Source organism: Kribbella yunnanensis, from assembly GCF_039529655.1.
Taxonomy (GTDB): Bacteria; Actinomycetota; Actinomycetes; order Propionibacteriales; family Kribbellaceae; genus Kribbella; species Kribbella yunnanensis.
On record NZ_BAAANF010000022.1, the window covers coordinates 395,921 to 450,751 of the forward strand.

Genomic DNA, 54,831 nt, shown 5'->3' on the forward strand with positions numbered 1-54,831 from the left:
AGTCGCGGCCGGATGTGTGAGGGGACTCGTCGCGAGACAGTTGTCCCGCATGGTGGGATTGTCCAGTTCTTCAGTAGACATTGATGCGAAGATTGCTGACATGACGACGACCTTGCTGACACGCCGTCGCGTCATCGATCTGCTGCGGACGGCGAGCGCCACCTGTCGGTGACCCCGGTTCTGCGTGTTCCGGCGCATCGAGCGCCGTACGGGGCCTGACCCGCCTCTCGACCGATCCCCTCGCGACCTCACCCGTCCGGGATCGGTTCCTGCCTGCCCTTTTGTGTCCGAGGGAGAGACATGTCCGTCCCTGCTGTGCACCGCCCTGCCCTCTCACTGGTTCCGGACCGTTCCGAGGAGCGGATCGTCGACGCCGACGTCTACCGGAACGTCTTCCGTCGCCACGCCGCCGGCGTCGTGGTGATCACCGCCGACGCCGGACACGGCCCGGTCGGCTTCACCGCTACCTCACTGGTCTCGGTGAGCCTGCTGCCGCCGCTGGTCTCGTTCGCGATCGACACCAAGGCGTCCAGCTGGCCGACCGTCAGCCGCACCTTGTCCCTCGCGATCAACTTCCTGTCCGACGACCAGCAGGCCATCGCCGGCCGCTTCGCCACCAGCGGTATCGACCGCTTCGCGGCGCCGACCCGCTGGTCCCGCCTGCCCACGGGGGAGCCCGTGCTCGACGAGGCGCCGAGCGTCCTCCGTGCGCAGGTAGAACACCGTTTCGCCGTCGGCGACCACTACCTGGTCGTCGCCCGACTGATCACCCATACCGAACGCCGTGAACACGAGCCCCTGCTCTATCACGACGGCCGCTATGCCACCGCCACCCCGAGGTTTCACCATGTTTAAGGCACACCGCCCATCGTCCCGCCTACTGCGCGGCACTCAGCACGGCGCCTCGCCGCACTGGAGCCGAGCCCACGATGCTCCGCATCGCCACCTCGTCTCCAGCACACCGAGCCACCGCACCGAGCACCTGCTCGCTACGGCGGGACGACGGGCGGCGCACCTTAAGTTCAAGTACGCCGTACTCGCCGCCGCTGCCCTGATCGTCGCCGCCGGCTGCGGTGGTCCCGCCGAAGCCGGCAACAGTGGTCAGAAGCTCGCGCTGGACGCTCCCCTGCCGGCCAGCGTGCCCGACGGAACCAAGATCGTCGTCGGTGATCCGGCCACCCAGGTCGCCTTCAAACTGTCGGGCCAGCTCGACAAGGTGGAGAAGTACGTCAAGTTCGCCAACCTGAGCGGCGGTCCGCAGACCACCGAGGCGTTCCGGGCGCATGCCCTCGACCTCGGATCGGTGGCGGAGATCCCGGCGATCCATGCGACCTGGACCGGGCTGAAGGTGAAGATCGTCGCCTCGAAGTTCCGTCAGGACGCGATCAACCACCCGATCTACGAGCTCGGTATCGCGCCTGGGGTCAACGTGAAGACGCTCGCCGATCTCAAGGGCAAGACGATCGCGTTCAGCCCCGGTCAGGCTCAGGGGTCGCTGGTGCTGAAGGTGCTGAAGAAGGCCGGGCTGACCAAGGACGACGTGAAGCTGATCGAACTGCCGAGCACCGGTGACGTGTACACGAACGCGCTCGCGGCGAAGCAGGTCGACGTCGCCCCGATCGGCGGCGTACAGATCAAGCGCTACACGGCGAAGTACGGCAAGGACGGCGCGACCACGATCCCGCACGGCATCCGCGACGACGCGGGGCACCTCTACGGGCCGGTCGAGTCGCTGGAGGATCCCGCCAAGGCAGCCGCGATTCGCGCTTATGTCGCGGCCTGGGGGGTGGCGCAGGAGTGGATCGACAAGCACCCGAAGGAATGGATCGCCGGGTACTACGTGAAGGACCAGGGGCTCACCGAGGCCGACGGCCAGTGGCTCGTGGACAACGCCGGGCATCCCGACATCACGGCCGACTGGAGCTCCGCGATCACCCGGAACCAGGAGACGATCGAGCTCCTGGCCGCGGAGACCAAGAACCCGGTCATCCAGGCCAAGGACCTCTACGACCTGCGGTTCGAGGCCGTCGCGGCCGACGCGATCAAGGCGGGTGCGAAATGACCGTCACCACCACCCTGCCTGGGGTGCGGACAGCGGTTAAGACCGCTCCTGTCGTACGGCGGCGCCGGCTCGGACCGGGGAAGCCGATCAAGTTCGGTGCCGCGATCGGACCGGTTCTGCTGCTGGTCGTGTGGAGTATCGGCTCGGCCACCGGCTGGATCGATCAACGCGTCCTGTCGGCGCCGTGGACGGTCGTCACGACCACCGGTGAGTTGATCTCCGACGGACGCCTGCAGTCGAACCTGTGGACGTCATCGCAGCGAGCGCTGGTCGGACTCGGCCTCGGGATCGTGCTCGGCGTCGTACTCGCCCTGATCTCCGGCCTGTCCCGGCTCGGCGAGGCGATTCTCGACGGGCCGATCCAGATCAAGCGTGCGATCCCGTCGCTCGCCCTGCTCCCGCTGCTGATTCTGTGGCTGGGGATCGGGGAGTCGATGAAGGTCGTGACGATCCTGCTCGGTGTCTTCGTACCGATCTACATCCACACCCACAACGGCCTGCGGACCATCGACAGCAAGTACGTCGAACTCGCGCAGACCGTCGGGTTGTCGCAGCGCGAGTTCATCCGCCGCGTCGTCCTGCCGGGCGCGCTCCCCGGGTTCCTGCTCGGTCTGCGGTTCGCCGTGACCGGCGCCTGGTTGTCGCTGGTGGTGGTCGAGCAGATCAATGCCACCAGCGGTATCGGCTACATGATGGAGCTGGCCCGCACCTATGGGCAGACCGACATCATCATCGTCGGTCTGGTCCTGTACGGCGCTCTCGGGCTGCTCTCCGACGGCGCAGTCCGCTTGATTCAGAGGAGGGCCCTGACATGGCGCCGTACGCTGGCCTCGTAACTGTCCAGGTCCGCGACCTGATCCGGCGGTACGACGATCGCGCCGTACTCGACGGTGTTGATCTGGACATCGCGCCGGGTGAATTCGTTGCCCTGCTGGGAAAGAGCGGTTCCGGGAAGAGCACGTTGCTTCGTGCGCTGGCCGGTCTCGATCCGTCGGTCGACGGGTCGGGGGAGATCGCCGTACCGGGTCAGGTGTCGGTTGTCTTCCAGGACTCACGGTTGTTGCCGTGGGCAAAGGTGTTGGACAACGTCGTACTCGGGTTGCGGGGTTCCGAGGATCGCGGGCGGGAGAGTCTGGCCGAGGTCGGGCTGGCCGGTCGCGAGGACGCTTGGCCGAACGAGTTGTCCGGTGGTGAGCAGCAGCGGGTCGCGTTGGCGCGGTCGCTGGTTCGGGAACCTGAGCTGCTGCTGGCCGACGAGCCGTTCGGGGCGCTCGATGCGCTGACCCGGCTGAAGATGCATGCGCTGCTGAAGAAGCTGTGCGCGGCGCATCAGCCGGCCGTGCTGCTGGTGACGCACGACGTCGACGAGGCGATCGTGCTCGCCGATCGGGTGATCGTGCTCGACGCCGGCCGGTTGGTGGCCGAAGAGGTGATCTCGCTGGGGTCCGTGCGGAGTTCGGCGGATCCGGAGTTCGCCGCGGTGCGGTCGCGGCTCCTTGACGCGTTGGGGGTTTCGTTGTGAGTAAGCAATTGCATCTGAATGCGTTCCTGATGAGTACCGGCCACCACGAGGCGTCGTGGCGGTTGCCGGAGAGCAATCCGTTCGCGAACACATCGGTCGCGCACTATCAGGAGCTGGCGCGGATCGCCGAGCGTGGGTTGTTCGACTCGGTGTTCTTCGCGGACTCGCCGGCGTTGTTCGGCGAGGTCGGCCGGCGACCGGCGGGTTCGCTGGAACCGACCGTGCTGCTGACGGCGATCGCCGCTGTCACGTCGCGGATCGGACTGATCGCGACGGCGTCGACGACGTACAACGATCCTTTCAACTTGGCTCGGCGGTTCGCCAGTGTCGACCACGTCAGCGGTGGACGGGCCGGCTGGAACGTCGTGACCACGGCGGGTCCCGATGCCGCGAAGAACTTCAACCTGGCCGACCAGCCTGCGCATGCGGAGCGGTACGACCGGGCGGCGGAGTTTCTCGAGGTCGCGTACAAGCTGTGGGACTCGTGGCAGGACGACGCCGCGATCGCCGACAAGGAGGCCGGCGTCTGGGCGGTCAACGATCGCGTCGTACCGATTGATCACGTCGGTCGGCACTTCCAGGTCCGCGGCCCGCTGAACCTGCCGCGCTCACCCCAAGGGCATCCGCTCATCGTGCAGGCCGGGTCGTCGGAGGACGGCAAGGGCCTGGCCGCGCGCTACGCCGAGGCCGTCTTCACCGCGCAGCAGACGCTGGAGGACGCCCAGGACTTCTACCGTGATCTGAAAGCCCGTACGGCGGCGCTGAGCCGCGACCCGTCCACGATCAAGATCCTGCCCGGGATCGTCCCCGTGATCGGCTCGACGGTTGAGGAGGCTACTCGGTTGGAGCGGCAACTCGATGAGCTCATCAGCCCCGAGTACGCGCGGCTGCAGCTGGCCAAGACGCTGCGCGTTGCGCCGGAAGCCTTGGCGTTCGACCAGCAACTCCCGACCGACCTGCCGGACGAGGACGAGATCGAGGGCGCCAAGAGCCGCTACACGCTGATCGTCACCCTGGCGCGACGCGAGCAGCTGACCGTTCGCGAGCTGATCGGCCGCCTAGGAGGCGGCCGCGGTCACCGCACCTTCACCGGTACGCCGGACCAGGTGGCCGACGCGATCCAGCACTGGTTCGAAGCGGGAGCAGCCGACGGCTTCAACATCATGCCGCCGGTGCTCCCGTCGGGCCTGACCGTCTTCGTGGACGAGGTCATCCCGATCCTGCAAGCCCGCGGCCTCTTCCGCACCGAATACACCGGCACGACGCTCCGCGACCACTACGGTCTGGCGCGTCCTGCCGGCCGAGCCTCGCTGTTGCAGGAGGCAACCGGCTGACCTGATGCGGGGGGCGTCGGGGGCGGCGCTCCCCGCATCAGTTCACTCTGACCACCAGCTTGCCGACTGCTTTGCCGTCGGCCATGATCCGGTGCGCTTCGCCGATCTCGTCCATGGTGAAAACCCGGTCGATGCGGATCGGGAGCTTGCCCGCGGCCACCAGGTCGACGTACCGCTGGAACGCCTCGGCGGGGAGGTCGTTGCTTTCCCCGCTGTAGGCGGTCAGCCGGACACCGTTCGGGAGATAGTCCATCGGGTAGAAGTCCGGGATCGTCCAGTTGTCGCTCAGCATTCCGGTGAAACACGCGGTCCCATGCACAGCAACGGCTTTGAGCGTATCCGGAAGAACATTTGTCCCGACGAGTTCGAGAGCCGCGTGCACACCGTCCGGCTGGATTTCCCGGACCTTTGCCGAAACGTTGCCGTCGTCAACAATCGGATAGTCGACGCCGTGCTCCCGCAAAACCTCGGCACGCTCCGGATTGCGGGTCGTGGAGAACACGGTCAGCCCATGTTCCTTGGCGATCGCGGCCGCGGCCACCCCGACTGACGACGTACCGCCGCGGGTCAGCACGCTCTGGCCGGGCTCGATGGCCAGACCGGTGAACAACGAGCCGTGCGCCGTCTGCAGCATCTCCGGAAGTGCGCCGAGAGTCGACCACTCGAGGTCCGTGTGCACCGGGACGATCGAGCTCGCCGGTACGACGACGTACTCGGCGTACCCACCGTCGTACTGGCGGCCCATCCCGCCCATCATCGCGGCGACCTGCTGGCCCGGGTGGTACTCACCGGTCGGTGCGGAATCGACCGTGCCGACCGCCTCGATCCCGGGGATGATCGGGAAGGACGCCCCGGTCGCGAGGCCGGCCCGGAGGTGGTATTCCGAACGGTTCAGTCCGAACGCCTCCACCTTGATCCGCACCCAGCCCGGATCCGGCTCGGGAACCGGCACCCGGCGTACTCGTAATTCTTCTGGTTCGACCGGGTGGTCCAGCACGATCGCACGCATGTCCATGGCGATCATCCTGCCTTGCCACGTGTCAGAGTTGTCTTCATGGGGAAACGCCCGAGCGTGGTGGCGCACCGTGGATCCAGTGAGACCAGTCCTGAGCACACGCTGGCGGCGTACCGCCGGGCGATCGAGGCCGGGGCCGACGGTCTGGAGTGTGACGTCCGGCTGACCGCCGACGGTCACCTCGTCTGCGTCCACGACCGCCGAATCGAGCGCACGTCGAACGGCCGTGGCGTGCTGTCCACGATGAGCCTGCAGGAGCTGGAGGCCCTCGACTGGGGCTCGTGGAAGAACCCCTGGTCGGACCTCGACGACGAGGCCGAGCTGCCGGACCCGGACCTATCCACGGTGCTCACGCTCGACAAGCTCCTGGCGACTGTCCGCGACGCCGGGCGTCCGCTCGAGCTGGCGATCGAGACCAAGCACCCGACGCGGTACGCCGGACTGGTGGAACGGCGGCTGATCGAGGCGCTCGGGCGGTACGGCTGGTCGCATCCGAAGATCGGGACGGAGTCGCCGGTCCGGGTGATGAGTTTCTCGTGGCTGTCGCTGCGGCGGATGCGGGTGCTGGCCCCTGGATTGCGGACCGTGCTGTTGATGGATCGGGTACCGCTGCGATTCCGCGACGGCTCACTGCCGACCGGTGTATCGCACGCCGGCCCGAGTCTGGAGATTGTCAGCGCCCACCCCGAGTACGTCGATCGCGCGCACAAGCACGGTCACCAGGTGCATGTGTGGACGGTGAATGCGGATGCCGACATCCGGCACTGCCGGGACATCGGAGTGGACGCGATCATCAGTGACCGCCCGGAGTCGGTACTCCGCGTGTTGTCGGACGAGAGCCGGGAGATAGGACGTCCGTAGTTTGTGTCCAGGTGAATGCGCGCGGTCATTGTTACGTTAAATACCCTCGCTTTCATCACAGTTTCCTGACGTTCGCTGTGATGTAAGCGTTGGCTGTGTAACGGAATTCGCGCAGGTGTTTTCCCCGGCAGGAAGTGGGCAGAACCTCAGATGGCTGTTCCGATCATCGAGGAGACCCTGCTTGTCCTCAGCGACTCTGCCTGCCGACGTGAGTGTCGTGGACGTCGTACTGCCGCACGAAGTGTCCGCGGTAGCGGACGCCCGACACCGTCTGGCCGCCTACCTGAAGCGGTACCGGGTTACCGACGGGGCGTGTGACGACGCCCAGCTGGTGCTCTCGGAGCTGCTCTCCAACGCCATCCGGTACGCACCCGCGTTACCGGCCGGTGAGGTGCGCGCGGCCTGGTGGATCGACAAGGCCGGAATTCACGTCGAGGTCACCGACGGTCGCGGTGAGACCGAGCCGCAGCGGATCGACGACACCCACCCGGAGTCGATCGGCGGCCGCGGGCTGGCGATCGTCGACGTACTCACCTCGCACTGGGACGTCCGGACCGGCACCGCACACCGGACGGTGCACGCGATCGTCCCCAACTGACTCCGCCGGGTTCGCCGTACGGCGGTAGGGGCTGCAAGACTGCGCTCATGGGAAAGAAGTCGCGGCAGCGCGCGAAGAACACGACGACCGTCACCCTCGACCCGGCCGACCTGGTCGACGTCGGTCCGCGGGAACCCTGCCCCTGCGGTTCGGGCAAGCGGTTCAAGCAGTGCCACGGCAAGGAGATCGCGGCCGCCGCGGACACCTGGGTGGTGCGCCCGTTCGAAGGCCTGCCGTCCGAGTGTGACCTGATCGCGTTCCGCGAGATCGTCCCGTCCGGTACCGCGCAGGTGGAGCTGAAGGATTCCGGCAAGGTCGTGAACCTGGTGACCCTGCTGCCGATGGCGATGCCCGGCCTGGTCCGCGACGACGAGACGATCTGGATCGGCCTGCAGACCCACGCCTCCTCCGGCGACCCGTCCCGCGACCTCGGCCACGCCATCACCGCCGCCCTCGCCACCGAACCCGGCAACCCGATCCAGGTCGGCGACCTGATGAAGGACGGCCCCCGCCTGCAGGACCTGATCGACACCTCCAAGCCGATCGAGGTCAAGGTCCACGAAGGCTTCGACTTCTGGGTCAGCGAAAACGTCGAAGACCCCACCGGCGAAGTAGCAGCCGGCCTCGAACGCGCCAACGCCGCCGCCGCCCCGACAGTCCGCCTCGAGTCCGTAGACGCGGCGTACTGGACCCAGATCGGCGACCGCATCTACCTGCGCTGGGTCCTCCCCCACACCGAAGACACCGTCCTGGACGCCCTCGCCCGCCTACACGCCGCCGGCCAGTCCCAGCTCGTAGCCGACAGCCGCCTGATCGGCTCCTTCCGCGCCCTAGGCGTCCTAGCCCCCGTCTGGGAACTCCCCACCGGCACCGAAGCCGCCGACGTAGAAAAACCAGCCGCCGACTTCGCCGCAGCCCTAGACAAGGCCCTAGCCACCACCACCCCCCTAACCACCGAAGAACGAGCCGCAAGAGCCGGCCTAGCCAGCCGCCAACTAACCATCCGCTAACCCCCACCTGTCGGCCCGCCAACGCCACCGCCGGCGACACCCCTTCGACGCCCACGGCGCGACCGCCCCACCCGGTCGCGCCGTCACCCGGTCCGCCGACAAACTGCGGTTGTCGGGTTGAGGAGTTCGCCGGTCGCCGGCCCCGCGCCTGTCCCGGACGAAGCGGATGGGACGGCGTGGAAGGCCGGGGTGTCGCCAACTCGACTCGACAGCCCGCGGACCCCAGGCCCATCACAACTGACGCGAACCGCCGCGCCCCCGCGTGGCGATCTGCTGACCACCCACTTGTGACGGCCCGGCGGTCCGCCACCACCCAGTAACCCGCCCGGATGGCGGTCCGAGCATGGTGATCACGCGTGGTGCCGGACGCGTGGCGCGGGTTAGTGGGTGGCTGGGGTCCGGATCGCCCGCCGAAAGGACACAGCCTCCGCCGGCGACAGCCCCTCCGGCGCCTCCGGCGCGCCCTCACGCGGTGGCGCAGCCACCAGGTTCGGCGACGAACTGTGGTTGTCGGTTGAGGAGCGCGCGGGGCGCCTGTCCCGGACGAAGCGGATGGGACGGCGTGGAAGGCCTGGGTGCGCCAGCTCGACTCGACATCCCGCGGACCCCAGGCCCATCACAACTGACGCAAACCGCCGCGCCCCCGCGTGGCGATCTGCTGACATCCCATTTGTGATGGCCCGGCGGTCCGCCACCACCCAATAACCCGCCCGGATGGCGGTCCGAGCATGGTGATCACGCGTGGCGCCGGACGCGTGGTGCGGGTTAGTGGGTGGCTGGGGTCCGGATCGCCCGCCGAAAGGACACCGCCTCCGGCGGCGACAGCCCCTTTGGCGCCTCCGGCGCGCCCTCACGCGGTGGCGCAGCCACCAGGTTCGGCGATGAACTGTGGTGTTGGGATGACGAGCGCGGGAAGCCGGTCCCGCGTGTGTCCCGGAGATGAGGCGGTTGCGATGGCGTGGAAGGCGTCGTGTCGTGCCTCCTCCACGGTCGGCGGACCCACGGCCGTCCAGCGACGAACCGTGGTTGTCGGGGCGGCATCGACCTTGAGTGCCCGTCAACCACGCGGTCGGCGCGCCAATGGTTGGTCGGTGCCCAAGGCGATGGTCGACGCCGACCTTGAGTGCCTGTCGACCACGGGGAGTCCGCGGGAATGGGTGAGGGGTGCTCAAGGTGGGGCAGCACGATCTTGGGCAAGGGGCAAGCACGTGGGGCCTGTGTGGTGGTTCGTGGTCGTGGGGCGCGGCGTATGTTCCACCGAGCCGGCCCAGAATGCGAGAGAAGGCCCGAAGTGCTCGGGACGGCGGAGCCCTGGATTCGCACCTCTGCGTGATCACGCGGGCGCCAAAGCGGGCTGTCGCCGCCGGGAGCAGTGTCCGATAAACGAGAAAGCCCCGGCGTATACCGGGGCTCTCGTACGTGGACGGCCCAAGTCCTGCTGACGGGGGAGCAACAGGGCCTGGGCCTAGGCATGAAGAGTACTCAGGTGCGGGTCACTGCACAAGCCCCGATTTCACTGCGCGTGTCGTCGGCCTTACTTGTGTCGTCAAGTAAGGGTCAGGCGGGGTCGCGGAGGATGGGGCAGGACATGCAGCGGGGGCCGCCGCGGCCGGAGCCTAGTTCGGAGCCGGAGATGCGGATGACGTCGACGCCGGATTCCTCGAGGCGCTGGTTGGTTTCGACCGTGCGCTCGTAGGCAATGCAGACGCGGGGGGCGAGGGCGAGGGTGTTGTTGCCGTCGTCCCATTGTTCGCGTTCGGCGGTGACGGGGTCGAGGCCGGTGTCGATGCGGCGCAGGGTGTCGATGCCTAGGGCCTTGGCGGCGGCGACTAAGAAGGGTTCGGGTTCGGCGACGTGTAGTTGGTCGCCGTCGGTGGTGACGGCGAGTGCGCGCATCTCTTCGGCCATGTTCGGATACATCAGTACGGCGTCGACGTCGACCATCGTGCACACCGTGTCGAGGTGCATGGTGGCCCGCTGCTGTGCAATCGGTACGGCGAGGACGGTGTGCGCGAGGTCTTGAGCGAACACTCGGCGGGCCAGCCGCTCCACACCAGCCGGCGTGGTCCGCTCACCGACACCAACCGCGAGCACCCCGGGCCCGAGTGCGAGCACATCCCCACCCTCGACGTGCTCCAAAGAGTGGTCATACACCTTGCCCGCCCCCGCGAACCGCGGGTGGAACCCGTAGATCAGCTCGGTCAGCTGCGTCTCCCGAACCCGCGCCGGCATCGCCAGCGAGGTCACAGCGACCGAGTTCCGGATCCACACACTCGAGTCCCGCGTGAAGAGCAGGTTCGGCAGCGGGTCGATCAGGAAGTCCTCGTGCGCGAGCAGTGACGTGACCAGCCCACCCGCCCGGACCTCGTCGTTCCGCACGCCGGCCATCAACGCCTCAGCCAGCCCACCCGGGTCGAGAGACGTCAGGGACGCCGCCAGGTAGTCGCGCAGCGTGTCCCCGAGCCGCAGATCCGCAATCGCCCCCTCGACGGCCTGGGCCCGAGCCGTCGGGTCGCCCAGCGCCTCGATCAGCAGCTCGTGCAGATACAGCACCTCGACACCGCGGTCCCGCAGCACCTGCGCGAACGCGTCGTGCTCGTCCTGGGCGCGGCCGACCCACGGGATGCCGTCGAAGAGGAGTTTGTCGTTGTTGCGTGGTGTCAGCCGGCGGAGCTCGTTCCCCGGCCGGTGCAGCATCACAGTCCGCAACGTGCCGACCTCGCTGTCGACGCCGTACCTCTCGGTCATCCGCCTGCCCTCTCGTCCGGTCGTGCCCACCACGCTACGGCAGTCACGCCGCCTCCGGTCTTGTGTCCGATTGTCCGACAATATCCTAGGAAGAGCCTCGCGGCCACGTGGCTGTCGTCACCCTCCGGCCCGGTCCTTCGAAAGAACGAATGTGTCCTGGCGGTACCCGCTGAGGCGGATGATCGGCTGGGAAGGAACTAGGCTGCGGTGCTGTGTCCGGTGCTGATTCATCCCCTGAGCCGTTCGAGCGTGCCGTCGCCTGTGTGATCCCGGCGAAGGACGAGGCGGCGCGGATCGCGGCGACGGTCGACGCGGTGCACAAGATCATCGGCGTCGATCTGGTGGTGGTCGTCGACGACGGCTCCTCCGACGGTACGGCGGAGGTCGCGCGACGCGCAGGCGCAGTCGTGGTCAGCCACGACCGGAACCGGGGCAAAGCGGCCGCGATGGAGACCGGCGCGGCTGCGGTCGCCGAGCGCGATGGCGCCCGGCCGCGGCACCTGCTCTTCCTCGACGCCGACCTCACCGACTCCGCCGCCGCTGCGGCACCGCTGCTCGAGCCGGTCCAGGCCGGCCGCGCGGACATGACGATCGGTACGTTGCCGGCCCAGGTTCGGGCCGACGGTTCGAAGGCCGGCGGGCACGGGTTCGTGGTCAAGCTGGCTCGCGCCGGCATCCACGAGGCGACCGGTTGGTCGCCCGAGCAACCGCTCTCCGGCCAGCGCTGCCTCACTCGGGTCGCGTTCGAGGCCGCCGTACCGTTGGCGTCTGGGTTCGGTGTCGAGACCGCGCTGAGCATCGACCTCGGCCGCAAGGGTTTCCGCATCCTCGAGGTGCCGATCGACGTCCGGCACCGGGCGACCGGGACCGATCTGCGCGGGCAGCTGCACCGCGGCAAGCAGTACCTCCATGTACGGCGCGCGCTCGCGGCGCGGAGCGCGTTGCCGGCCGACGGTGGACCGTCGCTGCGCAGCCTGTTCCCGCGGAAGACGACGCCATGAGCGCTGAATTGAATTCTTTCCCCGCCCCACCGCCCCGGTCTGTGACAACCGACCCGCGCCTGGCGGAGCGGTACGGCAAACGTGCCGTCGCGCTCTACCTCGCCTGTACGGCGTTGATCGTGGCAGTCGGCCTGCTCGGCCCGTCGGTGGTCGTGCTGACGCTGACCAACCGGCACCCGTGGCTCCCGTCGTACTGGTTCGACGCGAAGCCGAACGACTGGCTCGTGTCCGTGATGATCTACGTCGCGATCGCGCTCGGTGGGTACGGCGTTTGGATGGCCGTCAAGGCGCTCAAGCACGGCTGGGCTCCGCGAATCAAACGATTGGTTGCCCTAGGCATCGGTACGACGGCCGCCGTGACGCTGGTGCCGCCGATGGCGTCCGGCGACGTACTGATCTACGCGGCGTACGGGCGGATCATGACGCTCGGCGGCAACCCGTACACGACGGCGCCGGCCGACACCATCCGGCTCGGGTACGACCCGGTGATCGCGGCGACCGAGCGGCCGTGGCAGGGCGCGCGCAGTGTCTACGGCCCGATCGCGACCTGGATCCAGTGGCTCTCGTCGCTGGTCGGTGGCGACTCGATGCAGCTGACGGTGTGGATGCTGCAGCTGTCGGTCGGGATCAGCCTGATCCTGACCAGCCTGCTGCTGCTCAAGCTCGTCGGCCCGAATCTTCCGAGCCGCCGCCGCGTGCTGATGCTCGGCATGGCGAACCCGCTGCTGCTGTGGTCGGTTCTGGCCGGTGGGCACAACGACTCGATCGCCGTGATGTTCGCCGTGGTCGCGCTGGTCGCGCTGCGACGGCATGTGTTCCTGGCCGGGATCCTGATCGGGATGGCCGGCGCGACCAAGCTGTCGATCGGCCTGGTCGGCATCGCGATGCTGTGGTCGCTGCGCGGCGATCGGCGCAAGATGCTCTACCTCTGCGGCGGCGGCGCGCTCGCGATGGGCGGTCTGTACGGCGTCTTCGGGCTGCAGGCGTTCCAGCAGGCGCGCTCGCAGACGTCGTTCATCTCGACCGGTACGCCGCACAAGGTGCTGCTCAGTCTGTTCGATCTGTTCCTGCCCGGCGGGCTGGTCCGGACCGTCCTCGCGATCCTGGCGTGGGGCGGGCTGGTCGTGGTCGCGATCCTGCTCTCGCAGGTGATGCCGAAGTCGCTCGTCCCGCAGACGTATCCGGACGACCCGGTGCCAACCGCGGTCCGCTCCACCGCGATCCTGGCGATCGCGTGGGTGCTGACGGCGATGTACTCACTGCCCTGGTACGACGTGATCGCCTGGCTGCCGTTGGCGGCCGTGGCCGCGTCGAAGGTCGACAAGTTCATGGTGATCCGTACGACGATGCTCGCGATCGCATATGTGCCTGGGCGCGACCCGAACGCGCGTCAGGTCGCGGCAACCCTGTCCGACTCGCTCGAGTTCTTCAGCGCGCGGCTGCGAGACACCATCTGCCCGGCGGTCGAGCTCGCCGTACTGGTCGGGTTGATTGTGTGGTCCCGTCGGAACGGGGCGCAGTGGTGGCCGTACGACTGGCCGCGCCGCAAGCAGAAGGCCGTTCCGGAGAAGGCTGCTGCGCGTTAACCTCGCCGGATGAAGAAGCTGGTGGGGGCGGGTGTCTTCGTACACCGCGAGCCGAACGACTACGTCGAACAACTGCGGACCGGGTCGATGTCCGTCGGGACCTACTCGATCCCGGCCGGCGGGGTGGACGACCAGGCGCCGCATCACGAGGAAGAGATCTACGTGGTGACGGGTGGGCGGGCCACGTTCGTCACGCCGTCCGGCGCGGAGCCGGTCGGGGCGGGCGATGTCCTCTTCGTTGAAGCCGAAGAGGAGCATCGCTTCGTCGACATCCTTGAAGATCTGTCGTTGTTGGTCTTCTTTGCGCCGGCGTACTCCGGGCGTTAGTTCCAGAAGTCCGCGGCGGCCGCGACGGCTCGGGCCATGATGGCTTTCACCGGTTGCTTGAGCTCGACGGCCGCGGCGACGACGTCCTCGTACTCCGGTTGCACGTTGACCACTTGGCCGTCGTACCGGGCGATCTTGATGCTGATGGATTGCCCGTCGACGTCGACCGAGGTGAACTCGCGGTCGGCGGCGTGCTTGCGGATGTCGTACTCACGCAGGCCGATCGCGGTGGTCTCGGTGAGGACGACGCGGCGTACGGCGGCCGCGTTCGTGCTGCTGACCAGGACCGACAGGGTGTGCGCCGGGCGACCCTTCTTCATCAGGATCGGGGTCAGCCACGCGTCGGACGCACCCGCGTCGAGCAGCCGCTGCAGAACCGGCGGCCACAACCGCGGATCCAGGTCATCGATGTTGGTCTCGTAGACGAGCTGCGTGGCTTGCCGCTCGGTCGTCTCGCCGACGATCACGCGCAAGATGTTCGGCACCTCCACCGGGTCCCGCCCGCCCGCACCCACGCCCGTCCGCCCAACCCGCATCGGCGGCATCATCCCGAACTCGTCGGCGAGCGTCGCCAGCAACGCGGCCCCCGTCGGCGTCGTCATCTCGTACGGCGCCGTGCCCCCGATCACTGGTGCTTCAGCCTCGGCCACCAGGTGCAACACCGCGGGTCCCGGAATCGGAATCCCCCCGTGCTGCCCCTTCACCTGTCGTCCGCCACCGAGCGCGATCGTCGAAACCACCACCCGCTCAATCCCGAGCGAGACAGAGGCCGCCGCAACCCCCACGATGTCCGCAATCGCATCCAAGGCGCCAACCTCGTGGAAGTGCACGCCCTCAACATCCACCCCATGAGCATTAGCCTCAGCCCGAGCCAGCCGCCCGAACGTATCCAACGCCCGCCCCCGCACCACCTCAGGCAGCTCAGCCTCTTCAAGAATCCGCCGAACCTCACTCCAAGGCCGAGTAGGCCCATGCGAGTGGTCGCCCGAAGAGTCGTGCCCATGCCCATGCCCCACATGCCCATGCCCGTGGTCATCGGCGGGAAGGTGGTGATCGGGGGAGGGGACGCCCGCCAGGTGATCCCCCTCGGGCTGGTGCTCGGCGCGGGCTGCTGCCTCCCCCGGAATGCTTTCTGGGTGGGGCGTGCCGTCTACCTCGACCGTGGCTTTCAGGGCGGCTATTTGGTGGCGGGCGGTGCGGCTGACCTGGACTGAGAGGGTGGGGTCTACGGCGGCTACTGCTGCGTTGACGTAGGCGAGGTCGGCGCCGGCGTCCAGTAGGGCTCCTAGGAGCATGTCGCCGGAGGCGCCGGCTGAGCAGTCGATCCAGGCGATCTTCACGACTCGTCCTTTGACTCGCGGGGGGCTGCTCGGCGGGCTACTCGGGCGGCGAAGACGCCGGCGCCGAAGCCGTTGTCGATGTTGACCACGGTGACGCCGGGGGCGCAGGAGTTGAGCATGCCTAGGAGGGCGGCTACTCCGCCGAAGGAGGCGCCGTACCCGACTGACGTGGGCACAGCGACCAGGGGGACGCCGACTAGGCCGCCGACGACGCTGGGGAGGGCACCCTCCATTCCGGCGACGACGATGAGGCAGTCTGCCGCGTCTAGGCGCTCACGGACGCCGAGGATGCGGTGCAGCCCGGCCACGCCTACGTCGGTGATCATTTCGACCTGTGCGCCGAAGACGCGTGCAGTGGTCGCCGCCTCCAGTGCGACCGGCGCATCCGAGGTACCGGCGGCCACCACGGCCACGGTCCCCCGCAGTACGGGCAGCTCGCCGAGGACCGCCGTACGGCCGACTGGGTCGACCACAGCGGCCGGTAGCGCCTCAGAAACGGCGGACTGGGCTTCCGGCGTTAGACGGGTCGCCAGTACGGCGGTGTGCGGGTGGGTGGCGTGCAGGGTGCGCAGGAGTTCCACCACCTGCGACGGGGTCTTGCCGGCGCCGTACACCACCTCGGCGTCGCCGGTGCGCTCGAGGCGGTCGGTGTCGAGGCGGGCGTAGCCGAGGTCGTGAACCCCCGGCTGTGGTCCTTGGTCAGGCAAATGTGTCACGTCGTGAATCTACGTGCCCACCGCCCCGGACACCTCTTCCGGCTGTCGTTCTGCACGCTCCGCAACCACCTGAGTACTCAGTAGACCCCGATGCCTTAGGCTCTCGTGCGTGTCTTCGACGTTAGCCGGTGCATTCGGGATCGCTGCCTTGTTCGTGGCGGTGCTCGCCCTCGTGTTCGCCATCCAGGCGGTCCGGGCCCAGACCGGTACGACGGCCGCCGCCGTACCGCCGCCTGCTCCGGAGCCCGAGCCGGAACCGCAGCCCGAGGCCAAGCCGGGCACCGTCAAGGCGGAGCTACGCAAACTCGGCAAGGACATCGAGGTGACCCGCGCGGAGCTGCGAGACACCGTCCAGCACCTGGCCATCGTCCGGTACGACGCGTTCGGCGACACCGGCGGCAAGCTGTCCTGGTCGCTGGCCCTGCTCGACGACAACGGCCACGGTGTCGTCCTGACCTCGATCAACAGCCGCGCCGACGCCCGCACCTACGCGAAGGAGATCCGCTCCTTCACCAGCGAGTCCAAACTCTCCCCGGAGGAAGAGGAAGCCCTCGAAACCCTCCGCAAAGACGCCGGCCCCACCATCACCTGACCCGAGCCATCTCATGGGTTAACCCAGCAGATTGTGGGTTCTGGACCCTCATGCGGGTGCAAAACCCACAAGCTCATGGGGGAACCCATCAGATGGGGTTAGCGGCGGCGGGGGACTCGGGCGATGAGGGCGCCGGGTTCGATTTCGGCGGTCAGGGAGCGGCCGGGGCCGATGGGGTCGCCGTCGAGCTGGCGCTGGACGTCGACCGCGGCGTGGATCTCGACTTTGCGGCCGGTGAAGCGTTCGAGGTACATGTCGGCGCGGTTCGTGCGCGTCATCAGGCGCCAGACGACGATCGGCCACTGGGTGACCCGCCGCGGCGCGATCACCACCACGTCGAGCAGACCGTCGTCCGGTCGCGCGTCGGGCAGCAGCGGGATGTTGGCCTGCAGCATCCCGACGTTGCCGACCACGACAGTCCGGACCCGGCGCTCGATCGTGAGCTCGTCGTCGAAGGTGATCTGAACCCGCACCGACGGGTGGTTGATGTTCCGAGCCGTCGACACCAGGTACGCCGGCCATCCGATCTGCGCCTTGAGCACCGGAGGCGCACCGGAGATGATCGCCGCGTCCAGCCCCAGCCCGGCCATCACCGCGAACCGGTCCGTGTCCAACTCATCGCCGTACACGGAGACCATGTCGATCCGCCGGTCCCGCCCCTCCAGGATCCGCTCCAGCGCGTCGTCCAGGTCGAGCGGGATATGCAGGTTCCGGGCCAGCAGGTTCCCCGTACCAGCCGGGATCACCCCCACCGGGATCCCCGTGTGTGCCAGCGCCGCGCAGACCACCCGGACCGTCCCGTCGCCGCCGGCCACCAGCACCAGGTCCGATTCGTACTCGATCGCGCGCTTGGCCATCGCGTTCCCGGAGTCGTCGGCACGCGTCTCCAGCCAGAGCGGGTCGTCGAATCCCCGCAGCTCCAGCGACCGGGTCACCTTCCGCCGGAAGGCCACGCCGTCCCCGACCTTGATCGGGTTGACGATCACCGCGGCCCGGGGCGGCCTGGCGGTCTCCAAAGGCGACGGAGGCGTACGACGGCGCCTGCGGCGCAGTCCGGGGCGCAGGCCGAAGCCGATCGACGTGGCGGTCAGGATGGCGAGCCCGAGCGCCCATCCACCGAGCACATCGGACACGTAATGCACGTTCAGCGCGAGGCGGTCCACAGAGGCGATCCAGACCACCGCGATCACCGGCAGCAGCACCAGCAGCCGGAACCGCCGCCGCCAGCCGCGCACCGACGGCAGCACGACACCGAGCGCCCCGGCCATCACGAACGCCGCCGTGGCGTGCCCGGACACGTACGACCACCCGTCGGCCTCAACCAGCTGCTGAGCTGGCCGGGAGCGCGTGAAGATGTACTGCGCCGCCTGGACCAGCCCCAGCTCCGCACCGGCCGACACCAGCAGCCAGACGGTCAGTAGCCGCGCCCGCCGGTGCCAGAGGTAGACGGCGACGATCACGATGACCGCCCGCGACGTCCACGGCAGCACGACCGCCCCGACCACCTGCCAGAAGTCGACCACGTTCGGGTGAGTGGCGCCGTACGTCGAGGCTCGGGCCGCCACCGAGGTGTCCCACTGCTGCAGCGGCGGCCACCCTCCGAAGACCAGCAGGGTGATCACGGTGAACGGCACCGCACCCAGGACAACGGTGAGCGCACGGCCGACCGGACTGGGTGGATGGTGGTTCATCGCCCGCTCAAATCCCCCTCTGTGATCATGTGAGACCACCCCATCATCCCGAATTGACTTCGCCGGTTCTGACACGCCCCGATACCCTCAGGGTGTGATTGACGCGAAACTGCTCCGTGAGAACCCTGACGTCGTACGTGCCGCCCTGACCAAGCGCGGCGAGAGTACTGACCTGGTCGACCAGATTCTGGTCGCCGACAGTGAGCGTCGATCGTCCATTTCCGCCTTCGAGGCGCTCCGGGCCGAGCAGAAGACGCTCGGCAAGCAGGTCGCCCAGGCCAAGGGTGACGAGCGCGCCGCGCTGCTGGAGCGGACCAAGACGCTGGCCGCCGAGGTCAAGGCGAACGAGGCGAAGGCCAACGAGGCCGGCCGCCGGTACGACGAGCTGTCCGGCGCACTGCCGAACCTGGTCTCGGACGAGGCGCCAGTCGGTGGCGAGGCGGACTTCCGCGTGGTCGAGGAGATCGGCAAGCCGCGCGACTTCACCGCCGAGGGCTTCGAGCCGCGCGACCACCTCGAGCTGGGCGAGCTGCTCGGCGCGATCGACATGGAGCGCGGCGCCAAGGTCTCGGGCGCCCGGTTCTACTTCCTCAAAGGCGCCGGCATGCTGCTCCAGCTCGGCATGCTGCAGCTGGCCGTCCAGCAGGCGCTCGAGAACGGGTTCACCCCGATGATCACGCCGACCCTGGTCAAGCCCGAGGTGATGGGCGGCACCGGTTACCTGTCGGCGCACGACGACGTCTACCGCCTCGACGACCCGGAGCTGTACCTGACCGGTACGTCGGAGGTCGCGCTGGCCGGGTACCACATGGACGAGATCCTGGATCTGAGCAACGGCCCGATCCGGTACGCCGGCTGGTCGTCGTGTTACCGCAAGGAAGCCGGCTCGCACGGCAAGGACACCCGCGGGATCATTCGCGTCCACCAGTTCGACAAGGTCGAGATGTTCTCCTACTGCAGCCTCGAGGACGCTGCCGCGGAGCACCTGCGGCTGCTGGACTGGGAGAAGCAGATGCTCGACAAGATGGAGCTGAGCTACCGGGTGATCGACACCGCGACCGGTGATCTCGGCCAGTCGGCGTACCGGAAGTTCGACTGCGAGGCCTGGGTGCCGACCCAGGGCGCGTACCGCGAGCTCACCTCGACGTCGAACTGCACCGACTTCCAGGCCCGCCGGCTGAACATCCGGCACCGCGACGCCGACGGCAAGACCCAGCCGGTGGCGACGCTGAACGGGACCCTCGCCACCACGCGCTGGATCGTGGCGATCCTGGAGACGCACCAGCTGGCGGACGGATCGGTCCGGGTACCGACGGCCCTGCAGCCGTATGTCGGTGGCCGCGAAGTCCTCGAGCCGATCAAGTGACGGATCCGCAGCCGTCCGGGGCGGTGGGGCGGGGAAGGTATCAGCCAGCACCCTTTCGACCGACAGCTGTTGCCCTCGACATCGATGGCACGCTGATCGACCACGACGAGATGTTGTCGCCTGCGGTCGTCGACGCCGTACGGCGGGCGTCCGCGCAGGTACCGGTGTTCCTGGCGACCGGCCGGGCCTGGTCGACCACCAAGCCGGTGGCCGATCGGTTCGGTCTGCCCGACGGCGGAATAGTTGTCGTGAGCAACGGTGCACGCACGATGCGCTACCCGACCGGCGAGGTGCTGGACGAGCGCACCTTCGATCCGCGCACGGTGATCGCCTCGGTCCGCGAGCACGCGCCGAACGCCCGGATGGCCGTCGAGGAGTACGACGGCACCTACCTGGTGACCGCGCCGTTCCCGGACGGCGACCTGGGCAAGAACGCGAAGATCCGCGTGGTCGGCGACGACGAGCTTGCGCCGGAACCCGTGACCAGGTTGATCATTCGGGACCCGGAGCAGTCCGAGGCGGATTTCGTCCGGCTGGCCGAGCGGCTCGGTCTGCACGGGGTCGGGTACTTCGTCGGGTGGACGGCCTGGCTCGACATCGCGCCCGAGGGTGTGGACAAGTCGACAGGACTGAAGGTCGCACTGGCGCAGTACGACTTGGATGCGTCGGGACTGCTCGCGATCGGGGACGGACGCAACGACATCGAGATGCTGACGTTCGCCGGCCACGGGGTCGCGATGGGCTCGGCACCCGACGAGGTGAAGTCGGCTGCCGATGAGGTGACCAAGTCGGTCACCGACGACGGTGTTGCCGCCGTTCTGAATCGCTACTTCTGAGACCGCACCATTCTGGATCTCGGTGAGCGGTCTGTGCCAACCTTTCGACCAGAACAAAATAGGTTGACAACCCAGGAGATTGCTGCAGGCAACGAAAAGGCCCGGAACCCCTGTCTACACAGGGATTCCGGGCCGATGCGTTGAGTGACCGACAGTCCGCTGGCGGGCCGATTGTCGGGTCAGGCGACGCGGCTACCGCCCCGGCGGGGCTGGCACGGCTGGACGTCCACGACGGTCTCGAAGGCGTCCAGGACCGCGTTCACCTCGGGCCGCGGGCGCGGCGTCTTGGTGGCCGGGCTCTGGCCGCGGCGGGCCCGGCGCAGGTGCCTCTTGACAGTTGACAAGGAGCATCCGAGCCGCATAGCAAGGGATTCCAGGCTGTCGGAGGGGTACTGACCCCGCAGCCGCAGCACCTCTTCGTGGCTCACCGGACGCCGCGTACCGCGGGCGCCGGCCAACTGGTCGAAGTCGTCGGCCTGCACTTCGACGTCGAGCAGATTGCGCATCGAACGGCGTTGTGCGGCGGTGGTTCCGGCGACGAAGCCGCTCACATCGTGCTCGGCGACGGCGCTGTACAGGCAGTCGGTGAACAGCGGACACGAGGCACACAAGGCTTTTGCCTCCCGTACCAGCTGTTCGTACCGCTCCCTGGTCCGGCGGGTGGCCGAAGCGGGCGGCGGCTCTTCCATCAGGCGGTGCTGGAAAATATCCGACCGGGCGATACATCCGGTCATGGCCCCATCTGTGCCGGAAGATGTGTCGACAGCTCGATCGTGTCCCATGAGATTGGCGCTGCTGACGGTCATCAAAGCTCCCCAAGTATCCGGACTCATGTGAACGAACGGTGAACGTCGCCCGGTCACACAGATCCCTAGCCGATGGAACGGCGAACTGTTGCCGACCCACCACGTCGTCGTCCCGGTCTCGGGACATACCGATCCATAACTGTTGACGTCGCTGCTGAGGATTTGGTTGCAGCCAAATCCGCATCAATTTCGCGGACGTTACGTCTGCTGGTTCGCTGGCGGGCTGTCTCAGTCGTGCTGATCCAGAACAGGCATACGACGCGGTCGAATCGCTCCGGGTTCCCTGCCAGACCACCGCATGAAATCACGCGCTCTCCCTGCTGCGCAGGGGAACTAGCTGCCTTTGCAGCATGTTGCCGTAACGGTCTGGTGACGTTGTCAAAAGCTCAATCAGATTGATCAGAATCATCTGAAACCGATGTCCGAAAACTTGCGCAGACAGCCGTTCCGGCGGTAGAGAGCAGGCCGGATACGGTGAGCCTGTGAAGGCCTCCGCACCGCATCGCCCACCCCGGCTGATTGCCACCGATCTCGACGGAACGCTGGTCCGCAGCGATCGATCGGTCTCCGATCGAACCCGCGCCGCGGTGGCCGCGGTGCAACGGGCGGGAAGTGTTTTCGTGATGGTCACCGCCCGTCCACCTCGGTGGTTGCACGAACTGGCAGATCTGGTCGGCGATCACGGAATCGCAATAGTTGCCAACGGCGCCATTCTGTACGACGTCGGCCGGCAGTCCGCGATTCGGACGCGGCTGATCGATCCGGCCGTTCTGCACGAAGTGGCAACGGCGATCCGGTCGGAGATTCCCGAAGTGGAGTTCGCGATTGAGCGATCGAACCGCTACGGACAGGAACCGCGGTACGTGAACCGCTGGCCGCAACCCGAGGACACATTGATCGCCGAGCTCGAGGTCCTGCTGGCCGAGCCGGCCGCCAAGCTGCTGGTCCGGCATCCCAGTTGGCACTCAGACGACTTGCTGGCGCGAGTCAGCGCGTTGGTGGGTGAGCGAGTGTCCGCAAGCCACAGTGGCGGCACGAGCCTTGTGGAGATCGGTGCGACCGGTGTCTCCAAGGCCGCGATGCTCGCGGACTTCGCAGCAGAGCTGGACATTCCGGCCGCCGACACGATCGCCTTCGGTGACTCGCTGAACGATCTGCCCATGCTGGCTTGGGCCGGTACGTCGTACGCGGTCGCGAATGCGCACACCGACGTACTCGCCGTTGTGGACAAGGTTTGTCCGTCAAACGACGAGGACGGCGTCGCCGCCGTCCTCGAGGAGTTATTTCAGCTCTAAGTTTTAGAGATACATCCCGCCGCTGCCTGGGCCATCCGTGGCTTGAGGTGCACCGGGGAAGCCGGGTCCTTCTTCGCCCGCGGGCTGCTGGCCGCCAGGCAATGCGCGTCGCATTCCTTCCAGTTGCTGGCGTGCGGCCATCTGCTGGGCGAACAAGGCGGTCTGAATGCCGTGGAACAAGCCTTCCAACCAACCGACCAGCTGGGCCTGTGCGATCCGCAGCTCGGCCTCGGTTGGCGTGCTGTCCTCGGTGAAGTCGAGGCTGAGTCGCTCCAGCTCTTCGACGAGCTCGGGCGCGAGGCCGCTCTCCAGCTCCTTGATCGACGCTTCGTGGATCGACCGCAGCCGCTGCCGCGACGCCTCGTCGAGCGGGGCCGACTTCACCTCTTCGAGCAGCTGGCGAATCATGTTCGCCACCCGCATCACCTTGGCGGGCTGTTCGACCAGTTCGGTCACCGACCGTGGCTCATCGTGATCGTCATCGTCGTCCGAGCGCGGCGGTCCTTCGACAGCCATGCCGTCGGGGCCGACGATCAGCACTTTGCCGTCCTCGGTCCGTGCCCCGGCCATCGGCATCTCCTGGCCCTCGCCGCTGCTGCTCTCGCTCATCTGCCCATCCTAGGACCCGGGCGCCGCAGTACTAGGGGGTGCGGGCCCGATGCCGCCGTACGGCGTCCCGATTCGCGCAAGCGGGGCTGCAATAGCGCTGGCGCCCGGTCCGCGACAGATCGGCGTACACGTTGTCGCAGCCCTCGGTGGCACAGCGCCCGAGCCGGCTGATGCCACGGCCGGCCAGGTGCAACGCCGTACCGGTGCTGATCAGTGTCGCGACCAGCCTGCCAACCGGCACGTGGTCAGGCCGGTAGTGCATGTGCCAGCCGTCGCCGGCGTGGTTGGTGAGCCGCGGATGCTCGGTGTACTTGGCGAGCATGGCGTTCATCAGATCGACGCGGCTCTGCTCATCCTCGGCGTCAACGACTTCCAACCACTCGTCCAGAGCAACCTGTACGGCGGCCAGGTCCGCGCGGGTCACCTTCCGGTCTCGCACGAGGCGGCTCTCGACGCCGCTCTCTTCGCAGCGCTCGGCCAGTTCGTCGGGGGTCGAGGCCGGTCGCGTGACCAGGTTCACGGCCAGCAGCACCGCGTCGGCACCGTAAGGGTTGAGATGCATAATGCCATTACAGCACGATGGACGTATGACAGCCCACACCGAGACCCACCGGCACCGCTGGAGCGTGGTGTCCGCCCATCAGGTCAGCGAAGGACTCGTCGTGTACCAGCGGTGTGCCTGTGGCGACTGGCGCGTCACAAGCACACCGCCGTACCCGGTGGCCTATCCCGAGGTGGCGCACATCGCGAGTTAGTTGATGCGGGCAACCATCGGCAACCGCGATCGCGTGAGGACCCACGCGACCAGCCCGGCGAAGAGCGGGACCACGACGACGATCGTGGCCAGCCCGGCCCACGGCACCGCGAAGTACGGTGAGCCGAAGGCAGCGTGTGACGTGTAGCCGTAGAGCGCGCCGACCCCCACACCCAGCACGCACCCCAACTGCCCGATCACCCACGCCTGTGCCGCCGCGAGACTGCGCCGCCGACGCGGCGGAGCGCCGATCGCGGCCAGCGTCGCCAGATCCGCCCGGCCCTCCGCCGCCGACAGCGACACGGAGATCGCCACGCCCAGCAACGTCACCACGGCCGCAGCGCCGATGACCCAGAGCAGGATGCGCCGGGACGGATCCTGAAAGCCTTGCTCGACGACCAGTATCCCGTCATGACCGAGGAGGCGGTCGACCGCGGCGATCTCGTCGCCGGTCGGCAGCCGCTTCAGGTCGTACTCGACGGCGAACGTGCCGGCTTTACCGAGCTTCGCTGCCGCCGCAGGACTGATCATGAGCTGGTCCCGCAGCAGTTCGAGCTTGGGGAAGTCGCCCGCGTACGTCGCCTTGAGCGTCGTGGTGGTCGCACCCTGGAGCTGAACTGTGCCCGTCTTGGTGAAGTCGGCATGGGGCACCAGAACTTCCCCGGCCCGGAGGCGATCTGCGAGCTTCCGCCCTTCGGCTCCGATGGCATCCAGGTACGCCGGATCCACGACGACCAGAGCGCCGACGAACCCGTACTCCCGTCCACTCTCGCCGCTGGTAGCCGTCATCCAGAGCGGGCCGGCGCCAGGCGGGCTGTCGGGGTCCTGAATCATCCCGAAGCGGTAGACGCGTTCGGTCGGCAGCTGACCGGCGATGTGTTGCTCGATCGCGGTCGAGTAGGGCACCGATCCGGAGTCGTCGCCGAATCGCACCATCGCATTGCCCAACTGGGCTTGCGGGACGTACGACACCGCGTCGGCGGCGGTCGAGTTGGCCCCGGCGAAGGCCGCTGCGGCCGTGGCCGCGACCGCCATCATGATCGCGGCGGTGGCCGGGCCGGTGCGATGCCGGTGCCTGGCCGCATCCCGCAGTGCCAGCCGGCCGCTGAGCGGCAGATGCCGAGCTGGTCCGCCCAGCTTGCCCAGGAGACTCGGCAGGATCCAGACCACACCGATGAGAACAGCGGTGATCCCGACCAGGACCAGCACGACCGGACCCAGAGGTGTGGCGCTCGCCCGAGGCGCTCCGGCGACGCTCTGGGCAGTGCGGGCCGCAGCGAGAGCGGCCGCGAGCATCCCGGAACCGGCCACCACCAGGACAACGCCGGCGATGATCATCACAACCGCCGGTTTGCGGATCCTCGTCCGGGCGACCGTTGCCGCGAAGCGCCCGGACAACGCGGCCAACGGAGCCTGCCGGCTTGCGCTGATCGCCGGCACGGTGGCGGCCGCAACCCCGGCGGCCAGTCCGAGTGCCGCGATCAGGGCAATGCCGCCCCACGGGACCTGCCAGGCGATGAACAGCGAGCCGCTCACCTGCTCCCACAGTGGCCGGCCGGCCAGCAGGGTAATTGCCGCAAGCACCAATCCGCTCGTCACCCCGACCACTCCGGCGAACAGGCCTTGCAGGAGGACGATGCGCCGGACGTCGCGCGGGGTGCCGCCGGCGGACAGCACCAGCCCGAGTTCCCGGGTCTGCCGACGAGCGCCGACAGCGAACGCCGTACCGGCGAGCAGGACGATCTCGAGGATGCCGAACCCGATCACCAGCGTCATCGCGACGTACGGGGCGATGGCGTCACCGTTGAAGTCGACGGGCGGATCCACAATGTTTGCTCGCGGCAACAAATAGAATCCCTTGCCGGAAAGGGCTGTCGCGAGCGCGAGCGGGTCGGCCGTCGGCGGCAGGTCGACCAGCCAGGAGATGTCGGTGCTCTCGGCAGGGGTCATCAGTCGGGTGCCGGGAGCGGCGAAGACCCACCAGTCGGTCGGCTGGGCGGTCGGACGCGCCAGGCCGACGACCTGGTACGACGTCCCCTTGGCGTCCTGCATGGTGCCGCCGACGGTGACTCCGAGGTGCTTTGCGAACGACGGAGAGAGCGCGACCTCGGTCGGGGCAACGGGAAAGCGGCCCTGGTCCAGGTGACTGAGATCCTTGGCCAGGGGATTCTGCGGCTCACCGACGATGAGTGCCACCCCGTTGGTGGTGGACGGGCCCTTGATGTCGACGCTGCCCATCTCGCTCGGTGCGCGGACAACAGTGCTGCCCGCCGGGAGCAATGGACGGGGATCGAAGTTCGCCGGAACTCGCACCGGCGTCTCGTGGCCCTCGGCCGGTCCCGGCATTCCGTACAGGTTCGGCCCGGTTTCGACCGGCTGCAGCTTGCCGTACGGCGTCACTGTGAGCCGTGCATCCGCCTGACCGATGGTGATCCGGGCCAGCGTCTCACCGCTCGGGTCGCTGGTGCGACCGCTGACGCCGAGCACAGTGCCTGCAAAGACCGGCAACCCGATCAGTGCGGCGACCAGGAGGGTACGGCCGAAGTGTCTGCGGGTGGTTCGGCGCGCGATCCGCAGGGGTGGTCCCCAGCTGCCCATCAGTGGCTTCCCTGGAGGAGTTGGTCGGGGTCGGACAGCGGGCCGGCCTGGCCTACCAGGACACCATCGCGCAGGTAGACCACCCGGTCGGCCCAGGCTGCGTGCCGGGCTTCGTGGGTGACGAGGACGCCGGCGATCCCGTGCTGGTCGCAGCGGTCGCGGAGGAGTTGAAGGACGGCCTCGCCGGTCTCGGAGTCGAGAGCTCCGGTGGGTTCGTCGGCGAGCAGCAGTCGTCGGTCGCCGACAATGGCGCGGGCGATGGCCACCCGCTGGCGCTGGCCTCCGGACATGTCGTCGGGGAAACGGTCGGCAAGTTCACCGATACCTACCTCCTGCAGAGCTGCTTCGGCGTACTTGCGGGCGGTGCGGCTCCGGGTGCCGTCGAGCTCGAGGGGGAGTGCGACGTTCTCGGCTGCGGTGAGTGCGGGGATCAGGTTGAAGTCCTGGAAGACATAGCCGATCCGGCGGCGCCGCAGTGCGGCCACGCCGGCCGGGGCGAGGGTGACCAGGTCGTTGCCGTCGACAAGTACTTCGCCGCTGGTCGGGCGGTCGAGACCGCCGGCGCAGGTCAGCAGAGTGGACTTGCCCGAACCGGATGGGCCCATCACGGCCACGAGCTCGCCGGGTGCCACGCTCAGGTCGACGCCGCGCAACGCGTGCACGGCCTGTTCGCCCTGGCCGTGTGTCCTGGTCAGGCCGCGGATGTCGAGGATCGCGCTCATCGGGTCACCTCTGTGGTGTCGTCGGCCTCATGGATCTGCGCGGGTTTCGCCGGCCGGCCGCGATGCCTTAACAGGATGGACTCGCAGTGGTCGAGCCAGCGGATCTCGGCCTCGGCGGCGAAGATCATCGACTCCAGCACGAGCCGCCAGGAGATCTCGTCGTCCCGGTCGCCGCGTTTCAGCCGGGTCAGCTCCTGCAGCGACTGCATCGTCGCCGCGCGCTGCCGCTGGACGACGGCGCTGACGTCGACACCCGGAACCGCCAGTGCCAGCGCGAGTTTGATCGCGAGCTCGTCCCGCGGCCGCGACTCCCGGGTCACCGGTGTCTGGAACCAGTTGTCCAGCTCGGCTCGGCCGGCCTCGGTGATCTCGTACGTCGATCGGCCGTCGGCCTCGGTCGACACAGCCACGACCAGGCCGTCACGCTCCAGCCGGGTCAGGGTCGTGTAGACCTGCCCGATGTTCAGCGGCCAGGTCGCGCCAGTGGCCGCCTCGAACTCTCCGCGCAGCTGATACCCGTACTTCGGCTCCTCGCGGAGCAACGCCAGTAGTCCGTGCTTGATCGACATAGATACTGAGTATGCATACCCAGTATGGCGCGGTCAACCCACCAGTCGCCGTACCAGGCGTTCGGTGCTGGCGGCGACGTCGTACGGATGGCCCGTTCCGGGTGTGAGTTGGTCGAGGACGAGGCCGTCGATCGCGAAGTGGAGGAGGCGGATCTCCTCGGCGCCGCCGGGTAGGCCGGCGTTCGCATTGAAGGAGACGTCGGCGTCGAAGCCCTGGCGGATCGTGCGGGAGAGAGTCTCGTGCAGCTCGGGGCGGCGGGCCGCTTCCAGGCGGAGCTCCATCAGAGCGAGGGAGAGCTCGGGGCGGCCGAGGAGTCGCTCGACGATGTAGTGGACGTAGTCGACGACCAGGTCGAGGTCCGGTGTGCGATGCGAGAGCGGTTCGAGGACGGCCGGATCCGGGGCGAGTCGCTCGAAGATCCGCTCGCCGAGGGCGCCGAGCAACGCATCCCGGGTCCGGAAGTAATTGGACGCCGTACCGGCCGGGAGTCCGGCGGCGGCGTCCACCGCGCGGTGGGTCAGGCCGCGGGCGCCGGCTTCGGCGAGGACGGCGAGACCGGCGTCGGCCAGCTGGGTACGGCGTTCGGGGTTCCGGGGCATGTTGACAACTGTAGCAGTCATCAACTACAACTGTCGTGGTCAACAACAACACCTGTAGTAGTCAGGAGTGCGTATGCAACCCGCAGCCTTCGGCGCCACCGTGGTCACCGACCGTCCGGCGGAGGTCGCCGCCTTCTATCAGCAGCACTTCGATCTCCAGGTCACCGTCGATCTCGGCTGGTTCATCTGCGTCCGGCGCGGCGACGCCGATTGGGAGCTCGCGATCGTCGAGCGCGGGCACGAGTCGGTGCCGGCCGCGGTGAATGCGCTCCGGGACAGCACCAACGTGTTCGGTTTCATCGTCGACGACGCCGACAAGACCGCGGCCGCGCTGGTCGAGGGCGGTGTTCAGCTCGAGGGCGAGGTCGTCACCGAGGTGTGGGGTCAGCGGCACTTCTTCGTGCGTGACCCCGAGGGCAGCTGGATCGACGTGATCCAGCTGGTCGCACCGGATCCTTCGTGGCTCGCCGAGAACATGCCCAGCTAGAGCGTGAGCAGGACCTTTCCGATCTGACTGGACTCCTCGAGGTCGCGGTGTGCCTCGGCGACCTGGGCGAGCGGGTAGGTGGCGTGGACGATCGGGCGGACCTTCTTCGCGGTGACCAACGGCCAGACGTGGCCGACCACCTCGGCGATGATCCGTCCCTTGTCCGCGACCGAGCGGGCCCGCAGACCGGCCGCGGTCACCGACGCGCGCCGGCTGAGCAGGCGGCCGAGGTCCAGCTCGCCCTTCGCCCCGCCCTGCATGCCGATCACGACCAGGCGGCCGTCGTACGCCAGGGACTTCACGTTGTCGGTCAGGTACTTCGCGCCGATGATGTCGAGGATGACGTCGGCCCCGGCGCCACCGGTCGCCTCCTGGACCACCGAGGCCCACTCGGCTTCCTTGTAGTTGATCGCGACATCGGCGCCGAGCCGGCTCGCGAACTCCATCTTGTCCTTGCTGCCGACCGTCGTCAGCACGCGCGCGCCATGCGCGACACCGAGCTGGATCGCCATCGTGCCGATCCCCGAAGCCCCGCCGTGCACCAGGAAGGTCTCGCCGGCCTTGAGGTGCGCGCCCATGAAGATGTTCGACCAGACGGTCGCGACGACCTCAGGCAACGCGGCCGCGCTGACCAGGTCGATCCCCTCCGGGATCGGCATCACCTGCGGCGCCGGTACGACGACCTTTTCGGCGTACCCGCCGCCGGCGAGCAGCGCACAGCACTCGTCGCCGACTGCCCAGTCCGTGACCTCGGAACCGACCGCGGCGATCCGGCCGGAGACCTCGAGGCCGATCGTGCCGGGAGCGCCCGGGGGCGGTGGGTAGAACCCCTGCCGCTGAAGGAGGTCGGCCCGGTTCACGCCTGCCGCGACGACGTCGATCACGACCTCGTCCATGGCCGGGGTCGGATCCGGGATCTCTCCGACGGTCAGTACGTCGAGTCCGCCTGCACCCTCACACACCACAGCTCGCATGTCTCACACCGTACCGGCGATGTCCGCGGCAATCCCCTCCAGGTGAACGTCTTCGCCTATCGACTTGAACCAGTCCCATAGCTCGAGCGAGTGGTAGACCCGGTACAACTCGATCCGGTTCTTGGGGAGCTCGCCGTACCCGTCCTCGAGGCCCTTGAGTTTGTCGGTGTTGTCGCGGACCGAGTACGAGATGGTCTTCGCGACGTCCATCAAGGGGTCGGCACCGATCGCGTTCTCCACGTCGATGAACCCGGTGACCTGCCAGGTCTGCGGGTCGACCAGCACGTTGCCTTCATGGAAGTCGTTGTGGCACAGGACCGCGTGATCGTTGGCGAGATCGGTGTGGCGTTGGACGTACTCGGTGATCCGCTGGTGCAGTGCGAGGTCACCGCCGAGCTGCTCGAACTCGTTCAGCTTCTTGGCGAACTGCCGCCGGACGTACTGCTCGTTATCCGGCAACGGGTCGAGGATCTGATCGACCAGATACCCGTACGCCGGTTGCGGGATCCCGTGCATTCGCTTCAGCAACGCGCCGATCTGCTGGTAGATCGCCCGCCAGCCCGGTGGTTCGAGCTCGGACAGCGGAACACCGTCTAGTTTGGTCAGGACCGTGAACTCGTCCTGCTCGACGTACAGGATCCTCGGGATTTCGGTCGTGAACTCGGCGGCGAGCAGTCCGTAGACGTGGACCTCTTTGGCTTGCTTCCACGCCCACTCGGGCTTGTAGACCTTCACGATGAGCGGACCCTCGTCGGTGCTTGCTTCGAAGACACTGCTGAGCTGTCCGCCGGTCCGCTCGGTGATGTTCGTGACTGTGATGCCGGGACGGGCTTTAGCGACCATGGCATTGACGTCCATGTCTTGGACCCTAGGTGCGCTGTCGAACGGTTTTACCTGTCTAGATCCGCCCAGGTGTCCACGTCGTCACCATTCTTGGTTGGCTCCGACCACACCAGGTCGAGCTCGGCCATCAGCCGCCGTACCGACTTGTCCCGCGGATCGCCGAGTCGCTCCAGCGCCTGCTCAAGCGAGCTTCGCTTGTACGCCGCCGCCAGCCACTGGTCGCGCCCATTACTGTCCCGCAGCCCGCTGCCGTCGTGGCTCCCGAGGCTGTCGACCAGCCGGGTGACGTCAGCTGCCGTCACCCAGGGCAAGTCGCAGCTCAGCACGACCACAACCGGCTGGTGGCCACCGGCCAGCCCTGCAGCCAACCCAGCTACCGGACCACTTCCCGGGGGCTCCTCCTGGGTCCACTCCACGTCCCGGTAGGTCTCCCGCACCGGTCCGACCACCACAGTCCGCGCGGCACCCTCGACGGCCCGCAGTACTCGATCGAGGAACGTCACCCCGTCGAGCACCACCAGCGCTTTGTCCACTCCGCCAAGCCGAGTAGACCCGCCCCCCGCGACGATCACCGCATCGAACTCCACCCCCTCAGTCTGCTACTCCTCAGGCATCAGTGCGGCACGGGCGCTGCTCAGCTCCTCCAGTTGTTCCGGCGTCAGGTCGGCTGCCGCCTTGCGGCGGTGCTCGGTCATCGCAGCCAGCTCCTCGGGCGTCAGCTGGGCTGCCGCGGTCTTCCTGCTCTCTGCGAGCTCTTCGAACTCCTGTCGTGTGAGTGCACGGGTCATGGCAGTCATCACCTCAATCAACTCGATCAATGTCTGGGCCGACGGTTGCTCCGCCTGGTCCAGTCCGGTCAGCACACCGACCAGCTTCCGCTGCACCTTGGTCGCTGCAGCGACCTGCTCCTCGACGACTTCGAGCTGGGTGCGGATCAGCTCCCGCACGTCGCTCACGTCGCCGTCGAGCAGCTGCGCCACCTCGGCGAGCGGTAGCCCGAATGCGCGCAGCGCGAGCACCCGGTGCAATCGCCGTACGTCGGCGGCGTCGTACTGCCGGTGTCCCGAAGCGGTCCGTCCGCTCGGGGCCAGCAGGCCGATCTCGTCGTAGTGGTGCAGTGTGCGGACGCTGAGGCCGGTGGCTTGTGCCAGCTCGCCGACCCGCCAGGTCCTGTCGTCGGTGTCCATGTCTTGACCGTAAGACCTGACGTCACGGGAGGTTCAAGTCCGATTTGTGCGGCACCATGGGGACATGAGGATTGCCGTGGTGCAGACCGCCAGTAGCTCGGACAAGGCGGCCAATCGCGACCTGGTCACCAGGCTGGTGGCCGAGGCGGCTCAGGACCGGCCTGACCTGGTCGTGCTGCCGGAGGCGATCATGGCCGATTTCAACCTCGACGGCGTGGCAGACGTCGCGGAGCCGCTGGACGGCGAGTTCGTGTCGACCCTGCGCAAGAGTGCGGTGGAGCACGGGGTGGCGATCGTCGCCGGCATGTTCGAACGCAGCTGCGACCAGGACCGCCCGTACAACACACTGCTGGCGGTCGGCGCTGATGGTGCCCTGCTCGGCGCGTACCGCAAGATCCACCTGTACGACGCGTTCGGCTACAAGGAGTCCGACCAGCTGACCCCCGGTGACGTCGCACCGGTCGTGGTGAAGATCGCCGGCCGGACACTGGGCCTGATGACCTGCTACGACCTGCGGTTCCCCGAGCTTTCGCGTGCTCTGGTCGACAAGGGTGCCGATGTGCTCGTCGTACCGGCCGCGTGGGTGCGTGGCCCGCTCAAGGAGCACCACTGGACCACTCTGCTCACGGCGCGGGCCATCGAGAACACCTGTTACGTGGCGGCTGCGGCACAGAACGGGAAGAAGTACTCCGGCCTCAGCCAGGTCATCGACCCGCAGGGCGTCGCAGTCGCCGCAGTCGGTGACGCAGACGGCTATGCGGTGGCCGAGCTGACCGATGAGACCCTCACCGACGTGCGCCACCGCAACCCTTCGCTGGCCAACCGCCGCTTCACTGTCACTCCCCGTTCCTAGTCTCGGGTTAGCCTCCTGGGGTGGCAGACGGCTTTGACTTATGGCACCACGGCGATCTCGAGGTCGGTGACGGCCTGGTAGACCTCGCCGTCAACGTGCGGTCCGGTACGCCGCCACCCTGGCTGATCGACGCGATCACCGCGAGCCTGCCGGACCTGGCGGCGTACCCGCGTCAGGAGGCTGCCGTGCGGGCGGTCGCTGCGCGGCACCGGATGGACCCGGAGCGTGTCCTGCTGACCGCGGGTGCGGCAGAGGCGTTCGTGTTGATCGCCCGTGCGTTCCGGCCGCGACATGCGGTCGTCGTACACCCGCAGTTCACCGAACCCGAGGCAGCGCTGCGGTCCGCGGGTCACATGGTCGACCGGGTCATCCTGCGACCGGAGGACGGGTTCGTTCTCGATCCGGCGGCGATACCGGCCGACGCGGATCTCGTGGTGATCGGCAACCCCACCAACCCGACTTCGGTCCTGCACCGCGCCGACGACCTGCGCGAACTCGCCCGGCCGGACCGCATCCTCGTGGTGGACGAGGCGTTCATGGACGCCGTACCGGGTGAGCCGGAGTCGCTGGCCGGTGCGTCGATTCCGGGGCTGGTGGTGATTCGCAGTCTCACGAAGACATGGGGGCTGGCTGGGTTGCGGGTCGGGTACGTGCTCGCCGCTGCCGGGTTGATCGAGCAACTGGCGGCCGTACAGCCGCACTGGCCGGTGTCCACGCCTGCACTGGCCGCAGCGATTGCTTGCAGCAACGAGCATGCGGTCGCCGAAGCGGCTGCGGCTGCGCTCGACACCGAGCGCCAGCGGTCCTATCTGCTCGATAACTTGGTTGCTGGGCGCACATACGGCGTACCGCGCGGGCCGTTCGTCCTGGTGCAGGTCGCGGGAGGCACCGTACTGCGAGAAGCCTTGCGTGCCAAGGGCTATGCGGTACGGCGTGGGGATACGTTCCCGGGTCTCGGACCGGATTGGTTGCGCATCGCAGTCCGGCCGGAGGACGTTGTTGACGGCTTCGTGAAGGTGTGGCGCGACACTGCCGTCGACCTGTAACCGGCGCGACGTTTAGGCAGCCCTCCCTTTGCGCACAGGATGGTCCCACCATCAGTGAAGGGAGCAGCATCATGGGTCTGAACGATGACGACATGAACACTTCGTCCGACAGCGGTGAGTACGGCGGTTCGACTGAGGGCAACGACACCCAGGCCGGTGGCAACACGCCATCTGGATACGGGAGCTCGGAGGGTCCCGCTGACGGTGGCGCAGTAGGCGGCGGCACCGACGGTGGTGCCGACGGCGGCGCGGGTGGCGAGTCCAGTGGGGACTCGGGCGGCTTCGGCGGCGGGGGATCCGAAGAGGGGCCGGCTGACGGCGGTGCGGTCGGAGGAGGCACCGACGGCGGTGCTGATGGCGGTGCCGACGGTGGTGGCGGCGACGGGTACGGCTCCGGCTCCGGCTCTGGCTCCAGCGACTCGGACTCGGACTCGGGTTCTGGCTCTGGTGGCGAGGGGCCGGCCGACGGTGGCGCCGATGCGAATGCGACCGACGGTGGTGCCGATGGAGGCGCGAGCGGCAACTCCGGAAGCTGGTGACGACAGTGCCGGGAGCCGGACCGCAACCAGATCCTGCCGAGACGGTTGACCGTCCGGCTCTTCGGCGCTGCGTGGCAGGCGACCTCGACGAGTTCGGCAGCACCTACTGGGGTTCACGTGCGCTGTTGTCGCACGCCCCGGACCTGCCCGCGCCGTACGACGACCTGTTCACACTGACCGCTGCCGACGAACTGCTGTCCCGCCGCGGTCTCCGCACACCGTTCCTGCGCATCGCCAAGAACGGGTCGGTTGTCGGCGACAGTCAGTTCACCGGCTCGGGAGGTGTCGGCGCAGACATCTCCGACCAGGTGCGCGACGACAAGGTCGCAGCGCTGTTCGCCAGCGGGCACACCGTCGTACTGCAAGCACTGCATCGCACCTGGCCCGCACTGGTCGACTTCGCTACTCAGCTGTCGACAGATGCCGGGCACCCGGTGCAGATCAACGCCTACATCACCCCGCCCGAGTCACAGGGGTTCTCCGCGCACTACGACGTACACGACGTTTTCGTACTGCAGGTGGCCGGCGAGAAGCACTGGACCGTCCACGAGCCAGTTCACGTGGACCCGCTCCGCAATCAGCCGTGGACCGACCACTCCGCCGAGGTAGCCGCAGCGGCCCGCGACACGTCGCCGGTAGTCGACGAGGTGCTGCGGCCGGGTGACGCGCTGTATGTCCCGCGTGGTTTCCTCCACTCAGCCAAGACTCTGGGCGGAGTCAGTGCCCACCTGACTGTGGGACTCCACACGCTGACGCGCTACCTGCTGGTCCAAGAACTGGCCGCCCTGGCCGCTCGGGAACCAGCCCTTCGAACCGCACTGCCGATCGGCTTTGACCCAGGCGACCCGACCCAACTGGCCGAGGTGCTGCCGGAGGTCACCGAGCTGTTGATCGCCCAGCTTCGCTCCACCTCGGTGGACGACCTGGCGCTGCGCCTCCGTCGCCGTACCTGGTCCGCCAACCGCCCCGAATCCATTCCGCCCCTGGCCCACGCCGCCGCGCTCACGACTCTCGCGCCGGGGACCACGGTTCGCCTTCGCGGCGGACTCCGGCACCGGCTGGTTTTGGGCTCAGACCCGGTGACGCTGCAGCTCCCCGACCGAACCATCACGTTCCCTGCTGCGGTTGGCCAGGCTCTCAGTCAGCTGCTGAACGGCCAGGAGCACAAGGTGGGCACGCTGCCCGGGCTCCCGGTCGAAGACCAGTTGGTACTCGTCCGCCGCCTGCTAAGGGAAGCTGTGCTGGTCCCCACGTCATAAGCTGCGTTTTAGTGACAACTCCCCTGGATCCCACCTCCGCGGCGCCCTCGGCTCCGGCCGACCGCCGCTATCGGTCCGAGACCGGTTGTGCGGCGATGGCACTCCAGCGCGGCGATTCACTGATGGCCACCGCTCCGCCCGCCGACCGGTGGCTCCTGATCGAGTCCCGCACGCCGTGGCCGCCTCAGGCCCTCACCGCCCTTCCACACGTCGGCCCCGAAGTAGCCCGCCGCTGCGCCGACCTCGGCTACCGCCCAGTCCTCATCCGACGCCACGGCCGCGCGGACCAAGCCGTCGTACGACGCTATGCCTTGGTGGACTGCCGTCCCGGACACGAGTCCATCCGCTGGGGCGAATTCGACGCCGACGCCGACCTAGTCACCGTCCTGAAGGCAGTTGCCGCCGGCAACCTCACCGACCTCCAACCGCCAACCCAGGAACCGATCTACCTCGTCTGCACCCACGGCCGCCACGACGCCTGCTGCGCAGTCCGCGGCCGCCCAGTAGCAGCCGCCCTCACCGCCGCCTACCCCGACCGGACCTGGGAATGCAGCCACATCGGCGGCGACCGCTTCGCCGGGAATGTGGTCGTCCTCCCCCAAGCCCTCTTCTACGGCCAAGTCACTCCCGACCGCGCACTAGAGGTCGCCAAACACCACGCCGAAGGCCGAGTAGTCCCCGACCTCCTCCGAGGCGCCGGCACTTTCCCCCCACCAGTCCAAGCCGCCCAACACTACGCCCGCCAAGCCGGCCACTCCCTGGACCTGACCGCCCTCCGCCCCACCCAAATCCACCCCCTCCCCAACCACCACTACAAAGTCACCCTCACCCACGTAGTCGTCGAACTATCAATCCACTTCGACACCCTCGACGCCCGCCTAACCTGCGCCGGCAAGTCCCCCACCCAAGTACGCCGCTTCGAACTACACAGCATCGAACCAGTCGAAGGGTAGTTATGGCTGGAGTTCTAGGCTGGCCAGGTGAGCCTTCACATTCCGGACCAAGTCCGCAGAACCGTGACAGCCAGCGGGAACGAGTCCTGGCTGGACGAGGTACCAGCCGTGGTCGACTCGCTGGCACGGGAGTGGTCTCTGGTGATCGGGCCCAGCTTCTCTGGTGGTCTCGCTGCTCTGGTCGTCGAGGCGACGCTGGTTGACGGAACTGCGGCGGTTCTCAAGATCGGTGTGCCAGGTCGGGATCTCGAGCCGGAGGCCATCGCGTTGCGCCTGGCGGACGGGGAGGGATGCGCAAGGCTGTTGCGTGAAGACGTGGGTCGACAAGCTCTTCTGCTGGAGCGCCTGGGGGCTCCGATGTACGACGTCGTGTCCGACCCGGCAACCCAACACGACCTGCTGTGCGACGCAGCAGTTCGTCTGTGGCGGCCGATCGGTCCCGACGTTGGCCTTCCAACTGGTGCGGACTTGGCAGAGCGGTACGCCGATCGGCTGCCTCAACTCTGGGAACGGGCAGGGCGACCGTGTTCGCCGGCCACGGTGGCGGATGCGCTCGAGTGCATGCATCGTCGTCGCCTCGCTCACGACGATCGGACCGCGGTGCTGGTCCACGGTGATATCCACGAGATGAACGCCCTGAAGGCGAGTGACGGCAGCTACAAGTTCATCGACCCCGCCGGACTACGCGCCGAACCGGCATGCGATCTCGGCACCATCGTGCGGTGCACCCCGGACCTCGGCGACGACCTCCGGGCGCGGACCGAGCACCTGGCTTCTCGCACCGGCGTGGACCCCGACGCCATCTGGGATTGGGGAACCATCCACCGAGTCGTCAGCGGCGTCTACTCCTGCAGCATCGGCTTCCAGCCCTTCGGCAACCTCCTCCTGGCCGAAGCTGATCGCCTCACCGCGTAGTCACAGTCGTCAGACTTCCGCGCGCATCACCCACCGCCACTTGGCGATCTGTCGGTCACGCACAAAGCCGAACCGCTCGTAGAGCTCCTCCGGGCCGGTTTGCAGGTACGCGCCACGCTGCGGCTTCCGATCGACGGTCTGCTCCGGATACGCCTCCACCACTCCACCTCCGGCTGCCTGGATCGCATCCAGTGCGCCCCGGACAGCCGCACGGGCGACACCACGGCCGCGATGGCGGCTTCCGGTGAAGATGCATCCGATCCGCCACGCGGGCAGGACTGCGCCGCCGGCGGCGTACTTGGCCGGGTTCTTGATGTTGGGCAGCTCCGCCGGTGTGCCGTACTGGCACCAACCCACGCATGTTCCGTCGGCGTCGTAGACGAGGATCTGGTGCACTGTGCCTTGGTCCACGTGGGCGCGCTTTGCGGCGCGGTTGCGTTCGGCGCTATGAGGTGCCTCGCCGAACCCTTCGACATGAAAGCCCATGCACCAGCAGCCGCCCCACACCCCGTTGTTGGCTTCCACCAACGCAGCGAAGTCGTCCCAGGTCTCCGGCGACAACGGCCGAGTCGTATAGACGTCCGTCACCAGCGCACTCCCTTCCAAGCCCGTGCCCAGCCCGGTGTCACCACAGCGATTCGAGTAAACAGGATCGAATCAGTCGGCGGGTAGCTCCCGGTCCTCGTGATGGGCGCCGAAGAACGCGGATTGGCGCGCCATGATGTCGCGCATACCGGTTCCGCGCGGGACGCCGTACACAGTGCCGGGGAAGTCCAGCTCGCGTTGGACCTGCCAGAGCTCTTCGTGCCGGTCGGGCGAGAAGAGTTGAGCCGGGTCTCCGACTGCGATCCAGCCGATCGGGAGGACCGCGCCGGGTTCCAGGCGCGAGTTGACGTGCAGCACGCTGTTGATCCGGAGCTCCGCGCCCGCGCCGACGACAGAACCGGGGAACAACGCAGCGCCCGTGGCGATGAAGACTTCGTCCTCGACCGTGGCGCCGTTCACGTGTGCATGGGGACCTACCAGGACCGCGTCGCCGAGCACTGCGTGATGTTTCGCCCGGCCGCGGACCAGGGCGTTCTCCATCACCACACTGTTCGTGCCGAGCCGGACCTCGCCGTTCTCCGCCGTCAGGACCGCACCATGCAGGACCCTGCTGCCTTCGCCAAGAACGACAGCGCCGCAGAGCACGGCCGATGGTGCGACATAAGCGGATTCGGGCACGACCGGTCGCCGGCCGCGATGTTCGAGCAGCATCGAGCTCATCCCTCCGTTGGGCATCACCTTTCCCTCAGTCGTACACGAAGGTCTGTGGTTCATGGGCGGTTCTCCGTCGCCCGGGACCTCACACCCCGGGCGGCAGGTCCGTCTGCGGCCGTCCACATCAAAGGTGGGAGACTCGGCCGCCCGGACGTCCAGGTGGAGAAACCTCGAACTAGGGCAACATTAGAACAGATGTTCGATCGACCGCAATGAATCCTGACACGTCAGTTGTTGTGTCTCAAGACATCGGTGACGAATCTGTATCAGGACATCGGTGACGCTTCCGGGCGCTTGGTGGTGACACTTCTTCGGCCAGCGCGCAAGGTATGGCCTTCCGGAGTAGCCGAGATCAGGACATTGCCGGCTTCAAGCAGAACCGGCTCAGTCAGGGCTCGGCCTTCGACTCGGACGGGCACACCGCCAGCTACTAGGTTGCGGTCTCACGGACTCGCGGATAGCGGGGACCTGCAGGAGCCGCCAGACTGCTTCAATGAGCCAGCAGTCCTCCGACAGCGCCGCAATCCCGTCCGAGAGGCCCAACCCAGACCTGTATCCAGACCTGGCCGCCGCAGGCAGTCTCGCCGCAGCACTGGAGCAGGTCGCCGACGAGATGGGACTCGATCTCGGTGAGGTTGAGCGGAGCAACTCGGACCCTAACTGGGCAACGGTCACCGGCGCGGCCCCAGGCCTCGAGTATTACTCGATTTGGCTCGCTGCTCAGGAACGACGGTTTCTCATCGAAGGCTGGAGTCGAGGCGTCAGCCTCATCCACGGCACGACGGACGATCTCCACGCGGTGACCAAAGCCGCGGCAGCCTGGCGAACCGGTGCAACCCTGCGGGAACTGCGAGACCTCTGCCCGTTCATCACCTTCAACGAACTTGCAGAGGCCCACGAGCGCGGTCCTGCCGACGCTGTCACCATGATGTGGCGCCTCGTTCGGGAGGAAATGGCGGAGGACATCCCATTTCCAGCAGTTCGCGATCTGGTGGAAGCCGCCTATGCCGAGCCGAAGCTCCGGCAGCTCTATCCAGTCACCAGTCACTGGTCCCTCCACTTCAGCACCTGCACCGGTTTCCCCTTCACCTGGGTAGTGCCGTTCGTTGATCCCCTGCGCGACGGGCGATACCGCGTGTGCGGCCCACACCGAGGAACAGTTGTCGGTGAGGCCGATACTGCAGAGCAGGCCATCGCACTCGTCGTGGGCCATATGCCGAGCGACATCGGCCCAGCCGTCGTCGGCACCGCCGACGACCTGGCCGGGAGTTAGTTGTTCTGTACAGGCACCGGCCCGTCCCGCAAGAGGTTTCGACAACCAACGGTGCGGTCGCGGGAGATGTGTCACGTCTTCGTCCAGGCGGCTGAGGTCTGCCCGGCCAGGTGACCACCGGATTGTGTCCGACTGGAACTATGTCCTGACACAGAACTGTCACCGATGTCCTGAGACATCACATCCTGACACGTCAGTCGGCTCGATTCGCTCGTGCTCCGAGGGCTGGTGTGACGGCGGCGATGATGCCGGCGGCGACGAGTCCGATCACGGCGGTCACCAGCCATGGCAGCTCGTGCCGTATCTCGAAGAGCTGGGCGAAGAACGCGGGTGCGAGCATGCTGGCGAAGGTGAAGCTGTACTGCCAGTACGACAGGTACTTCCCGCGCCCGACGAGCGGTGCGACGCCGGCCGCCAGCGCGTTGTTCGTGGCCGAATGCACCAGGCTGGCAAACGCGTAGACGACAGTGGCGAGCACCAGGGCTACCGTCACCAACGCGGTCGGTAGCTGCGTGAGCGACGCCATCAGCAACGCCCAGACCGCCCACACCACCCCGGTCACGACCAGCGCCGTCGTACGGCGTCGCTTCTCGGTACGCCGGACCACGACCGTCTGCAAGGTCGCCAGTACGACGGACACGCCGGCGAGGAGTGGGCCAAGCAGCCACTCCGGTGTCGGCAGCGCGTCGGCGATGTAGACCGGCAGACCGACGCCGAGCATCATCATGCACAGCGCGAGCAGTGTGTTGGCAGCGATCAGGATCAGGAACGGCCTGTCCTTGCGGAGCAGTGGCGCAGGCCCAGAGTCCTCTGTCGACCGCAGGTGGTGTGACGGGTGCAGTCGCAGCAGGAGCAGACCGGCCAGGCAGAAGGTCACTGCATTCACCGCCATCGCCACCAGGAACGGTGTCGTCCCACCGATCGCCAGCAGCGCTCCGGCCGCCAGACCGCCGAGTGCGAACCCACCGGCCTGCATCATCCCGCCCAGTCCGAACCACCGGTCCCGGTCGCCGTCGTCCGCGACATCTGCCAGCAGGCTGAAGATCGAGGACCAGAACACCCGCTGGCCCATCGTCGTGACCAGCGCAGACAGGAACAGCAGCCAGATCGATCGGCCGAAGAAGAAGCCGACAAAGGCGAGCGCCTGCGCGAACTGGGCGCCCACCACGAGGCCGCGCGGCCCGATCCGGTCGATCACCACGCCCACCGCGGCCGGAGCCGCGATGGAGAACAGGGTGGCGACGGTCAGCAGCACACCCGCCGTACCTAGCGGGATGTCGGCGACACGAACGAAGTACAGGAGCAACAGCGGCCCGGCGCAGCCGCCACCGAACGAGTCGATCGCCAGACCGATCAGCAGTGGTAACCGCCCGCGGACGTTGGGTAGGCCGAGGGAGGTCGCTGAGGGCATGCTCCATCCTTACCAGTCCCAGGCTGCGGTGCGACCCGATTTCAGTCCGGTACGGCGGCCGCCCGCCGTACGGACACGTGTCGCAGCGGCCGCCACGCCACCGCAGTCATCAGTACCATGGCGCCGAAAGCCGCAGTGAACGGCGCAGTCAGACCGAACCGCTGCGCCAGCAGGCCGCCCAGCGCAGAGCCGATCGCCGCACCGCCAACCGATGCCAGCAGGTAGACGCTGTTGACCCGACCCATCAGCGCATCAGGTGTCGCCAGTTGACGCGCTGTGGTCGACACAATGCCCCACACCACCGCGTGCACGCCGAACACCGCCATAGTCGCGCCGGCGACCCAGGGGCTCCGAGTCAGCGCCAGAACCAGGTGGACCACCGTCTCGATGACCAGGATCGAGCAGGCCAACGTCCGGACACCCACGTGCCCCCACAGCCAGCTGACACCGGCGCGCACCTCGGTCCAGAGCGCCGTACCAGCGGACTCGACAGGTGCCGGCCGGACGGTCACCCGCGCGATGAGCACCGCAGCCGCCGCGAACGTGACCGCGTCGAACACCAGTGGCACACCCGCACCAGCCGCGAACAGCAACGCCCCCAACGGCGGGCCGCCGAGCTGCTGCACCAGGGTCCCCGTGGCGTAGAGCCTGGCATTCGCCTTACCCAGCTGGTCTTTCGGTACGGCGTTCACCAGCAGCGCGCCGGATGCGCTGTCAGCCAACGTCTCCGCCGTACCAAGCAGGAACAGCGCGACGTAGATCGCCCACAGTGGCGACGTACCGACCAGCACCGCAACACCCAGCGCAGCAAGGACAACCGCGCGAAAGAGGTCAGCGGCAACAATCATCGTCCGCCGGTCGAGCCGATCGGCCAACGCACCACTGAACAACGCAAACAACAACCACGGCAACTGCTGCACAAACGCCGCAGCCCCGACCGCAGCCGGCGCACTGGTGATCGAAGCCACCAGCAACGGCCCCGCCGCCAGCAGCGCCCCGTCACCCAGATTCGAAATGATCGCCGCCGGCCAGATCCGCCGAAAATCGGGCCCAAGCGCAGCCGGCAGCACGGTCTCACGAAGAGAAGGCATCAAGAAACTCCAGAGGGCCACTCCGCCATGCACCTCGCACCCTATAACCGCCTCTGCGCTATCCTCAACGCTCGGCGGCAAGCCGCCAGGAGGGCTCGCATAGTGGCCGAGTGCGCTGGTCTTGAAAACCGGTATGGCGGGTGACCGTCATCGTGGGTTCGAATCCCACGCCCTCCGCTCAAGGGTCTTATCCGAGGCGCCGGAGCGCGGTCTCGACGGCGACCTCGACCCGGGCGGTCATGCCGGGTACGTCGACGGGGCGGCGTCCGGCGACCTGATCGAGGATCCACTTCGACCCGCTGTCGTCATAGTGCAGCAGGGCGTACAGGTCCCACCACGGATCGAGAGTGACCCCGGCGGCCGACTCGTAGAGCGTCCGGAGCTGTTCCGCCCACTCGGGTGCGTAGAGCGCCGCCAGGTATCGGCGGCAGTGACCGATGTCGATCGCGCGCGAGCCCCGATGGATGCCGTTCCAGTCGGTCAGTCCGGTGATCTTGCCGCGGGACCACAGGAGGTTGACGGGTAGGAGGTCGCAGTGGAGGAAGACGGCGGTGTCCTTTGGCGGCGGTGCGGCCATGGCATTGAAGGCTGCCTTCCAGACGGCTGGCTTTTGGGCGCCGGCTGGGACCTGAAACGCGTCTAGGGGAGCGATCCAGGAGTCTGTCCAGGGTCGGAGCGTCTTGGCGGGGAGATTGAGGGAGTGCAGCAGGACGGCAAGCTCTGCGATTCTCGTCAGCCACGACTGTGGCTCCGTCGGGTTGAGGTGAACGTGCCCGGGCAGCCGCGTCATCAGCAGCGATGGCGAGCCACCGGTCGACGTACCGGCGACATCGGTTGCCAGGATGGTCGGAACCGGGAGTCCGCTTCCGGCGACCACGCCTAGGTTGGCGATCTCCTGCTCCAAGGGTTCCTGCAGGCCGAGTCCGCTCGGGTACTGGCGTAGTACGACGTACGTTCGCACTCCACGGTGTTCGACGGTCAGCCGGTTCACGGCGGAGCAGACGCCACCGGTCATTCGGCGGTAGCCGACAACGCGACTGCCCCGACCCATCGACGCCGCAACCCAGTCGAGAGACTCGTCGGAGGGCCGACGCTGCCGGAACCCGCCATCTCTCCAGTCGCCGTCAGTCACGACCGCGAGCCTATTCGCCAGGGCAGGTTTGCGTTGAGAATTTAATGCCACTGACCTGTCGGAACCGGGGTGAGGCGTTCGTTGCAGGGGTGACAGTCACCGGACTGAAGAAAGGCATGGCGCCATGCGGAAACTGATCTACGGCATGAACCTCTCCCTGGACGGCTACATCGCCGCGCCTGGCGACGACATCAGCTGGGGCGTGCCGAGCGACGAGCTGTTCCAGTTCTGGCTCGACGAGGAGCTGGCGATCGGGCTGCTGATGTACGGGCGCAAGTTGTGGGAGACGATGAGTTCCCACTGGCCGACCGGCGACCAACAGCCCGACGCGACCCCGGCGCAGATCGAGTTCGCACGCAACTGGCGGGACACGCCGAAGGTGGTCTTCTCCTCGACGATCGACAAGGTCGACTGGAACACCCGCCTGTTCACGGGCGACGCCGTACCGGAGATCACCCGCCTCAAAGCCGAAGACGGCGCTCCCATGCGAGTCGGCGGCGCCACGCTAGCCGCGGCGGCCATGCGAGCCGGCCTGATCGACGAGTACGAGGTCGTCACCCACCCGGTGCTGGTGGGCGCCGGTACGCCGTTCTTCACCGCACTCGACAGCTGCGTGAACCTGAATCTGGTCGAGACGCGAACGTTCTCCGGCGGCATCACCCTGGCCAGGTACGAGACGAGGCGCTGAGTGCCTTGGCTCGAATGAGTCCGATTCTGCGTGGTCGGTTCGGTGGCTGCCGAGCCCCGGAAACGGCGTGGGCGTCCGAGTTGTGCAGCTTCCGATCAAGAAAGATCCGGACGGCGCAAGAATCGCAAAACCGCAGGTCAGAGGCCTGTTCGGCGCTCCATTCGCCGTCCAAAGATGTGTCGTTGGACGGCGTTTACACGCTCCGATCAAGAAAGACTTCGCTCCTGTGAGCCACGCCGATATCGGCCTGTGCGCGCGTTACTGGCGACCTCCCCGTCAGGAGAATTGGTGCGTCCGGGGATGCACCTGCAGGTGCACTCGGCGCAGATTCGCACGTTCCTCAGGAGCCGGGGGGTTCGGTGCTCTGATGAGTGAGGTGTTGCCATTACGGCGAATTTTCTTGCTTTGGGGATTGGGCGCTCAGCATGGTGGGCGGGTGACGAAGAAGAGTGATTTGGGGCCGCCGGGGACTGGTGGCAGTGAGAAGGAGACTCTGGTGGGGTTTCTTGACTACCTGCGTGAGGGGGTGGCTCGGAAGGCTGAGGGGGCGCCGGAGCCGGGGGTGCGGACGGCGGGGGTGTCGTCGGGGACGAGTGTGTTGGGGCTGGTTAAGCATCTGACTGCTGTGGAGCGGTACTACTTCCTGGGGGCGGATGTGCGGAGCTGGCCGGCGACGATGCGGCCGGGTGCGAAGGACACCGTGGAGTCGGTGGTGGCGGGCTACCGGGAGGCGGTGCGGGAGGCTAATGAGGTGATCGCGGGGTATGACGACCTGACGGCTGCTGCGCCTCCGATAGCGCGTAACGGGAGCGTGTCGACGATGCGGTGGTTGCTGGTGCACATGATTGAGGAGACTGGGCGGCACGCCGGGCACGCGGACATCTTGCGGGAGCAGATCGACGGGGCTGTCGGGCGCTGAAAACCCCGGTGCAGGTAGTGATGCGGGCGGGCTAGTGTCGCGAGCATGGTGGTGCATGTGAGCGGGCGGGCGCAGTCTTGGGCGGACTGTGACGAGGATGTTCGCGAGTATGTGTTGCGGGCGGCTGGTCTGGTGGATGGCTGGGCCTACGTGCACGGGTCGTTGGCCATGGGGTGTTTCTACCGAGCCAAGAGTGACGTGGACCTGCTGGTGGTGGTGCCCGCGCGGCTGACTCCGGCGGAGCGGGAGCGGATTGCCAGAGGGTTCGCCGGTACGGCGGCAGCGCGGCCGGTGCTCGGTGATCTTGAGATGTCGGTGCTCACGGTTGAGCAGGCTGCGACTCATGAGCACCCGCGCCCGTACGAAGTCCACTACTCCGCAGCGTGGACAGACGCGATTCTCGGCAACCAGGTGGACTACACAGGCTCAGGTGCTGATCCGGACCTGGCTGCGCACATCACTGTCACCAGGAAGCGTGGCGTGGCGCTGAGCGGTCCGCCGCCAGACGAGGTGTTCGCACCGGTCCCGTACGACGACTACCTGTCGGCGGTGCTGGAGGACCTGCAGGATGTGATGGCAGGCGACGCACTGCTCAAGTCGCCGTACTACGGCGTGCTGAACGCATGCCGCGTTCTGGCGACTCTGGAGCTGGGACCTGGGACTGTGCTCAGCAAGGAAGAGGGTGCGGTTTGGGCGCGTGAGCACTTGCCACAAGCGCACCACGCGGTCGTGGAGCAGGCGCTGAGCTGCTACCGGAGCGCCACGCCGGTCTCCGCTGCAGAGCGAGAGACCGACGGGCACGACTGGGACCGTACGGCGCTACTTTCCTTCAGGGACTGGGTTCTGAAGCAGGTATGACTCGCGGCTGATGCGGAAGCACCGAGTGGGCGTGGGAGTGCCCAGGTAGGTGTCGACACCGTGGTCGGCGGTCTCGGTCATCCCCAACTGCTGGAGAATGCGCACCGACGCCTGGTTGGTCTCGGCCGCCTCGGCGCCGACCCAGTCGAGACTCAGCACGCTGAAGCCGTGCTCCAGCCCCAGCCGGGCGATGGTCGTTCCCAGCCCCTCACCCCAGCGGGTCGAGGGGCCGACAACGTAGCCGAGCTCCCGGTGATCCGAGTCGGTCCCGGCGAGGTCGACGTACCCGATCACCTCGTCGCCCCGGACCGCGGCCAGGCGCAGCAGCTCGCCCTTCTCGAGCGTGCGCTGCCAATGAGCCTCGTGCGCCGGCCGCGGCAGATCGAGAGTCCACCCGGCGTGTTCGCACAGCCGGCGGTCTGCACCCCAGTCCGCGTACGTCGCGATGTCAGCAAGCTCCAGCGGACGCAGGAACACCGGGGACTCCACCCCACCACCCTACGAGACCTGCTGAAGCGGGAACGAGTGATGCTCGTGAGTGACGGTCCACCGTCCGTTCTGACGGTGGAGGCCGAGGGTGAGGCGGAGGCGGAGGTCAGGGTTGGTCTTGAACTCGTCTGGCGTGCCGCAGCGCAGGAGAGCGAAGGCGAACGCGACATCGGCGCCGGCTGTCACGTCGAGCGACTCCAGTTCGAAGCACGCGCCGGACTGTTGCCACTCGAAGAAGCCGGGCCACGTCTCCCGGTAGGCGTCCAGCCCGCGCACACCCTCGTACGGCGGCGGTACGTCGTACATGACGATGTCGGGGGCATGGTCGGCGAGGACTGTGGCCAGGTCACCGGTGTCGACTGCGGTGACCCAGCGCTCGATCAGGGTGCGGACTTGCTGTTCGTCTGTCATACCCATAGAACCCGGCGACCGCCGGAAACTCATCGCGGCAGTTCGGTCGGCAATCCGAAGGGCGCGAACTCCGCCTCCAGGAACGACACGACCTCTGCGATTTCACCGCCGCGAAGGACCAGCAGATCGAGGCCTGCGGGCACGTAGCGATCGCCCTCCAGGATGTACGTGCCCACTGCGAGCTGGCCGTTCGCACTGGCCGGCAGGAGGCGCCACTGGCTCTGCAGCGGCCCCTCCTCCAGGAACGTCCGGATCGCTGCCCGCCCGGCGAACCACTGCGGCAGCGGCGGCATCGAGTATTTCGCATCGTCCGCCAGCATCGCCACGATCGCGTCGACGTCACCGGCTTCCCACGCGGCCATGTACCGCCGTACCAGGTCTCGCTGCGCAGGTTCGCCCAGCGTGCGCAGAGTGGCCTGCTGTGTCGGAACTGACCCGACTACCGCCCGCGCGCGTTGCAGTGCGCTGTTGACCGCAGCCACTGACGTATCGAGCAGCTCAGCGACCTCACGCGCAGCAAACGCCAGTACGTCGCGCAGCAGGAGTACTGCGCGTTGCAGAGCCGACAGGTGTTGCAGGGTGGCGACAAATGCCAGTTCCACCGACTCCAGCGTTGCCACTCGAGTCTCGGGAGTGGTCCAGTCGAGACGGTTGGTCGGGTACGGCTCCAGCCACAGAGTAGCCTCCTCTGCATCCACCGGGAGCTCGCGGCGACCGCGGCGCTCGATCAGCGTGAGGCAGCGGTTCGTGGCGATCTTGTAGAGCCAGGGCCGAATCGAGCCGCGGTCCTCGTACTCGTCCAGGCCCTTCCATGCCCGCAGCAACGTCTCCTGAACCGCATCCTCCGCGTCTGCGAACGAGCCGAGCATGCGGTAGCAGTGCGCGTGCAGTTCACCGCGCCACGGCTCGACGAGCTGCTCGAACGTGTCCATCACGCTGAGCGTACTGTCCAGCGCTCGAGGAGCGCAGCGCTTCGGCCACTGTCCAGTGCGGCCCGGCACACGTCGAGACATGCCGCCAGTTGGTCGAGGAAGTTGTCGGGCTGCAAGTCCAGTGTGGTCAGGGCGGCCGCTGCATTGAGCAGTACGACGTCCCGGACCGGGCCGGGCGCGGAGCCGTTGACCAAGGCACGCAGTGTGTGGGCGTTAGTCGCCGCATCACCACCGCGCAGGGCTGGCAGCGTGGTGGGCCGCAGACCGACGCTTCGCGGATCGAAGACCGTCTCGCGCGCAGTCCCGTCAGCAACGAGCCATAGCCGGGAGAACGTGGTCGTGGTGAGCTTGTCCAACCCATCATCGCCACGAGCGACCAGTGCCGTTTTCCCTTGCTGGCAAAGGGTTTGAGCGATCACAGGCAGCAGCTGCGGATTCGCTACCCCGACCAGTTGGTGCTGTGGATCAGCCGGGTGCAGTAATGGTGCCAGCACGTTGAACGCGGTCGGTACGCCGAGTTCCCGCCGTACGACGGCCACGTGGCGCAGCGCGCTGTTGAACCGCGGTGCGAACAGATACGCAAGCCCAACGTCAGCGGCCGACTTGGCTGCCTCAGAGGCGGACAGGTCGAGCGGAACACCCAACTGTTCGACCAAATCGGCAGAGCCGCCTGCGGATGAGGAGGCAGCTCGGCCGCCGTGTTTGACCACGGTCACTCCGGTCGAGGCTGCCACGACGGCGGCCATGGTGGAGATGTTGACCGCACCGGTCCGATCGCCGCCGGTCCCGACTATGTCGATGAAGGGGCCGTCGATCCGCACAGGTGTCGCGTGCGAACGGAGTGCTGAGGCCAGTCCGAGCAACTCGTCGGCTGTCTCGCGCTTGGCGCGCAGCGCGATCAGGAAGCCGGAGATCTGGGCCGGGGAGACATCGCCCAGCACTACCTGGTCCATAGCCCAGCTGGTATCGGCCGCGGTCAGGTCAGAGCCGTTCAGCAGGGCGGAGATGAGGCCGGACCAGGTCCGGAGTGCGGTTGCCATGAGCAAGTCCTCGGAACAGGGACCGTCGCTTACGAGGAGACATGGCAACGGCCGCCTCGGAAGAGACGGCCGGAGTGGTTACACGCGGAAGCAGCCGTCTAGTCGACGGCCCACCACATCCCCGCGCGCATGAACATGGCTGTGATCCTACGCAACGATGTGGTCGACGGTAAACGTCGGCACCAGGTGGTCGTCGTCACCGACGGACCGGTCCGGGAAGTCGAACACCGCCAGCATCAACTGCAGCGGGTACGTCGGCGCACCCGTGCACCGGCGGATCGGCGTACCGTCCACGCTGAACTCCGCTACGCCGTCGGACCACTCCACCGAGTAGGTGTGGAACTCGCGGATGTCGATCGGCAGCCGGACAGCCTCGAAGTCCTCGGTCGCCGATGGGTCACGGAAGCTGTGGAGGCCCATGCCGACCGCAGCGGACTCACCGGGTACCACAGCGTCGCCGAAGACCTCCATGATGCAGATCTCGGCGCACCGCTCGGGCTGATCCTCCAGTCCGACCATCCAGAGCGCAGCCATCGACCGGGGACTCAGCTCGGCGCGAGCGCGCAGTTCGACGCGTCCACCGGAGGGAGTCCAGCCCCAGAACGGCGGCTGCTCCTCTTGAACGAGCAGTCCGTCGCGGTACGGCTGCTGACCGATAGTGGTGCCGACAGGACCCGAGTAGCTACCGGACTGCAGGGCTGAGACGCGCAGGTCCGGCTTGTGGTCCCCGGCGCACCACAGTCCCTGGTCGGTGGGGATGCTGAGCGTCAGGCAGGAGTCACTCAGCGCATAGGTGGCCTCCGTCGCGGAGCGCGAGCTCCACTGCGGCAGGTAGTACGGCGACCAGACGGACAGGTCGAGTGCTGGGCCGTCGAAGTCGTCAGAGAAGGTCATGTCTCAAGATCTTCGCACCGTGTCACATGATGTGGTCGCGATCCGTCAAGGAAATGACCGGACGGGCAACAGGAGGGGAGCACAGCAGTGGACGAGCTGGCGCGGAGTTTCGAGGAGCAGCGGGACCACCTGCGCGGGGTGGCGTACCGGATGCTCGGTTCGCGCAGCGAGGCCGAGGACGCCGTACAGGAGGCTTGGCTGCGGCTCAGTCGCTCTGACGTGAGTGAAGTGGCCAATCTGGCTGGTTGGCTGACCACTGTGGTTTCCCGGGTGTGCCTGGACATGCTGCGGAGCCGGAAGTCGCGGCGTGAGGACTCACTCGACACCTTCGTACCCGACCCGGTCTCGTTGAAGGCGGACACCAGGGCGCCCGAGGACGAGGCGGTTCAGGCAGATGCGGTCGGGCTCGCACTCCTCGTCGTACTGGAGACTCTCGCGCCGGCTGAGCGGTTGGCGTTCGTGCTGCACGACATGTTCGGGCTGAGCTTCGACGAGGTGGCGGAGGTCGTCGGGAAGTCGCCGGCTGCCGCACGGCAGCTCGCCAGCCGGGCCCGGCGGCGCGTCCAGGGCGCACCGGCCAACGACGGTGACCCAAGTCGTCAGCGCGCCATTGTGGACGCGTTCCTGGCCGCATCGCGTGATGGTGACTTCGAGGGGTTGCTGGTGCTGCTGGACCCGGATGTCGTACTGCGGGCCGATGCAGGCGATGGCGACAGCGGACCGGCGGTTTCGAAGGTCGTCCGCGGTGCGCTGGCGGTCGTGGAGCAGGCGCTGATGTTCACCCGCCTTGCGCCGTACACCGAGCTCGCGCTGATCAACGGCGTCCCTGGCAGCGTCACCGTCGTCAACGGTCGCATTCAGTCGGTCATGGCCTTCACCATCACCGACGGCAAGATCACCGAACTCAACATCCTCGCCGACCCGGACCGGCTCGCCGAACTCACTGTGGAGCGATGAGGTCCAGCAGCCGCTGAGCTTGGGCCTCTGCCGTACCAGGTGGGTTGCGCGAAGCGCTGGGGCCGCCGGGACCGATCAGCCCCAGCCAGAACGCGGCCCACAGTGTGCGGGCGGTCTGGAGGCGAGCCGGGTCGACGGGCCAGCGGTTGAGCAGTGGGGTCCAGTCGGTACGGCGGCCGGCCAGGTGCTCGAGGAGGTTGGCGAGCTCCATGGTGCGGTCGCCGAGCCCGGCGTCCTCGAAATCGACGATGCGTAAGCACGTTCCGTCCCAGAGGTAGTTCGCCAGGTTCGGGTCGCCGTGCGCGACGACCGGGTCGTGGATCACCAACAGGTCGGACCAGTCGAGCCCGGCACTCGCGGCGGCGGCTGCGCCGATGACGTCGTCGCGGTCGCGCAGTGGGACGAGCGCCGTGAAGGTTCTGTCAATCAGGGCGGAGTAGTCGAGCGGTGTAAGCGCAGGCTCCGAGCGGCCGAGTGCGGGTAGGTCGACAGACCACAGCCGGTCCAGTGCGACGCCTAGCGCTTCTACCTGCTCGAGTGTCGCTGGGTCGGTGAGGGGGTTGCCTGGGACGCGCGACATGGTCACCCACAGGCGGCCGCGGGACAGCGGTGTTGGCACCAGGTCTGGTACGGCGGCTGCCAGCAGCGTGAGGGCGGCCCACTCGCGGTCTGGTTCGCCGCGCGGTGCGGAGGCGAAGTGCTTGGTGAAGGTCATCGAGAAAAGTTTGCGCCGGGTGTCAATCTGGGCGGTTCTGCTTCGACGTGTGGGTGAGAGCAAACGGCGAAGGGGAACGAGATGTCTACGCAGGTTGTGGTGGCGACAGGGCGGGATCTGGTGGCCGGGCTGCTTGGGTCGGGGTTCAACGGCAAGGTGCGGCTGCCGGGTGAGGCCGAGTACGACGTGCAGCGGCGGGCGATCGTGCCTTCGGTGGACTCGCGGCCGGTGCTGGTGGCTGAGGCGTTCAGCCGGAGTGACGTGCAGGCGGTGGTTCGGGTCGGGCGGGAGTACGGCGTACCGGTGGCTGTGCAGGCGACCGGGCACGGGACGAAGCTGCCGGCCGACGGTGGCATCCTGCTGAAGACGACGCCGATGACGGCGGTCTTCGTGGATCCCGAGCGGCGGATCGCCAAGGTCGCGCCGGGTGCGCGGTGGGGTGCGGTGATCGATGCGGCGCGACAGTTCGGCCTCGCGCCGTTGTCGGGATCGTCGCGGGACGTCGGCGTCACCGGGTACACGCTCGGTGGTGGGGTCGGTTGGCTGGCGCGGAAGTACGGGTTCGCGGCCGACAGCGTGATCCGGGCCGAGGTTGTGACCGCGGACGGCCGGGTGGTGACGGCGACCGCTGAGCAGCACCCGGACCTGTTCTGGGCGATCCGCGGCGGTACCGGCAACTTCGGCATCGTCACGTCGCTGGAGTTCCGCCTGTACCCGGTCCGTCAGGTGCACGCCGGCATCGTCTACTACGGCATCGATCGCGCTGCCGAGATCCTCCGCTGCTACCGCGACTGGACCGCCACGATCCCGAACGAGCTGAGCACCGCGGTCGTCCTGACCCGCATCCCCGGCACCGAACAGCGCGCGGTCGCGATCAAGGTCCTGTACGCCGGAACGCGCGAACTGGCCGATCACCTGCTGAAGCCCTTGTTCGCGGTCGCCGGTCCGCGACTCGCTGGTGAGCTGACCACGATCGAGTACGCCGACGCCGCGATGGGCGGGACGCCGGCTCGCCACCTGGACTTCCTCGACGAACTCACCGACGACGTGATCGACGTACTGACCGGCATCGAGGACGAGCCGACCATCGAGGTTCGGCACTGGAGTGGCGCGATGGCTCACCCCGGTCCGGGCGCCGGCCCGGTCGGTCACCGCCAGGCGCAGTTCTCGCTGATCATCGACCGCGAACTGCCGGCCGGCCTGCTCCCGGACTCGGGCCGCACGTTCGTGAACTTCCTCGCCGACCACGGTCGCGCCGAGACGTCGTACAGCCCGGCCGATCTGCAGCGGCTGCGGGCGGTCAAGCGGGCCTACGACCCCACGAACTTCTTCCACCTGAACGCGAACATCAAGCCCTGAAACGGCACAGCAGCCCGGTCCTTAGGAGGGTAGGACCGGGCTGCTGCGGGGTGGAACTCAGACGGTGCCGGAGTTGCCGTAGACACTCACGTGCACGTGGTCGTAGTGGTTGGCCGTGGCGCCGCCACGGTCCTCCATCGCGCGCCAGCCTTCGCTGCTGCGCTGGACCGTCCAGATGTGCTGCTGCCAGATCAGCTGGCTGATGCCGAGCTTCTTGTAGTTCGCGCGCAGGTAGTCCGCGACCTCCTGGCCCGTGGCGCCGCTGACCATGATGTCGAGCGCGCGCCCCGAGGAGTGCTCGGAACCGCTGTCGCCCGAGCGGAGACCGCCGTACGACGAGATGCTCGGGAAGAGGTTGCAGATCGCGCGGTGGACCCGGACCACGTCCTGCGTGACACCGGACTCGACCGACGAACCCGACTTGCAGGCGGCCTGCGAAACGCTGCCGGCGACCTTCTCGACCGGCTTGGTGGCCGACAGGTACTGCGCCTTGACCCAGCGGGACTTGCCGTTGCTGACGATCTCGGCATAGGAGCCGTCGACCTTGCCGGTCACGGAGACCTTGGTACCGCGCTTCAGGACGTCCAGCAGGACGCCGGTCAGCGGGATGGTCCACACGTTCAGATCCGTGGTGGTGAACTTCGAGCCGACGATCTTCGGCGGCAGGCTGGCCGCGGCGCGCGTCTTGGTCGCGCTCGCCTTCGGGATCGGCGCCTGCTTCTTCAGGTGCTTCGGCGTGGGCGCCGCGGAAGGCTTCGCTGAGTTGAGGTTCAGCGGGGGCCGCAGTGCATCCCGGCTGGTGGCCGCATCGCGCGCGAGCTGCAGGGACGAGCTCGCGATCGGGGTGTCCACCTTGACGTCGTGCTGGCCAGGAAGTGCGGCGGCGGAACCGGTGGCCACCAGGGCCACTGCCGCTCCGGGAATCGCCACCTTCACGATGCCGGGGCTGATCAGCTTCGGGCGCGGTTGACGGTGCCGCGCCTGTCTATGCCGTCCTGCAGTCATTACGTTGAACCCAATCTGCCGAGACCAAAACGTTATCGACCGGAGGAGTCAAGCACAGATCCGCCAAAGGTTCGCAATCGACCGGCGTTTTTAACGCATTGCGAACATGCCGAAGGGGTGTTGAGCGTGATCTGCCCGCTATTCGGATGTAACCGATCCGAGATCAAACGCTTGGTGTGATCCAGCAGGCGGCGCGACTACGGTCTGTGCTGGTTCACTGCGGGTATGGATGAGCTCGGGTTTCAGATCCAGGGTGGCGTTGTCGCTCGGCTGGTGATCGATCGGGTGGAGAAGCGCAATGCGTTGACGCGGGCGATGTGGGAGGCGCTGCCGGGTCTGCTGGCCGAGTTGGCCGCGAACGACGAGGTGAAGGTGCTCGTGGTGACCGGGGCTGGGCCGAGCTTCTCTGCCGGTGCGGATATCGGTGAACTGATCTCCGGTGCCGATCCGGCTGACCCGATGGCCGAGCTGCGGGCTTTCAACCTGCGGGCGCAGAAGGCGCTGCGCGAGTTCCCGAAACCGACGATCGCGATGGTTCGCGGTCACTGCATCGGCGGTGGGCTGGAGATCGCGGTGAACTGTGACTTCCGGTTCGCGGCGCACGGTTCGACGTACGGCGTGACTCCGGCTCGGATCGGGGTCGTGTACCCGCCGGCGGCGATCAAGGTCTTGCTCGATCTGGTCGGTTCGGCGACGACGAAGTACGTGCTCTTCAGTGGTGAGCTGCTGACCGCGGAACAGGCCGAGCTCAAGGGCCTGGTCGATCGGGTGGTCGGCGAGCTC

At 67.5% G+C, this 54,831-nt stretch carries 58 protein-coding genes and 1 tRNA gene (1 of these 59 running past the window's edge); 31 read left to right on the forward strand and 28 right to left on the reverse strand.

Features of this window, described 5'->3' with window-relative positions:
- Positions 1-300: 300 nt before the first annotated feature.
- Genes ABD231_RS33680 through ABD231_RS33700 form a run of 5 tightly spaced genes read left to right on the forward strand, consistent with a single transcriptional unit; the run spans position 301 to position 4,918 of the window.
- Positions 301-855 (forward strand): flavin reductase family protein, encoded by a 555-nt coding sequence (locus ABD231_RS33680; protein WP_344161274.1) that lies wholly within the window; start codon positions 301-303, stop codon positions 853-855.
- Entirely contained in the window at positions 848-2,062 is a 1,215-nt protein-coding gene (locus ABD231_RS33685) for an ABC transporter substrate-binding protein (protein WP_344161277.1), read from the forward strand. Before ABD231_RS33680 ends, ABD231_RS33685 begins: the two co-directional genes overlap by 8 nt.
- A 23-nt stretch (positions 2,063-2,085) precedes the next feature.
- Positions 2,086-2,898 (forward strand): ABC transporter permease, encoded by an 813-nt coding sequence (locus tag ABD231_RS33690; RefSeq protein ID WP_344161280.1) that lies wholly within the window; start codon positions 2,086-2,088, stop codon positions 2,896-2,898.
- Positions 2,874-3,584 carry an ABC transporter ATP-binding protein gene (locus ABD231_RS33695; RefSeq protein ID WP_344161283.1) on the forward strand — a complete coding sequence of 237 codons (711 nt, stop codon included), beginning with the start codon at positions 2,874-2,876 and terminating at the stop codon, positions 3,582-3,584. Before ABD231_RS33690 ends, ABD231_RS33695 begins: the two co-directional genes overlap by 25 nt.
- Positions 3,581-4,918 (forward strand): LLM class flavin-dependent oxidoreductase, encoded by a 1,338-nt coding sequence (locus ABD231_RS33700; protein ID WP_344161286.1) that lies wholly within the window; start codon positions 3,581-3,583, stop codon positions 4,916-4,918. The genes ABD231_RS33695 and ABD231_RS33700 overlap by 4 nt, the downstream gene beginning before the upstream one ends.
- Before the next feature lie 37 nt (positions 4,919-4,955).
- Here ABD231_RS33700 and ABD231_RS33705 read toward each other — a convergent pair whose 3' ends face one another.
- A complete protein-coding gene (locus ABD231_RS33705; RefSeq protein WP_344161289.1) occupies positions 4,956-5,933 on the reverse strand; it encodes a zinc-binding alcohol dehydrogenase family protein in 978 nt (325 codons plus the stop codon).
- Positions 5,934-5,972: 39 nt separating this feature from the next.
- Here ABD231_RS33705 and ABD231_RS33710 point away from each other — a divergent pair, with 39 nt between their 5' ends.
- The 3 genes from ABD231_RS33710 (at position 5,973) to ABD231_RS33720 (ending at position 8,402) form a co-directional block, all read left to right on the forward strand.
- Positions 5,973-6,794, forward strand: a complete 822-nt coding sequence (locus ABD231_RS33710) for a glycerophosphodiester phosphodiesterase (protein ID WP_344161292.1) — start codon at positions 5,973-5,975, stop codon at positions 6,792-6,794.
- 181 nt (positions 6,795-6,975) lie between these two features.
- The gene (locus tag ABD231_RS33715; RefSeq protein ID WP_344161295.1) at positions 6,976-7,392 is read left to right on the forward strand and encodes an ATP-binding protein; all 417 of its coding nucleotides are present in this window, start codon (positions 6,976-6,978) and stop codon (positions 7,390-7,392) included.
- A 47-nt stretch (positions 7,393-7,439) separates the two neighbouring features.
- The gene (locus ABD231_RS33720; protein WP_344161298.1) at positions 7,440-8,402 is read left to right on the forward strand and encodes a DUF5926 family protein; all 963 of its coding nucleotides are present in this window, start codon (positions 7,440-7,442) and stop codon (positions 8,400-8,402) included.
- A 1,557-nt stretch (positions 8,403-9,959) separates the two neighbouring features.
- Here the strand turns inward: ABD231_RS33720 and ABD231_RS33725 are convergent.
- Positions 9,960-11,150 carry an arginine deiminase gene (locus ABD231_RS33725; RefSeq protein ID WP_344161301.1) on the reverse strand — a complete coding sequence of 397 codons (1,191 nt, stop codon included), beginning with the start codon at positions 11,148-11,150 and terminating at the stop codon, positions 9,960-9,962.
- Positions 11,151-11,362: 212 nt separating this feature from the next.
- Between ABD231_RS33725 and ABD231_RS33730 the strand changes: the two genes are divergently transcribed.
- The 3 genes from ABD231_RS33730 to ABD231_RS33740 are packed head-to-tail and all read left to right on the forward strand — an operon-like array spanning position 11,363 to position 14,064.
- A complete protein-coding gene (locus tag ABD231_RS33730) occupies positions 11,363-12,151 on the forward strand; it encodes a glycosyltransferase (RefSeq protein ID WP_344161304.1) in 789 nt (262 codons plus the stop codon).
- 41 nt (positions 12,152-12,192) lie between these two features.
- Complete coding sequence (locus ABD231_RS33735; RefSeq protein ID WP_344161307.1) at positions 12,193-13,737, forward strand: MptA/MptB family glycosyltransferase; 1,545 nt, start codon at positions 12,193-12,195, stop codon at positions 13,735-13,737.
- Positions 13,738-13,746: 9 nt separating this feature from the next.
- Entirely contained in the window at positions 13,747-14,064 is a 318-nt protein-coding gene (locus tag ABD231_RS33740; RefSeq protein ID WP_344161309.1) for a cupin domain-containing protein, read from the forward strand.
- On the opposite strand, the gene larC is transcribed toward ABD231_RS33740, so the two are convergent.
- Complete coding sequence (gene larC / locus ABD231_RS33745; protein ID WP_344161312.1) at positions 14,061-15,404, reverse strand: nickel pincer cofactor biosynthesis protein LarC; 1,344 nt, start codon at positions 15,402-15,404, stop codon at positions 14,061-14,063. The genes ABD231_RS33740 and larC overlap by 4 nt on opposite strands.
- A complete protein-coding gene (gene larB / locus ABD231_RS33750; protein WP_344161315.1) occupies positions 15,401-16,120 on the reverse strand; it encodes a nickel pincer cofactor biosynthesis protein LarB in 720 nt (239 codons plus the stop codon). The genes larC and larB overlap by 4 nt, the downstream gene beginning before the upstream one ends.
- Positions 16,121-16,229: 109 nt before the next feature.
- Between larB and ABD231_RS33755 the strand changes: the two genes are divergently transcribed.
- Positions 16,230-16,712, forward strand: a complete 483-nt coding sequence (locus ABD231_RS33755) for a DUF4446 family protein (RefSeq protein ID WP_344161318.1) — start codon at positions 16,230-16,232, stop codon at positions 16,710-16,712.
- A 98-nt stretch (positions 16,713-16,810) separates the two neighbouring features.
- Here the strand turns inward: ABD231_RS33755 and ABD231_RS33760 are convergent, their stop codons facing one another.
- Entirely contained in the window at positions 16,811-18,403 is a 1,593-nt protein-coding gene (locus ABD231_RS33760) for a bifunctional phosphatase PAP2/diacylglycerol kinase family protein (protein WP_344161321.1), read from the reverse strand.
- A gap of 94 nt (positions 18,404-18,497) precedes the next feature.
- On the opposite strand from ABD231_RS33760, the gene serS reads away from it, so the two are divergent.
- Positions 18,498-19,769: a serine--tRNA ligase gene (serS, locus tag ABD231_RS33765; RefSeq protein WP_344161324.1), complete on the forward strand. Its 1,272-nt coding sequence runs from the start codon at positions 18,498-18,500 to the stop codon at positions 19,767-19,769.
- On the forward strand, positions 19,766-20,605 hold the full coding sequence (locus tag ABD231_RS33770; RefSeq protein WP_344161327.1) for an HAD family hydrolase: 840 nt from the start codon (positions 19,766-19,768) through the stop codon (positions 20,603-20,605). Before serS ends, ABD231_RS33770 begins: the two co-directional genes overlap by 4 nt.
- Before the next feature lie 179 nt (positions 20,606-20,784).
- Here the strand turns inward: ABD231_RS33770 and ABD231_RS33775 are convergent, their stop codons facing one another.
- Positions 20,785-21,339, reverse strand: a complete 555-nt coding sequence (locus ABD231_RS33775; protein ID WP_344161330.1) for a WhiB family transcriptional regulator — start codon at positions 21,337-21,339, stop codon at positions 20,785-20,787.
- 554 nt (positions 21,340-21,893) lie between these two features.
- On the opposite strand from ABD231_RS33775, the gene ABD231_RS33780 reads away from it, so the two are divergent.
- Positions 21,894-22,706, forward strand: a complete 813-nt coding sequence (locus tag ABD231_RS33780) for an HAD family hydrolase (RefSeq protein ID WP_344161333.1) — start codon at positions 21,894-21,896, stop codon at positions 22,704-22,706.
- Positions 22,707-22,709: 3 nt separating this feature from the next.
- Here ABD231_RS33780 and ABD231_RS33785 read toward each other — a convergent pair whose 3' ends face one another.
- On the reverse strand, positions 22,710-23,315 hold the full coding sequence (locus tag ABD231_RS33785; protein ID WP_344161336.1) for a bacterial proteasome activator family protein: 606 nt from the start codon (positions 23,313-23,315) through the stop codon (positions 22,710-22,712).
- A 31-nt stretch (positions 23,316-23,346) separates the two neighbouring features.
- On the reverse strand, positions 23,347-23,877 hold the full coding sequence (locus ABD231_RS33790) for a CGNR zinc finger domain-containing protein (RefSeq protein ID WP_344161339.1): 531 nt from the start codon (positions 23,875-23,877) through the stop codon (positions 23,347-23,349).
- Between the two features lie 25 nt (positions 23,878-23,902).
- Here ABD231_RS33790 and ABD231_RS33795 point away from each other — a divergent pair, with 25 nt between their 5' ends.
- Positions 23,903-24,070, forward strand: coding sequence for a hypothetical protein (locus tag ABD231_RS33795; RefSeq protein ID WP_344161343.1), 168 nt, complete (start codon positions 23,903-23,905; stop codon positions 24,068-24,070).
- On the opposite strand, the gene ABD231_RS33800 is transcribed toward ABD231_RS33795, so the two are convergent.
- Genes ABD231_RS33800 through ABD231_RS33815 form a run of 4 tightly spaced genes read right to left on the reverse strand, consistent with a single transcriptional unit; the run spans position 24,067 to position 28,558 of the window.
- A complete protein-coding gene (locus ABD231_RS33800; protein WP_344161346.1) occupies positions 24,067-26,667 on the reverse strand; it encodes an FtsX-like permease family protein in 2,601 nt (866 codons plus the stop codon). The two genes, ABD231_RS33795 and ABD231_RS33800, sit on opposite strands and share 4 nt — an antisense overlap.
- Entirely contained in the window at positions 26,667-27,389 is a 723-nt protein-coding gene (locus tag ABD231_RS33805) for an ABC transporter ATP-binding protein (RefSeq protein ID WP_344161349.1), read from the reverse strand. Before ABD231_RS33805 ends, ABD231_RS33800 begins: the two co-directional genes overlap by 1 nt.
- The gene (locus ABD231_RS33810) at positions 27,386-27,958 is read right to left on the reverse strand and encodes a PadR family transcriptional regulator (RefSeq protein ID WP_344161352.1); all 573 of its coding nucleotides are present in this window, start codon (positions 27,956-27,958) and stop codon (positions 27,386-27,388) included. The genes ABD231_RS33805 and ABD231_RS33810 overlap by 4 nt, the downstream gene beginning before the upstream one ends.
- 33 nt (positions 27,959-27,991) lie before the next feature.
- Complete coding sequence (locus ABD231_RS33815) at positions 27,992-28,558, reverse strand: TetR/AcrR family transcriptional regulator (protein ID WP_344161355.1); 567 nt, start codon at positions 28,556-28,558, stop codon at positions 27,992-27,994.
- 73 nt (positions 28,559-28,631) lie between these two features.
- Between ABD231_RS33815 and ABD231_RS33820 the strand changes: the two genes are divergently transcribed.
- Complete coding sequence (locus ABD231_RS33820) at positions 28,632-29,045, forward strand: VOC family protein (RefSeq protein WP_344161358.1); 414 nt, start codon at positions 28,632-28,634, stop codon at positions 29,043-29,045.
- Here ABD231_RS33820 and ABD231_RS33825 read toward each other — a convergent pair.
- Genes ABD231_RS33825 through ABD231_RS33840 form a run of 4 tightly spaced genes read right to left on the reverse strand, consistent with a single transcriptional unit; the run spans position 29,042 to position 32,049 of the window.
- Entirely contained in the window at positions 29,042-30,019 is a 978-nt protein-coding gene (locus tag ABD231_RS33825; protein WP_344161361.1) for an NAD(P)H-quinone oxidoreductase, read from the reverse strand. The two genes, ABD231_RS33820 and ABD231_RS33825, sit on opposite strands and share 4 nt — an antisense overlap.
- Before the next feature lie 3 nt (positions 30,020-30,022).
- The gene (locus ABD231_RS33830) at positions 30,023-30,877 is read right to left on the reverse strand and encodes a phosphotransferase family protein (protein WP_344161364.1); all 855 of its coding nucleotides are present in this window, start codon (positions 30,875-30,877) and stop codon (positions 30,023-30,025) included.
- Between the two features lie 32 nt (positions 30,878-30,909).
- Complete coding sequence (gene mobA / locus ABD231_RS33835) at positions 30,910-31,449, reverse strand: molybdenum cofactor guanylyltransferase (protein WP_344161367.1); 540 nt, start codon at positions 31,447-31,449, stop codon at positions 30,910-30,912.
- Positions 31,450-31,461: 12 nt separating this feature from the next.
- Complete coding sequence (locus tag ABD231_RS33840; RefSeq protein ID WP_344161370.1) at positions 31,462-32,049, reverse strand: MerR family transcriptional regulator; 588 nt, start codon at positions 32,047-32,049, stop codon at positions 31,462-31,464.
- A gap of 64 nt (positions 32,050-32,113) precedes the next feature.
- Here ABD231_RS33840 and ABD231_RS33845 point away from each other — a divergent pair, with 64 nt between their 5' ends.
- The 6 genes from ABD231_RS33845 to ABD231_RS33870 all read left to right on the forward strand — a co-directional run bounded on the left by ABD231_RS33845 (position 32,114) and on the right by ABD231_RS33870 (position 37,614).
- Positions 32,114-32,902 carry a carbon-nitrogen hydrolase family protein gene (locus ABD231_RS33845; protein ID WP_344161373.1) on the forward strand — a complete coding sequence of 263 codons (789 nt, stop codon included), beginning with the start codon at positions 32,114-32,116 and terminating at the stop codon, positions 32,900-32,902.
- A gap of 20 nt (positions 32,903-32,922) precedes the next feature.
- Entirely contained in the window at positions 32,923-33,948 is a 1,026-nt protein-coding gene (cobC, locus tag ABD231_RS33850) for an Rv2231c family histidinol phosphate aminotransferase CobC (protein ID WP_344161376.1), read from the forward strand.
- A gap of 71 nt (positions 33,949-34,019) precedes the next feature.
- A complete protein-coding gene (locus tag ABD231_RS33855) occupies positions 34,020-34,487 on the forward strand; it encodes a BatC protein (RefSeq protein WP_344161380.1) in 468 nt (155 codons plus the stop codon).
- Complete coding sequence (locus ABD231_RS33860; protein WP_344161383.1) at positions 34,484-35,746, forward strand: cupin domain-containing protein; 1,263 nt, start codon at positions 34,484-34,486, stop codon at positions 35,744-35,746. Before ABD231_RS33855 ends, ABD231_RS33860 begins: the two co-directional genes overlap by 4 nt.
- Before the next feature lie 11 nt (positions 35,747-35,757).
- The gene (locus ABD231_RS33865) at positions 35,758-36,699 is read left to right on the forward strand and encodes a ferredoxin family protein (protein WP_344161386.1); all 942 of its coding nucleotides are present in this window, start codon (positions 35,758-35,760) and stop codon (positions 36,697-36,699) included.
- A gap of 27 nt (positions 36,700-36,726) precedes the next feature.
- A complete protein-coding gene (locus ABD231_RS33870; protein ID WP_344161389.1) occupies positions 36,727-37,614 on the forward strand; it encodes an aminoglycoside phosphotransferase family protein in 888 nt (295 codons plus the stop codon).
- A 9-nt stretch (positions 37,615-37,623) separates the two neighbouring features.
- On the opposite strand, the gene ABD231_RS33875 is transcribed toward ABD231_RS33870, so the two are convergent.
- Complete coding sequence (locus ABD231_RS33875) at positions 37,624-38,202, reverse strand: GNAT family N-acetyltransferase (RefSeq protein WP_344161392.1); 579 nt, start codon at positions 38,200-38,202, stop codon at positions 37,624-37,626.
- Between the two features lie 69 nt (positions 38,203-38,271).
- A complete protein-coding gene (locus ABD231_RS33880; protein WP_344161395.1) occupies positions 38,272-38,895 on the reverse strand; it encodes a gamma carbonic anhydrase family protein in 624 nt (207 codons plus the stop codon).
- Positions 38,896-39,367: 472 nt separating this feature from the next.
- On the opposite strand from ABD231_RS33880, the gene ABD231_RS33885 reads away from it, so the two are divergent.
- Positions 39,368-40,147, forward strand: coding sequence for a DUF6193 family natural product biosynthesis protein (locus ABD231_RS33885; protein ID WP_344161398.1), 780 nt, complete (start codon positions 39,368-39,370; stop codon positions 40,145-40,147).
- A 193-nt stretch (positions 40,148-40,340) separates the two neighbouring features.
- On the opposite strand, the gene ABD231_RS33890 is transcribed toward ABD231_RS33885, so the two are convergent.
- Both ABD231_RS33890 and ABD231_RS33895 read right to left on the reverse strand, forming a co-directional pair.
- A complete protein-coding gene (locus ABD231_RS33890) occupies positions 40,341-41,558 on the reverse strand; it encodes an MFS transporter (RefSeq protein WP_344161401.1) in 1,218 nt (405 codons plus the stop codon).
- Positions 41,559-41,599: 41 nt separating this feature from the next.
- Positions 41,600-42,649 carry an MFS transporter gene (locus tag ABD231_RS33895; RefSeq protein ID WP_344161404.1) on the reverse strand — a complete coding sequence of 350 codons (1,050 nt, stop codon included), beginning with the start codon at positions 42,647-42,649 and terminating at the stop codon, positions 41,600-41,602.
- Positions 42,650-42,737: 88 nt separating this feature from the next.
- Between ABD231_RS33895 and ABD231_RS33900 the strand changes: the two genes are divergently transcribed.
- Positions 42,738-42,826 (forward strand) — tRNA-Ser (locus ABD231_RS33900).
- Positions 42,827-42,836: 10 nt separating this feature from the next.
- Here the strand turns inward: ABD231_RS33900 and ABD231_RS33905 are convergent.
- Positions 42,837-43,781 (reverse strand): phosphotransferase family protein, encoded by a 945-nt coding sequence (locus ABD231_RS33905; protein WP_344161407.1) that lies wholly within the window; start codon positions 43,779-43,781, stop codon positions 42,837-42,839.
- Positions 43,782-43,905: 124 nt separating this feature from the next.
- On the opposite strand from ABD231_RS33905, the gene ABD231_RS33910 reads away from it, so the two are divergent.
- The 3 genes from ABD231_RS33910 (at position 43,906) to ABD231_RS33920 (ending at position 46,246) form a co-directional block, all read left to right on the forward strand.
- Complete coding sequence (locus tag ABD231_RS33910; RefSeq protein WP_344161410.1) at positions 43,906-44,469, forward strand: dihydrofolate reductase family protein; 564 nt, start codon at positions 43,906-43,908, stop codon at positions 44,467-44,469.
- Between the two features lie 496 nt (positions 44,470-44,965).
- Positions 44,966-45,388: a DinB family protein gene (locus tag ABD231_RS33915; protein ID WP_344161413.1), complete on the forward strand. Its 423-nt coding sequence runs from the start codon at positions 44,966-44,968 to the stop codon at positions 45,386-45,388.
- Between the two features lie 45 nt (positions 45,389-45,433).
- Complete coding sequence (locus tag ABD231_RS33920) at positions 45,434-46,246, forward strand: aminoglycoside adenylyltransferase domain-containing protein (protein ID WP_344161418.1); 813 nt, start codon at positions 45,434-45,436, stop codon at positions 46,244-46,246.
- On the opposite strand, the gene ABD231_RS33925 is transcribed toward ABD231_RS33920, so the two are convergent.
- The 5 genes from ABD231_RS33925 to ABD231_RS33945 form a co-directional block, all read right to left on the reverse strand.
- Entirely contained in the window at positions 46,208-46,735 is a 528-nt protein-coding gene (locus ABD231_RS33925; protein WP_344161420.1) for a GNAT family N-acetyltransferase, read from the reverse strand. The two genes, ABD231_RS33920 and ABD231_RS33925, sit on opposite strands and share 39 nt — an antisense overlap.
- A 9-nt stretch (positions 46,736-46,744) precedes the next feature.
- The gene (locus ABD231_RS33930; protein WP_344161423.1) at positions 46,745-47,146 is read right to left on the reverse strand and encodes a YybH family protein; all 402 of its coding nucleotides are present in this window, start codon (positions 47,144-47,146) and stop codon (positions 46,745-46,747) included.
- 29 nt (positions 47,147-47,175) lie between these two features.
- Complete coding sequence (locus tag ABD231_RS33935; protein ID WP_344161426.1) at positions 47,176-48,078, reverse strand: sigma-70 family RNA polymerase sigma factor; 903 nt, start codon at positions 48,076-48,078, stop codon at positions 47,176-47,178.
- Entirely contained in the window at positions 48,078-49,118 is a 1,041-nt protein-coding gene (gene trpD, locus ABD231_RS33940; RefSeq protein WP_344161429.1) for an anthranilate phosphoribosyltransferase, read from the reverse strand. The genes ABD231_RS33935 and trpD overlap by 1 nt, the downstream gene beginning before the upstream one ends.
- 147 nt (positions 49,119-49,265) lie before the next feature.
- Positions 49,266-50,012, reverse strand: coding sequence for a glycoside hydrolase family 16 protein (locus ABD231_RS33945; RefSeq protein WP_344161432.1), 747 nt, complete (start codon positions 50,010-50,012; stop codon positions 49,266-49,268).
- Between the two features lie 87 nt (positions 50,013-50,099).
- Here ABD231_RS33945 and sigJ point away from each other — a divergent pair, with 87 nt between their 5' ends.
- Entirely contained in the window at positions 50,100-50,969 is an 870-nt protein-coding gene (gene sigJ / locus ABD231_RS33950; RefSeq protein WP_344161435.1) for an RNA polymerase sigma factor SigJ, read from the forward strand.
- Here sigJ and ABD231_RS33955 read toward each other — a convergent pair.
- Positions 50,953-51,684 (reverse strand): aminoglycoside phosphotransferase family protein, encoded by a 732-nt coding sequence (locus ABD231_RS33955; protein WP_344161438.1) that lies wholly within the window; start codon positions 51,682-51,684, stop codon positions 50,953-50,955. The two genes, sigJ and ABD231_RS33955, sit on opposite strands and share 17 nt — an antisense overlap.
- 81 nt (positions 51,685-51,765) lie before the next feature.
- Here ABD231_RS33955 and ABD231_RS33960 point away from each other — a divergent pair, with 81 nt between their 5' ends.
- Positions 51,766-53,043 carry an FAD-binding oxidoreductase gene (locus tag ABD231_RS33960; protein ID WP_344161441.1) on the forward strand — a complete coding sequence of 426 codons (1,278 nt, stop codon included), beginning with the start codon at positions 51,766-51,768 and terminating at the stop codon, positions 53,041-53,043.
- Positions 53,044-53,100: 57 nt separating this feature from the next.
- On the opposite strand, the gene ABD231_RS33965 is transcribed toward ABD231_RS33960, so the two are convergent.
- Complete coding sequence (locus tag ABD231_RS33965) at positions 53,101-54,048, reverse strand: VldE C-terminal domain-containing protein (RefSeq protein ID WP_344161444.1); 948 nt, start codon at positions 54,046-54,048, stop codon at positions 53,101-53,103.
- Between the two features lie 225 nt (positions 54,049-54,273).
- Between ABD231_RS33965 and ABD231_RS33970 the strand changes: the two genes are divergently transcribed.
- Positions 54,274-54,831, forward strand: partial view of an enoyl-CoA hydratase/isomerase family protein gene (locus ABD231_RS33970; RefSeq protein WP_344161448.1) — the 5' portion only. The gene runs 225 nt beyond the window's last position; 558 of the gene's 783 nt are visible here — the first part of the coding sequence; the start codon lies at positions 54,274-54,276; its stop codon lies off the right edge, out of view.

Bases quoted from the DNA above. Each gene is read 5' to 3' on its own strand.
- ABD231_RS33695 (WP_344161283.1), top strand. From the start codon at position 2,874: ATGGCGCCGTACGCTGGCCTCGTAACTGTCCAGGTCCGCGACCTGATC.
- ABD231_RS33775 (WP_344161330.1), bottom strand. From the start codon at position 21,339: ATGACCGGATGTATCGCCCGGTCGGATATTTTCCAGCACCGCCTGATG.
- ABD231_RS33960 (WP_344161441.1), top strand. From the start codon at position 51,766: ATGTCTACGCAGGTTGTGGTGGCGACAGGGCGGGATCTGGTGGCCGGG.
- ABD231_RS33725 (WP_344161301.1), bottom strand. From the start codon at position 11,150: ATGACCGAGAGGTACGGCGTCGACAGCGAGGTCGGCACGTTGCGGACT.
- ABD231_RS33800 (WP_344161346.1), bottom strand. From the start codon at position 26,667: ATGGGCAGCTGGGGACCACCCCTGCGGATCGCGCGCCGAACCACCCGC.
- ABD231_RS33935 (WP_344161426.1), bottom strand. From the start codon at position 48,078: ATGGACACGTTCGAGCAGCTCGTCGAGCCGTGGCGCGGTGAACTGCAC.
- ABD231_RS33795 (WP_344161343.1), top strand. From the start codon at position 23,903: ATGACAGCCCACACCGAGACCCACCGGCACCGCTGGAGCGTGGTGTCC.
- ABD231_RS33740 (WP_344161309.1), top strand. From the start codon at position 13,747: ATGAAGAAGCTGGTGGGGGCGGGTGTCTTCGTACACCGCGAGCCGAAC.
- ABD231_RS33890 (WP_344161401.1), bottom strand. From the start codon at position 41,558: ATGCCCTCAGCGACCTCCCTCGGCCTACCCAACGTCCGCGGGCGGTTA.
- ABD231_RS33810 (WP_344161352.1), bottom strand. From the start codon at position 27,958: ATGTCGATCAAGCACGGACTACTGGCGTTGCTCCGCGAGGAGCCGAAG.
- ABD231_RS33965 (WP_344161444.1), bottom strand. From the start codon at position 54,048: ATGACTGCAGGACGGCATAGACAGGCGCGGCACCGTCAACCGCGCCCG.
- ABD231_RS33815 (WP_344161355.1), bottom strand. From the start codon at position 28,558: ATGCCCCGGAACCCCGAACGCCGTACCCAGCTGGCCGACGCCGGTCTC.
- ABD231_RS33845 (WP_344161373.1), top strand. From the start codon at position 32,114: ATGAGGATTGCCGTGGTGCAGACCGCCAGTAGCTCGGACAAGGCGGCC.
- ABD231_RS33760 (WP_344161321.1), bottom strand. From the start codon at position 18,403: ATGAACCACCATCCACCCAGTCCGGTCGGCCGTGCGCTCACCGTTGTC.
- ABD231_RS33920 (WP_344161418.1), top strand. From the start codon at position 45,434: ATGGTGGTGCATGTGAGCGGGCGGGCGCAGTCTTGGGCGGACTGTGAC.
- ABD231_RS33820 (WP_344161358.1), top strand. From the start codon at position 28,632: ATGCAACCCGCAGCCTTCGGCGCCACCGTGGTCACCGACCGTCCGGCG.
- ABD231_RS33885 (WP_344161398.1), top strand. From the start codon at position 39,368: ATGAGCCAGCAGTCCTCCGACAGCGCCGCAATCCCGTCCGAGAGGCCC.
- ABD231_RS33880 (WP_344161395.1), bottom strand. From the start codon at position 38,895: ATGCCCAACGGAGGGATGAGCTCGATGCTGCTCGAACATCGCGGCCGG.
- ABD231_RS33785 (WP_344161336.1), bottom strand. From the start codon at position 23,315: ATGAGCGAGAGCAGCAGCGGCGAGGGCCAGGAGATGCCGATGGCCGGG.
- ABD231_RS33895 (WP_344161404.1), bottom strand. From the start codon at position 42,649: ATGCCTTCTCTTCGTGAGACCGTGCTGCCGGCTGCGCTTGGGCCCGAT.
- ABD231_RS33805 (WP_344161349.1), bottom strand. From the start codon at position 27,389: ATGAGCGCGATCCTCGACATCCGCGGCCTGACCAGGACACACGGCCAG.
- ABD231_RS33685 (WP_344161277.1), top strand. From the start codon at position 848: ATGTTTAAGGCACACCGCCCATCGTCCCGCCTACTGCGCGGCACTCAG.
- trpD (WP_344161429.1), bottom strand. From the start codon at position 49,118: ATGGCAACCGCACTCCGGACCTGGTCCGGCCTCATCTCCGCCCTGCTG.
- ABD231_RS33910 (WP_344161410.1), top strand. From the start codon at position 43,906: ATGCGGAAACTGATCTACGGCATGAACCTCTCCCTGGACGGCTACATC.
- ABD231_RS33930 (WP_344161423.1), bottom strand. From the start codon at position 47,146: ATGACAGACGAACAGCAAGTCCGCACCCTGATCGAGCGCTGGGTCACC.
- ABD231_RS33855 (WP_344161380.1), top strand. From the start codon at position 34,020: ATGGGTCTGAACGATGACGACATGAACACTTCGTCCGACAGCGGTGAG.
- ABD231_RS33710 (WP_344161292.1), top strand. From the start codon at position 5,973: ATGGGGAAACGCCCGAGCGTGGTGGCGCACCGTGGATCCAGTGAGACC.
- ABD231_RS33705 (WP_344161289.1), bottom strand. From the start codon at position 5,933: ATGGACATGCGTGCGATCGTGCTGGACCACCCGGTCGAACCAGAAGAA.
- ABD231_RS33945 (WP_344161432.1), bottom strand. From the start codon at position 50,012: ATGACCTTCTCTGACGACTTCGACGGCCCAGCACTCGACCTGTCCGTC.
- ABD231_RS33680 (WP_344161274.1), top strand. From the start codon at position 301: ATGTCCGTCCCTGCTGTGCACCGCCCTGCCCTCTCACTGGTTCCGGAC.
- ABD231_RS33840 (WP_344161370.1), bottom strand. From the start codon at position 32,049: ATGGACACCGACGACAGGACCTGGCGGGTCGGCGAGCTGGCACAAGCC.
- ABD231_RS33825 (WP_344161361.1), bottom strand. From the start codon at position 30,019: ATGCGAGCTGTGGTGTGTGAGGGTGCAGGCGGACTCGACGTACTGACC.
- ABD231_RS33790 (WP_344161339.1), bottom strand. From the start codon at position 23,877: ATGCATCTCAACCCTTACGGTGCCGACGCGGTGCTGCTGGCCGTGAAC.
- ABD231_RS33830 (WP_344161364.1), bottom strand. From the start codon at position 30,877: ATGGACGTCAATGCCATGGTCGCTAAAGCCCGTCCCGGCATCACAGTC.
- ABD231_RS33955 (WP_344161438.1), bottom strand. From the start codon at position 51,684: ATGACCTTCACCAAGCACTTCGCCTCCGCACCGCGCGGCGAACCAGAC.
- ABD231_RS33720 (WP_344161298.1), top strand. From the start codon at position 7,440: ATGGGAAAGAAGTCGCGGCAGCGCGCGAAGAACACGACGACCGTCACC.